Origin of the sequence: Pseudomonas putida (genome assembly GCF_002025705.1) — a bacterium.
Lineage (GTDB): Bacteria > Pseudomonadota > Gammaproteobacteria > Pseudomonadales > Pseudomonadaceae > Aquipseudomonas > Aquipseudomonas putida_J.
On the sequence record NZ_CP018846.1, the window covers coordinates 172,571 to 228,575 of the forward strand.

Genomic DNA, 56,005 nt, shown 5'->3' on the forward strand with positions numbered 1-56,005 from the left:
TCCTGGTGCCGATCGCGGCGCTACTGTACAAGAGCGTCGGCAACCCGGAAGTGGTTGGCGGCCTGCCGCGCACGGTTGAAGTGATCAGCCAGTGGGACGGCAAGAGCCTGCCCGGCGAAGACGTTTACAAGGCGCTGAGCCAGGACCTGGCCGAATCGCGCAAGAACCAGACCCTGGGCGACCTCTCCAAACGCCTGAACATGGAACTGGCCGGCTATCGCAGCCTGCTGGCCAAGACTGCACGGGCGCTGCCGTTCAAGGCCGAGCCTGCCTCTTACAAAGATGCCTTGCAGGCGCTCGACGAGCGTTGGGGCGACCCGGCCTACTGGCAGGCGATCCGCCGTAATACCAGTTCGGTGACCTCGTTCTACCTGTTGGCTTCGCTCGACCACCGTATCGATGACCTCGGCGAGCTGGCCAAAGCCACCCCCGACCAGGCCATCTACCTGGATATCTTTGCCCGCACCCTGTGGATGGGTGTGGTGATTACCGCCATCTGCCTGGTGCTGGCCTATCCGCTTGCCTACCTGCTGGCCAACCTGCCGACCCGCCAGAGCAACCTGCTGATGATCCTGGTGCTGCTGCCGTTCTGGACTTCGATCCTGGTGCGGGTGGCGGCGTGGATCGTGCTGTTGCAGTCCGGCGGCCTGATCAACAGTGCACTGATGGCCATGGGCATCATCGACCAGCCGCTGGAACTGGTGTTCAACCGCACCGGTGTGTACATCTCAATGGTGCATATTCTGCTGCCGTTCATGATCCTGCCGCTTTACAGCGTGATGAAGGGCATTTCGCCGAGCTACATGCGCGCGGCAATTTCGTTGGGCTGCCACCCGTTTGCCAGCTTCTGGCGGGTGTACTTCCCGCAGACCTACGCTGGCGTGGGAGCCGGTTGCCTGCTGGTGTTCATCCTGGCCATCGGCTACTACATCACCCCGGCGCTGCTCGGCAGCCCGAACGACCAGATGGTCAGCTACTTCGTCGCCTTCTACACCAACACCAGCATCAACTGGGGCATGGCCACCGCCCTGGGCGGGCTGTTGCTGCTGGCGACCGTGCTGCTGTACCTGATCTATAGCTGGCTGGTCGGCGCCAGCCGCCTGCGCCTGAGCTGAGGAGCCTTGAGATGCTGAGCCCCTACATGTCGCCCGTCGAACGGGTATGGTTCTACACCCTGCGCATCCTTTGCGGCCTGATCCTGCTGTTCCTGGTGCTGCCGGTGCTGGTGATCGTGCCCCTGTCGTTCAACAGTGGCAGCTTCCTGGTGTACCCGCTGCAGGGCTTCTCGCTGCAGTGGTACCACGACTTCTTCGCCTCGGCCGAGTGGATGCGGGCGCTGAAGAACAGCATCATCGTCGCGCCGGCGGCCACGGTGCTGGCGATGGTCTTTGGCACCTTGGCATCGATCGGCCTGACCCGTGGCGATTTCCCCGGCAAATCGCTGGTGATGGCGCTGGTGATTTCGCCGATGGTGGTGCCGGTGGTGATCATCGGCGTGGCCAGCTATCTGTTCTTCGCCCCACTGGGCCTGGGCAACAGTTTCATCTCGCTGATTCTGGTGCATGCGGTACTGGGTGTGCCGTTCGTCATCATCACCGTGTCGGCGACCTTGCAGGGCTTCAATTACAACCTGGTACGTGCGGCAGCTAGCTTGGGCGCCTCGCCATTGCTAACCTTCCGTCGGGTGACCTTGCCGCTGATTGCCCCCGGGGTGATCTCGGGAGCGCTGTTTGCCTTTGCCACCTCGTTCGATGAAGTGGTGGTGACACTGTTCCTCGCCGGGCCCGAGCAGGCGACCCTGCCGCGGCAGATGTTCAGCGGCATTCGCGAGAACCTCAGCCCGACCATTGCTGCCGCAGCGACTTTGCTGATCGCGTTCTCGGTGGTGCTGTTGCTGACCCTGGAGTGGCTGCGCGGGCGTAGCGAGAAGCTCAGGACTCAGCAACCTGCCTGATGATGTGTTGCCTGTTCCGGCTTTTTCGCGGCTAAAGCCGCTCCCACAGCTTCTGTGCTGTGGGAGCGGCTTTAGCCGCGAAGAGGCCGGAACAGGTTAAAACGGTTACAATGCGCGCCACCGTGATTCTGCCAACAGGTGCGCCATGCAGCCCTACGCTATTGCCCCCTCCATTCTCTCCGCCGATTTCGCCCGCCTGGGCGAGGACGTCGACAAGGTCCTGGCCGCGGGTGCCGACATTGTCCACTTCGATGTCATGGACAACCACTACGTACCCAACCTGACCATCGGCCCGATGGTCTGCACGGCGCTGCGCAAGTACGGCGTGACCGCGCCGATCGACGTGCACCTGATGGTCAGCCCGGTAGACCGCATCATCGGCGACTTCATCGAGGCCGGGGCCACCTACATCACCTTCCACCCGGAAGCCTCGCAGCACATCGACCGTTCGCTGCAGTTGATCAAGGACGGCGGTTGCAAGGCCGGCCTGGTGTTCAACCCGGCCACCAGCCTGGATGCACTGAAGTACGTGATGGACAAAGTCGACATGGTCCTGCTGATGAGCGTCAACCCAGGCTTCGGCGGGCAGAAGTTCATCCCTGGCACCCTCGACAAGCTGCGCGAAGCCCGCGCGCTGATCGACGCCAGCGGCCGTGACATCCGCCTGGAAATCGACGGTGGCGTCAACGTCAACAACATCCGCGAAATCGCTGCCGCTGGCGCCGACACCTTTGTGGCCGGCTCGGCAATCTTCAATGCCCCGGACTACCAGGAAGTCATCGCCAAGATGCGCGCCGAACTGGCCCAGGCCCGCCCATGAGTGGCTTCGAGCAGCTGTTCCCGGGGACGCTGCCCAGGCTGGTGATGTTCGATCTGGACGGTACCCTGATCGACTCGGTACCCGACCTGGCCGCTGCCGTGGACCGCATGCTGCTCGAACTGGGGCGCCCACCTGCAGGCCTGGCGGCAGTACGCCACTGGGTCGGCAACGGTGCCCAGGTGCTGGTGCGCCGCGCCCTGGCAGGTGACATCGAGCATGATGCCGTGGACGATGCGCTGGCCGAAAAAGGCCTGGCGCTGTTCATGGAGGCTTATGCCGAAAGCCATGAGCTTACCGTGCTCTACCCCGGTGTGAAGGACACCCTGCGCTGGCTGCAGAAGCAGGGAGTGGAAATGGCGCTGATCACCAACAAGCCGGAGCGTTTCGTCGCGCCGTTGCTGGACCAGATGAAGATTGGCCGCTATTTCCGCTGGATCATCGGTGGCGATACCTTGCCGCAGAAAAAGCCCGACCCCGCGGCTCTGCTGTTTGTCATGCAGATGGCCGGAGTCAGCCCGCAGCAGTCGCTGTTCGTTGGCGACTCGCGCAGCGATGTGCTGGCGGCCAAGGCGGCTGGCGTGCAATCGGTGGGCCTGACCTACGGCTACAACCATGGCCGGCCGATTACCGAGGAATCCCCCAGCCTGGTGGTCGACGACCTGCGCGCACTGCTGCCCGGTTGCGCAGACCCGGCCACTGGGATAACGTTGGCGGATCTTCAAGCCTCCCAAGACAGAGAGTCCACCGTGGCGGTCACTGGCAAATTCTGGATGAAAGTCATCAAGGCCCTGGCCCGTTGGCGCTGGCGCGCCTGACTCCTGCTCGCCGGCGCCTGCCGGCCCGTCCGCTTGCCCGACCCCATTGCTGCTTGCCACGAGGCTACCCATGACCCGCGAAGAATTCCTGCGCCTGGCCGCTACCGGCTACAACCGCATCCCTTTGGCCTGTGAAACCCTGGCCGACTTCGACACGCCGCTGTCGATCTACCTGAAACTGGCTGACCAACCCAACTCCTACCTGCTCGAGTCCGTGCAGGGCGGCGAGAAGTGGGGCCGTTACTCGATGATCGGCCTGCCGTCGCGCACCGTGATGCGCGTGCATGGCTACCGCGTGAGCATCCTGCAGGATGGTGTCGAGGTGGAAAGCCACGACGTCGAGGACCCACTGGCCTTTGTCGAAAGCTTCAAGGACCGTTACAAGGTCGCCGACATCCCTGGGCTGCCACGTTTCAACGGTGGTCTGGTCGGCTACTTCGGCTACGACTGCGTGCGGTATGTGGAAAAGCGTCTGGGCGCCAGCCCGAACCCGGACCCGCTGGGCGTGCCGGATATCCTGCTGATGGTCTCCGACGCGGTGGTGGTATTCGACAACCTGGCAGGCAAGATGCACGCCATCGTATTGGTCGACCCGGCTGAGGAGCAGGCTTTCGAGCAAGGCCAGGCGCGCCTGCAAGGCCTGCTGGAGAAACTGCGCCAGCCCATCACCCCACGCCGTGGCCTGGACCTGAGCAGGCCGATGGCGGCCGAGCCGGAATTCCGTTCCAGCTACACCCGTGACGATTACGAGAACGCGGTGGGTCGTATCAAGGAATACATCCTGGCCGGCGACTGCATGCAGGTAGTGCCGTCGCAGCGCATGTCGATCGACTTCAAGGCTGCACCCATCGACCTGTACCGCGCACTGCGCTGCTTCAACCCGACGCCGTACATGTACTTCTTCAACTTCGGCGACTTCCATGTGGTCGGTAGCTCGCCGGAAGTGCTGGTGCGGGTGGAAGACAACCTGGTCACCGTGCGGCCGATTGCCGGTACTCGCCCACGTGGGGCTACCGAGGAAGCCGACCGGGCGCTGGAAGATGATCTGCTGTCGGACGATAAAGAGATCGCCGAGCACCTGATGCTGATCGACCTCGGCCGCAACGACGTCGGCCGGGTATCGTCGACCGGTAGCGTGCGCCTGACCGAGAAGATGGTGATCGAGCGCTACTCGAACGTGATGCATATCGTCTCCAACGTCACCGGCCAGCTGCGCGAAGGCCTGACGGCGATGGATGCGCTGCGGGCGATCCTGCCGGCGGGCACCTTGTCGGGGGCGCCGAAGATCCGCGCGATGGAGATCATCGACGAACTGGAACCGGTCAAGCGTGGCGTCTACGGTGGTGCGGTCGGCTACTTCGCCTGGAACGGCAACATGGATACCGCGATTGCCATCCGTACTGCGGTGATCAAGGACGGCGAACTGCACGTGCAGGCCGGTGGCGGTATCGTCGCCGACTCGGTGCCGGCGCTGGAGTGGGAAGAGACCATCAACAAGCGCCGGGCGATGTTCCGTGCCGTGGCGCTGGCCGAGCAGACCACCGCCAAGTAAATCAGTTGGGGCTGCTGCGCAGCCCTTTCGCGACAAAAGGCCGCTCCTACAAGAGATTGCGTTCCCTGTAGCAGCGGCCTTGTGTCGCGAAAGGGCCGCAAAGCGGCCCAATGATCTAAAAATCTACACTGACGCCCAGGCTCACCCCCTGTTGGGTCAACTCATCACTCTTGCGCCAGTTGTAGTTCCCGCGCAGGTGCACCCCCGCCACCAGTTCATGCGTCACCCCCAGGCTCGCCCGAGTCAGATCGCTATGGGGCGTGTACCCGGTCAACGTGAAGTCGTTGCTCGGCAACGTCGTCAGGTGCATGGTCACATCCTGTTGGTCATCCTCGAACTCATGCTCCTGCGCCACCTCGGCGAACAACCTGGTGCTCGGCAGTACCTGCACGCTGCCTAGCAGCCCTACGCCCAAGCGCCGCGAAGTCCGTTCCTGGTCATCGAAGCCCAGCGCCGTCGAACGCCCGCTCTTCTCGTCATAACCATCGACTTTTACCCGCGCATAGTCGGCACTGATGAACGGTGCCAGTTGCCAGCGGCTGCTATCGGCCGCCAGGTTGTAGCCCAGCCGGGCAGTCACGGCCCAGGCTTCACCATCGGTGTCGCCCTTCTCGCTGCGGTCGTTGACGCCAAGCGCAAAGGTGCGCTTGAGGTCGTGGTAGTCCAGATGGCCGGCGCTCAGCGCGGCATCGGCCCACCAGCGATCCTGGCGGAACTGGGCGAAGGCGCTGGCCAGGTAGCTGTCGAGCTTGTAGTCCGAGTCCTGTTCACCGGCTTCCAGTTTCTGCCGATATACGCCGCCGGCCAAGCCGAGGCGCCAAGCGTCGTTGAGCCGGTAGCTGCCACCCAGGGTCAGGTTGTAGCCATGGCCGTCAGCGCTGGCAGCACTGTGCTGGTCATCGAAGTCCAGGTTTTGGGCGCCAGTGCTGACGAAGGCTTGCCATTGGCCGATTGCCTGCCACGGTGTCTGCCACTGATTGCGCAGTTCGTCCTGGTGCGCGCGCAGGCTGGCGTGGGCCATTTCCGGCAGCAGGGTCAATTCCCATGGCGCGGAGATGATCGAGTAGGCGTAGTCGGCAATCAGTTGCTGGCCGGCGATGGTCGGGTGCACCGAGTCGTTGAACAGCAGTTTGGTCGGGTCGGGGCTGGTGCCGTTGATCCCGTAAACCGGGTTTTCCACACAGCTGTCGCCGCTGTAGCAGGTGCCAACCAGGTTCTGGCCGGTGGCCAGGCCGAACTGGGTCGGGCTGGCCAGGGCTTCGCTGAGCAATACCGGAATGTTCAGAGGGATGATCTCGGCGTCGATCCGGCTCAGTTGACTGATCAGCGACTGGTTGAACACGCTGGAGAGTTGCGTGAGTGCATTTTGCTGTGGCGTACCAGTGAAGTTTGGTGTCTGCCCAAGGTCCGGCAACAGCCAGACCATGATGTAGCGCGCGCCGCCTTGCTGCAGGGCCTGGGCGCTGGCGGCGAGGCGGGAGCCGGCCGCCGCAGCGTCGGCGGGGCTGTTGACCAGGCCCTGGAGGAAGTCGTTGCCGCCGCCGGTGAGGTAGTAGAGGGCATTCGGGTCTGCCTGCAGGCCGGTGGCCAGATAACCCGGCTTCTCGCGCAGCACGAACCCGCCCAGTGCGCTGCCTGGCGGAATCACGGTTGCGGAGGTCTCGGTGATCGAGTCAAGGATCTGCTGCGTCGTATACCCGCCGACCGCCCAGTTGTTACCGTCCGGCAGGCCCAGGGCCTGGTAGGTAGGTGAGGTCGAAGGCCCGAGTTCGGCCGGGCTGACACCCAGCCTGCCTCCCAGGATCATCGGGGACACCGGTGCATAGTTGCCACTGGCGTCGCGGTTGGTAAAGCGCATGCCCAGCGTGCCGCCGGTCAGGTCGGGAAACTGCCCGGCGTCGCTGAGGCTGTCACCAAACACGATCAGGCTGGAGTAGGGCGAGGGTGCGGCGAAGGCCTGGCTGCAGGCCAAGGCCAGTGAAGCGAGGGTAAAGCGCATCAGTGGAGCTTTTCGCATCGTTGAACATCCTTTTCATTGTTTTTATGAGGACTACCCGCTCGACCTTAGCAAATCGCTGTGCATCCCTCCCAAGTCCATTCGTTTCCCCGTGTTTACGGGCATATTGCGCCATCCGCCCCGGTAAGCTACTGTGCGTGCAAGTATGAGCGAGACTTATCCTGTGTTGATCGTCAGCAAACTCTTGATGCGCGTTATCAAGGCCCACGCCCGTTGGCGTTGGCGCGCCTGACTTTATCTCCTGCCGGCCCGTCCGGCCCGCCCCCGTTTGCCTTCCTGTCCGTTTAGCGACCGCCCTTCATGGCAAAGCCGTGTCTTTGGCCGGTGTAGGAAGGTTCGATTTTTGAAGTCAGTAGATTCAAGAGGTTTAGCCCGATGTTACTGATGATCGACAACTACGACTCATTCACTTACAACGTTGTTCAGTACCTTGGCGAGCTGGGTGCCGAGGTCAAGGTCATTCGCAATGACGAAATGACCATCGCCGAGATCGAAGCCCTCAACCCTGAGCGCATCGTCGTGTCGCCAGGCCCGTGCACGCCAAGTGAAGCGGGCGTTTCCATCGAAGCCATCCTGCATTTTGCTGGCAAGCTGCCGATCCTGGGCGTATGCCTGGGCCACCAGTCCATCGGCCAGGCTTTCGGCGGTGATGTGGTGCGGGCCCGTCAGGTCATGCATGGCAAGACCAGCCCGGTGCACCATCGCGACCTCGGCGTTTTCGCCGAGCTCAACAACCCGCTTACCGTGACCCGCTACCATTCCCTGGTGGTCAAGCGCGAAACCCTGCCTGATTGCCTGGAAGTCACCGCCTGGACCGCCCATGACGACGGTTCGGTCGACGAGATCATGGGCCTGCGCCACAAGACCTTGAATATCGAAGGGGTGCAGTTCCACCCCGAGTCCATCCTCACCGAGCAGGGCCACGAGCTGTTCGCCAACTTCCTCAAGCAGACCGGCGGCCGCCGTTAAGGATCGATCATGGATATCAAGAGCGCGTTGAGCCGCATCGTCGGCCACCTGGACCTGAGCACTGATGAAATGCGCGATGTCATGCGCCAGATCATGACTGGCCAGTGCAGCGAAGCGCAGATCGGTGCTTTCCTGATGGGCATGCGCATGAAGAGCGAGAGCATCGACGAGATCGTCGGTGCGGTCTCGGTGATGCGCGAGCTGGCCGACAAGGTCGAACTGAACAGCCTCGATGGTGTGGTCGATATCGTCGGTACCGGCGGTGATGGCGCCAACATCTTCAACGTTTCCACCGCATCGTCGTTCGTTCTCGCCGCTGCCGGCTGCACCGTGGCCAAGCACGGCAACCGCGCGGTTTCAGGCAAGAGCGGCAGCGCCGACCTGCTGGAAGCTGCCGGCATCTATCTGAACCTGACCCCGAAACAGGTCGCACGCTGCATCGACAGCTTGGGGATAGGCTTCATGTTCGCGCAGAGCCACCACACCGCCATGAAGTATGCTGCTGGCCCGCGTCGCGATCTGGGGCTGCGTACCCTGTTCAACATGCTCGGCCCGCTTACGAATCCGGCCGGAGTGAAGCATCAGGTGGTCGGCGTGTTCACCCAGGCACTGTGCCGTCCGTTGGCCGAGGTGCTGCAGCGCCTGGGCAGCAAGCATGTGCTGGTGGTGCATTCGAAAGATGGCCTGGACGAGTTCAGCCTGGCTGCGCCAACCTTCGTCGCCGAGTTGAAGAACGGCGAGATCACTGAGTATTGGGTGGAGCCCGAAGACCTCGGTATGAAGAGCCAGAGCCTGCATGGCCTGGCCGTCGAGACGCCGCAGGCCTCGCTTGAGCTGATCCGTGATGCCCTGGGCCGGCGCAAGACCGAAAACGGCCAGAAGGCCGCCGAAATGATCGTGCTCAATGCTGGCGCGGCGCTGTATGCCGCTGACCATGCCATGAGCCTGAAGACTGGCGTGGAACTGGCCCACGACGTACTGCACACCGGGCTGGCCTGGGAGAAGCTGCAGGAGCTGGGCGCCTTTACTGCAGTATTCAAGGTGGAGAACGAAGCATGAGTGTGCCGACGGTGCTGGAAAGGATCATCGCCCGCAAGTTCCAGGAAGTGGCCGAGCGCAGCGCGCGCGTAAGCCTTGCCGAACTGGAGCGCCTGGCCAAGGCTGCCGATGCCCCGCGCGGCTTTGCCAATGCGCTGATCGAGCAGGCCAAACGCAAGCAGCCGGCGGTGATTGCCGAAATCAAGAAGGCTTCGCCAAGCAAAGGCGTGATCCGCGAGAACTTCGTGCCGGCCGACATTGCCGTCAGCTACGAGAAAGGTGGGGCGACCTGCCTGTCGGTGCTGACCGATGTGGATTACTTCCAGGGTGCCGACGAGTACCTGCAACAGGCCCGCGCCGCCGTTTCGCTGCCGGTGATCCGCAAGGATTTCATGGTCGACCCCTACCAGATCGTCGAGGCGCGCGCGCTGGGTGCTGACTGCGTGCTGTTGATCGTGTCGGCGCTGGATGATGTGAAAATGGCCGAACTGGCTTCGGTGGCGAAGGATGTCGGCCTCGACGTGCTGGTCGAAGTGCATGATGGCGATGAGCTGGAGCGTGCTTTGAAAACCCTCGATACACCGTTGGTGGGGGTGAACAACCGTAACCTGCACACCTTCGAGGTGAGCCTGGAAACCACCCTTGACCTGCTGCCGCGCATTCCACGTGACCGCTTGGCAATTACCGAGAGCGGTATTCTCAATCGCGCCGATGTCGAGCTGATGGAAATCAACGAGGTCTACTCGTTCCTGGTCGGTGAGGCATTCATGCGCGCAGCGCAGCCAGGGCTGGAACTGCAGCGGTTGTTCTTCCCGGATCAGGTGAAGAAGACGGTTCAGACTCTGGACTGATCGACAGGAAGCCGGCTTTATGCCGGCTTTTTTGTATGCCTATTCTGGCCTCTTCGCGGGCAAGCCTGCTCCCACAAGTCCTATGTAGGCTTGCCCGCGAACAGGCCGTTAAACCCAACATCGAAGGTGGATCAATGACCGATCAACCCCTGGCGCTCACTGTCGAGCAAGGTTTGCATGCCGAGCAGGAGCTGCTGGCTGCCGTCTGCCGCGGCGAACGCGATTCGGGTGTGCTGTTCTGGCGCCCCACTGACCACGCGCTGGTCATGCCCCGGCGCATGAGCCGGCTGGACAACTTCGAATCTGCCTGCGCGGAGCTGGCGATTGCCGGCTGGCCGGTGCTGTTGCGTGAAACCGGCGGCGAGCCGGTGCCGCAGTCGCACTCGACGGTAAACGTAGCGCTGGTCTACGTGGCCCCACGCAGCGAAGGCGATCATGGCCGTATCGAAAGCGCCTATGAGCGCTTGTGCCTGCCATTGTGTGATGTGTTGCGTGAGTGGGGCGGTGTCGCCTCGGTGGGCGAGATCGACGGTGCCTTCTGCGATGGCCGCTACAACGTCAACCTCAATGGTCGCAAGCTGGTCGGTACGGCCCAGCGCTGGCGCCAGGGCCTGGGTGGCAAACGCCCGGTGGTGCTGGTGCATGGTGCGCTGCTGCTGGACAACGAGCGCGAGTCGATGGTCGCGGCAGTCAACCGCTTCAATGAATGCTGTGATCTGGAACAGCGCTGCCGTGCCGACAGCCATATCGCCCTGCACGAAGTGGCGCCCGAGGCGCCTTGGTTCGAGCGCCTGTCCCTTGCCTACCACGACGTGCTGGCAGCCCTGCCCAAGGATTAACGGGTGCCGTAGACCACCATGGTCTTGCCCTTGACCTGTACCAGGCTGCGCTCTTCAAGGTCTTTGAGGACGCGGCCGACCATTTCCCGCGAGCAACCGACGATACGGCCGATTTCCTGGCGGGTGATCTTGATCTGCATGCCGTCCGGGTGGGTCATGGCATCCGGTTGCTTGCACAGGTCAAGCAGGCAACGGGCCACGCGGCCGGTGACATCGAAGAAGGCCAGGTCGCCGACTTTGCGTGTGGTATTGCGCAGGCGCTGGGCCATCTGGCTGCCCAGGGCGTAGAGAATTTCCGGGTCCTGGCGGGCCAGTTCGCGAAACTTGTCGTAGCTGATCTCTGCCACTTCGCACTCGGTCTTGGCTCGGACCCAGGCGCTGCGCTGCTGCTCGCCGCCAGCTGGCTCGAACAACCCCAGCTCACCGAAGAAGTCGCCACTGTTGAGGTAGGCGATGATCATCTCGTGACCTTCGTCGTCTTCGATCAGGATGGTGACCGAGCCCTTGATGATGAACGACAGCGTGTCGGCACGGTCACCGGCGCAGATGATGTTGCTTTTGGCGGTGTAGCGGCGGCGCTGGCAGTGAACCAGCAGCTTGTCGATGTTCTTGATCTTGGCGGGTAGGGCTGAGGCAACCATCACGAAATCCTGTTCGATGCGAGGCATAGGCTCTTGTTAGACATTGTCTGACGCGACGCGCCAGTCAATTGGCGCCAGCTTATCAGACAGCGCTAGAAGTTTTGACACTAAAGCGACTCGCATTGAGCTTTTCCGACAGGCATACAAGGCTTAAGCTGACACCCTTTTGCGAAATCCAGGAGTACGGACAGATGAAGGCACGCATCCAGTGGGCCGGTGAAGCGATGTTCCTCGGTGAATCGGGGAGCGGCCACGTCGTAGTGATGGACGGCCCACCCGAGGCCGGTGGCCGCAACCTGGGCGTGCGCCCGATGGAAATGCTCCTGCTCGGCCTCGGTGGCTGCAGCAGTTTCGACGTAGTGAGCATCCTTAAGAAGTCGCGCCAGGCTGTGGAAAGCTGTGAGGCGTTCCTGGAAGCGGAACGTGCCAGCGAAGACCCGAAAGTGTTCACCAAGATTCACATGAATTTCGTGGTCAAAGGGCGTGGGTTGAAAGAGGCTCAGGTCAAGCGTGCGGTAGAGCTGTCGGCGGAGAAGTACTGCTCGGCGTCGATCATGCTTGAACGTGCCGGTGTTGAAATCACCCATGGTTACGAAATCGTAGAGCTGGGCTGAGTCCGAGATTCCGGGGCCGCAAAGCGGCCCCGGCGATCTTCCGTCAGTCGCGCAGGGCAGGTAGAGCAGTCAGCAACCATTCCGGCAAGCTGCTTCTGACGGCCTGGCTCAACTGCTCCCGCCGTTTCTGGTACGCCAACCCCAAGCCAATCACCCCCAGCCCGATCAAGGTCAGCACCACCGGGAACAGCAACGATTCGGCAAACACCTCGTAAGACAGATACCCCAGATAAGCCGCTACCCCCAGCGCCCCAAAGACCATGAACACTGGCCGGCGCAACAGCACCGCCATGCCCATCAACCCCAGGTTGATCAGGCAGTACAGCGCCTTGCCCAGTTCACTGTCGCTGTCCATCATCGTCAACCCGCCCCAGAATGCCGCCAGGCCAGCCAGGTAACCCCAATGGGCATAGTCCTCGCGGGTACGCCCGTCGACGACCAAGAATGCCAGCAGCAAGCCGAGCCCGAACCACAGTGACACCGTGCGCCGCTGTTCCCAGGAGAAGGGGGAGCCAAACACCCATTCGCTCAGGTCCATCGACATGAACCACAAGGCAACGGCAATCGGCATCACCACAAAGGGGTAGGGGACCAGGCGCAGCATCAGCAGCCCGGCAACCACGGTGGCCGCCTCCATCAGCAGCCAGCCGCCCTGCACATAGGTGTAGTACTGGTGATAGTCCGCTTGCGCATCATCCAGTGGCCACCAACCTGTCAGACGCTCGATGGCGAACACGACCAGCGGCACGATGCTGACCGCGACGGCGGCCAGCACACCGGCGGCAACGGCTTGCTTGCGGCCCTGCAGGTTGAGGGCGAACGAGGTGAGCGCAACGATATAAAGCGTGGCGATGGCCAGCAATGCCCCGTCGCCAATCGACATCCAGGCTTCGGTAAGCAGCCAGCCCATAGCGCCCATGATCAGCAGGGCGCCGAAGTAGAAGGCGACATGGGCAAGCTGGAAACTGCCACGGGCTGGCGGTTGCTGGCGCAGAAACGCTAGCAGGGCCTGGTCTTGGCCAGGCTGGAGAATGCCGGCTTGCACGGCGCGCGCCAGGTCCTTGGCGTCGATACGGTCCGTCATGTGTGCGCCCTTAGATGCGGTAGGTGCTCTTGGTCATGACCTTGGCCAGCAGGCTCATGCCGAAACGCACCGGCATCGGGAAGCGATAGCCGCCAGCTTCGAGCGCGGACTCGGCGTGCTGCTCTTCATCCACGCGCATTTGTTCAAGGATGGCGCGAGACTTTTCGTCCTGCTGGGGGAGCTGCTCCAGGTGTTCGTCCAGGTGCTTGCACACCTGATGCTCGGTGGCGGCGACGAAACCGAGGCTGACCTTGTCGCTGACCAGGCCGGCGAGGGCGCCGATGCCGAACGACATGCCGTAGAACAGCGGGTTGAGCACGCTCGGGTGGCTGCCCAGTTGGCGGATGCGTTGTTCGCACCAGGCCAGGTGGTCGATTTCTTCCTCGGCTGCATGTTCCATGGCCTTGCGCACTTGCGGCAGCTTGGCAGTCAGGGCCTGCCCCTGATACAGCGCCTGTGCGCAGACTTCGCCGGTGTGGTTGATGCGCATGAGCCCGGCAATGTGGCGGGCCTGGTTGTCATCCAGTTCTGCATCCGGCTGGATGATCGCTGGCGACGGGCGGGATGGTTGGCCGCTGAAGGGCAGCAAGGTGCGCATGGCGGTATCGGCCTGCAGCAACAAGCGGTCGAGCGGCGAGTAGTGACGTTCGGTGGCCATCGGGCACCTCCGCTGAAGTGATGCCCGACAGTTTACCTCAATCGCCCGGATGGGGCTTGCCTTGGGTCAGCCCGGCGGCCAGTTCATCTGGCGCTGGCCGAGCACGTGCATATGGATGTGGTAGACGGTCTGGCCGCCTTTCGGGTTGCAGTTCATGACCACCCGGAAGCCTTCCTCGCAGCCCTGTTCGACCGCCAGGCGCTGGGCAGTGAACAGGATATGACCGGCCAGGGCCTTGTCCTCTTCGGTCAGGTCGTTCAGGGTGCGAATGTGTTTCTTCGGGATGACCAGAAAATGCACGGGCGCCGCTGGGGCGATGTCCTTGAAGGCGAGGATCTGGTCATCTTCGTAGATGATATCCGCCGGGATTTCCCGGTTGATGATTTTGAGGAATAGATCGTCCACAGCACTTGCTCCATGGTGAGTGTCGGGCCGAGTGTACTCAGCCGGGCGCCACTCGCCCAGTGGCTATTCCATGCCGACCGGGCAGTAGCGGCGGTGGATGAAACCGGCCAGCTTGCGCGTCAGCCAGCGCGGCAGCAGGCGCGGCGCGAAGGCCAGCCAGCGGTTGCGGCGTACCGGCATGATCACTGCGCGATTTTTGGCCAGTGCACGCACGGTACACAGCGCCACTTCTTCAGGGCTCAGGCAGCGGCTGTTGCCTTCAAGCCTGGGTATGCGTCGGCGCGACGAGCGTACAGGGCCAGGGCAAAGTACCGATACCTTGATGCCGGCGGGCTTGAGCTCTTCGCGCAGCGCTTCGCTGAAATTCATCACATAGGCCTTGCTGGCGGCGTAGGTGGCCATGCCCGGGCCGGGCGCGACGGCGGCCAGACCTGCGACGTTGAGAATCTGCCCGCCACCTTGCACGGCCATCAGGTTACCAATGGCATGGCACAGGCGGCTCAGGGCGAGGATGTTGACCTCCAGCAGGTCCTGCTCGTCGGCCCATTCATGGGCCAGGAACGGACCGTAGGTACGTTGGCCGGCGCAGTTGACCAGCAGGTCGATGCGCCGCTCGCCTTCTTCCAGTTCCAGCACGAAACCGGACAAGCGCAGCGGCTGGCTGAGGTCGCAAGCGCGCAGCAGCACTTCGACGCCGAAGCGCTGGGCCAGTTCAAGCGCTACCGGTTCCAGCGTTTCTCGGTGGCGTGCCACCAGGATCAGGTTGCGCCCGCGCCGCGCCAGGGCTTCCGCCAGGGCCAGGCCCAGGCCGCTGGAAGCTCCGGTGATCATGGCGTAACGGGTCATGCAAGGCTCCTGGGGGCTGAAGAGGGCGCCTAGTGTACAGCCTGGCCAGGCGAGTTGTTGCCTTTTGCTACAAGGCTTTGCCGCGCAACGCCTGGGTACGCTCAAGGGCGTCGCGGTACTCGCCGTGCAAGCGCTCGATCAGTGTGGCGGCCGCGGGCAAATCATGTATGTCGCCCACACCTTGGCCAGCGGACCAGACGGTTTTCCAGGCCTTGGCTTCATCGTCGATAGGCTTGAGCTTGCCTTGCTCGTGCCCGGACTTCAGGGCCGCCATGTCATAGCCGGCCTGTTCCAGGCTGGGTCGCAGGAAGCTGGCCGGGATGCCGGATACGGCAGGGGTGTGAATGATGTCGGCAGCGTGGGCATCGAGCAACATCTGCTTGTAACCGGCCTGGGCATGGCTTTCCTGGGTGGCGATGAAGCGCGTACCCATGTAGGCCAGGTCGGCACCGAGCAGCTGCGCGGCGAGAATCTCGTGGCCGTGGTTGATGCAGCCGGCCAGCAGCAAGGTCTTGTCGAAGAACTGGCGAATCTCGGCCGCGAGGGCGAACGGGCTCCAGGTTCCGGCATGCCCACCGGCGCCTGCCGCCACGGCGATCAGGCCATCGACGCCGGCCTCGGCGGCTTTCTCCGCGTGCCGTCGGGTGGTCACGTCGTGAAACACCAGGCCACCGTAGCCGTGCACTGCATCAACCACTTCCTTCACAGCGCCGAGGCTGGTGATGACGATGGGCACGCGGTGCTCGACGCAGAGGGCGAGGTCGGCCTGTAACCGCGGGTTGGTCGGGTGGACGATCAGGTTTACCGCATAGGGGGCTGGCGCCTGCAGCTGCGCCAGGCCTGCTTCGATTTCTTCCAGCCAGGCCTTGAAGCCGGCGCTATCACGCTGGTTCAGTGCCGGGAAGCTGCCGACCACGCCGCTGCCGCAGCAGGCCAGCACCAACTGAGGATTGGAAATCAGGAACATCGGCGCTGCAACCACAGGCAAGCGCAGGCGTTGTTCGAGCGAAGCAGGCAGGGACATGGGTGAGGCTCCATCGTTTTATGTCAGAACGGTTTGACCACCACGAGAATCACGATGCCCAGCAGGAACAGCACCGGTACTTCGTTGAACCAGCGGTAGTACACGTGACTGCGGGTATTGTTGCCAGCGGCGAAGCGTTTGCGCTGGGCACCACAGATGTGATGGTAGCCGGTCAGCAGAATCACCAGGGTGAGCTTGGCGTGCAGCCAGCCTTGGCTCAGCCAGCCGGGGGTGAGGTAGAGCATCCAGGCGCCGAAAATATAGGTAGCGATCATTGCCGGGTTCATGATGCCGCGATACAGCTTGCGCTCCATGGTGACGAAGCGTTCCTGGCTGATGCTGTCCTGGCTCTGGGCGTGGTAGACGAACAGCCTGGGCAGGTAGAACAGGCCGGCAAACCAGCAGACCACGCTGACGATATGCAGCGCTTTGATCCATAGGTAAAGCATGGAGGGAGTTCCTTCAGGTAATCACGGTCGTCAGATAGTAGAGCCCAAGCGCCTGAAGGGGCACCCCAAGAGTTGTTACAGGCGCTTTGCGCCCCTATTATCGTGCGCTTTCCAGACGGCTCGTTGAAAAGGGGCAAGCGTTATGATCAAGGTCGGTATCGTCGGCGGCACGGGTTACACCGGCGTCGAACTGTTGCGTCTGCTGGCACAGCATCCACAGGCCGAAGTGGCGGTCATCACTTCGCGCTCCGAGGCGGGCGTGGCGGTCGCCGATATGTATCCGAACCTGCGCGGTCACTACGACGGCCTGGCTTTCAGCGTGCCGGACAGCAAGACCCTGGCCGCCTGCGACGTGGTGTTCTTCGCCACTCCGCATGGTGTCGCCCACGCCCTGGCTGGCGAACTGCTGGCTGCCGGGACCAAGGTCATCGACCTGTCTGCAGACTTCCGCCTGCAGGACGCCACCGAATGGGGCAAATGGTATGGTCAGCCTCATGGTGCTCCAGAGCTGCTCAAGGACGCCGTCTACGGCCTGCCTGAAGTCAACCGCGAAAAGATTCGCCAGGCGCGCCTGATTGCCGTGCCGGGTTGCTACCCGACCGCCACTCAGCTGGGCTTCCTGCCGCTGCTCGAAGCCGGCCTGGCCGACCCGTCGCGCCTGATCGCCGACTGCAAGTCGGGCGTCAGCGGCGCTGGCCGTGGGGCAGCGGTCGGCTCGCTGTTCTGCGAGGCTGGCGAAAGCATGAAAGCATACGCGGTCAAAGGCCACCGCCACCTGCCCGAGATCAGCCAGGGCCTGCGTCTGGCCGCTGGCAAGGACATCGGCCTGACCTTCGTGCCACACCTGACACCGATGATCCGTGGTATCCACGCCACCCTGTACGCGACCGTCGCCGACAAGTCGGTCGACCTGCAGGCGTTGTTCGAGAAGCGTTACGCCGATGAGCCGTTCGTCGACGTCATGCCGGCCGGCAGCCACCCGGAAACCCGTAGCGTGCGCGGTGCCAACGTCTGCCGCATCGCCGTTCATCGCCCGCAGGGTGGTGACCTGGTGGTGGTGCTGTCGGTGATCGACAACCTGGTCAAGGGCGCGTCGGGCCAGGCGGTGCAGAACCTCAACATCCTGTTCGGCCTGGATGAGCGCATGGGCCTGTCCCACGCTGGCTTGCTGCCGTAAGCGTTTGTTGCTTGAAAGGGCCCGCCATTGTGCGGGCCTTTTTGTTTGTCGTGTCCCGTCCTGAATAAGGTTTACACCTCCCATCCCGAATTTCCGGAGAGTCAGATGGAGCAAGGTGTAAAGCGCACACAGAGAGATTACTCACTGTCTTTTAAATTGGCGGTGGTTGATCAGATTGAAAAAGGCGAACTGACCTACAAACAGGCCCAGGTGCGGTATGGCATCCAGGGTCGGTCGACGGTTCTGGTATGGTTGCGTAAGCACGGTCGGCAGGATTGGAGCCAGGGGGCCTCGATCCGCGACGAGAGGAGCTGCGCGATGTCTGACCCCAAAACGCTCACTCCAGAGCAGCGGATCAAAGAGCTTGAGCAACAGTTGGAACTGATGAGCCAGAAGGCCCAGTTTTTTGAGACGGTCGTTGATGTTCTGAAAAATGACTATGGTGTTTCGGTCGTAAAAAAGCGATCCGGCAAGTCCTCTCGCAAGGTCAAGTCGCAGGACTGAGCATTGCCAGGGCTTGTCAGTTTCTAGGCATCAGTCGACAGGCTTACTACAAGCGCAACCGAACTGCTGATGGCAAAGAGCGCCAGGCAGATCAGGTGGTTGAGTTTGTTCAGCAAGTCCGGATGCGCCAGCCTCGTCTGGGTACACGCAAGCTGCACTATCTGCTGCATTGCCAACCTGACAAACGGTTCCAAGTTGGCCGAGATAGGCTGTTCCAGGTCTTGGGAGAGCGCCGTTTGCTGGTGCTGCCTAAGCGGGCCTACCACAAGACAACACAAAGCTTTCATCGCTTCTACCGCCATCCCAACTTACTCAAGCCGGGCCCAAGCCAAGTCGTTCCGACAAGGCCGGAGCACGTCTGGGTTGCCGATATTACTTACCTGCCCGCACGTAACGGCCCGCTGTACCTGAGCCTGGTAACGGATGCGTACTCCAGGAAAATTGTTGGCCACCACGTCCATGAAAGCCTGCATGCCGAGTCAGTGGCGCAAGCCTTCAAGCAGGCATTACGAAAGCGACGTCGTCGCCAGCCATTAGTCCACCATTCGGATCGAGGCATCCAATATTGCTCGGCGCTGTACCAGTCACTGCACCAACGGCACGATGTTCAGTGCTCCATGACTGATGGGTATGACTGCTACCAGAACGCGCTGGCCGAGCGAATCAACGGAATCCTCAAGATGGAGCTGCTGTTGAGCAGCCCTGAAGATCTTGAGCAGGCGAGACAGATGGTTGACGAGGCAGTGCAGATCTACAACACAGAACGGCCCCATATGGCCCTGAAAAACAAAACGCCCGATGCAGTGCATCGGGCGTTTTGAGGCCTGTCGGCCTACCTGAACAGGTGTAAACCTATTTCAGGACTAGACATCGCGACTAAAGCCGCACAATTCTTGACCAATTTTCTCGGAGAAGCGGATAATGCGCGTCATCGAGTTTTATGGCGGCTACTGCGCCGGGAGAATCAACATGAGCGTCGAAACCTTCACCCCCACGGCTTTGGAATTCACCCACGGTGCCGCGCAAAAGGTGAAGAACCTGGTTTCCGAAGAAGGCAATGACCGCCTGAAGCTGCGCGTGTTCGTCACCGGTGGCGGCTGCTCGGGCTTCCAATACGGTTTCACCTTCGATGAAGACGTGGCCGAAGATGACACCATTGTCGAGCGCGAAGGTGTTTCGCTGGTAGTTGACCCGATGAGCTACCAGTATCTGGCCGGTGCCGAAGTGGACTACCAGGAAGGCCTGGAAGGTTCGCGCTTCGTGATCAAGAACCCGAATGCCGCGACTACCTGTGGCTGTGGTTCTTCGTTCTCGATCTGAAGCCAGGTTGTACGAAAACGCCGCGCAATTGCGCGGCGTTTTGCATTCTGGCGTGAGCTCAGGCCGGGTAGATCGCGCCGAGTACGCGTAGCCCCTTTGCCGCCGTCACGCTTGGGCGATTGGCGGCGATACCCTCGAGGCAGCAGTGGGCGAGCCAGGCAAAGGCCATGGCCTCGACCCAGTCCGGGTCCACGCCATGTGCACCGGTGCTGGTGACCTGGGCCTGTGGCAGCAATTCAGCAAGGCGAGCCATCAGGGCGCCATTGCGAGCGCCGCCGCCACATACCAGCAGCGCCTCGGTGCCTTGCTGGGCACTCTGCAGCGACTCGATGATGGTGCGCGCGGTCAACTCCAGCAGGGTGGCCTGGACATCTTCATCACGGTAGGCAGGCAGGCGCGCCAGGTGGCTATCCAGCCAGGGCAGGTTGAACACTTCGCGGCCGGTGCTTTTCGGGCCGGTGCCGGCGAAGAACGGGTCACTCAGCAGGCTGCTGAGCAAATCACCTTGCACCGCGCCACTGGCAGCCCAGGCGCCATCGGCATCATAGGCCTGGCCACGCTTGCGCTCGATCCAGGCGTCCAGCAGCACGTTGCCTGGCCCGCAATCGAAGCCATGCACGGGCTCGTCGCACTCGATCAGGCTCAGGTTGCTGAACCCCCCCACATTGAGAACTGCCAGTCGCTGGCCGAGGTGGCTGAACAGGGTTTCATGGAAGGCAGGCACCAGTGGTGCGCCCTGGCCGCCTGCCGCCACATCGCGACGGCGGAAGTCGGCGACTACGCTGATACCGGTAAGCTCGGCGAGTAGCGCCGGGTTGCCGATCTGCACGGTGAAACCGCGCGCCGGCTCATGGCGGATGGTCTGGCCGTGGCTGCCGATGGCACGGATGGCGTCGGCCTGCAGCCCTTGCTTACCGAGCAATTGCCGTACACCTTCACCTGCCAGGCTGGCCCAGCGGTTTTCTGCCAGGGCGGCGCGGGCAATCTCGTCAGGGCCACTGCTGCAAAGGCTGAGCAGGTCCTGGCGCAGGTCGCCCGGCATCGGCAGGTAATGGGTGGCGAGCAACTGCAGCTGCTCGCCTTGTTCGATCAAGGCGATGTCCAGGCCGTCGAGGCTGGTACCGGACATCACCCCCAGGTAAAGCGCCATGGGTCAGCGCTTGTTCGCCGCGAGCATGGTGGCCTTTTCCTGGTCCATGCGGGCGATCAGTGGTTGGCTTTGCTGCAGGAAGCGCTGGCGTTCGTTCTTGGCGATCGGGTCAGCCATTGGCACCTTCTGGCTCAGCGGGTCGACGTGGACGCCGTTGACCTGGAACTCGTAGTGCAGGTGCGGGCCAGTCGACAGGCCAGTAGTGCCGATGTAACCGATGATCTGGCCCTGCTTCACGTTGCTGCCGGTCTTGATGCCCTTGGCAAAGCCCTGCATGTGACCGTAAAGGGTCTTGTAGCTGTTGCCATGGGCGATGATCACGGTGTTGCCGTAACCGCCGCGGCGGCCAGCTAGCTCGATGCGACCGTCACCTGCTGCCTTGATTGGTGTGCCGCGTGGGGCGGCATAGTCCACACCCTTGTGCGCGCGGATCTTGTTCAGGATCGGATGCTTGCGACCGGCGGAGAAGCGCGAGCTGATGCGGGCGAAGTCGACCGGGGTGCGGATGAACGCCTTGCGCAGGCTGTTGCCGTCGGCGGTGTAGTAGCTGGTGTTGCCCTGCTTGCTGGTGTAGCGCACGGCGGTGTAGGTCTTGCCGCGGTTGGTGAAGCGCGCGGACAGAATGTTGCCGGTGCCTACTACCTTGCCGTCCATCACCTTCTGTTCGTAGACCACGTCGAACTCGTCGCCAGGGCGGATATCCTGGGCGAAGTCGATGTCGTAGCCCAGGACCTTGGCCATATCCATGGTCATGCTGTGGGACAGGCCGGCGCGCTGGGCCGAGGCCGAGAGCGAACTCTTGATCACGCCGTGGGCGTAGGCGGTACGGACTACCGGCTTGCTGATCTCGCGATCGAAGGTGTAGCCCTTGGCGGTCTTGGTCAGGCGGATGGTTTCGAGGTTGCTGACCTTGCTGTGCAGGCTGGCCAACTGACCATCCTTGTCGAGTTCGAATTGCAGCACCTGGCCGTGCTTGAGCTGGCTGAACTGCTTGGCTTGTTTGTTGCTGGCCAGCAGGTCGTGTACCGCGTTGGCGGGAAGGCCGACTTTGGCGAACAGGGTAGACAGGGTGTCGCCGCGGGCTACAGTCACTTCGCGGTGACCTGGCTCCTTGGCTTCAGGCTTTTTCTCTGTGGCAGGTGCTTCTTGTGCGGCCTGCTCGGTGTTGGTTTCGGTGCCGTCGATCTGCGCGAAGGGAGAGCCCTGGTCGCCTTGAGTCTGTACCAGCGGGGCGGCGTTGGACTCGTCCTTCAGCTGCTCGGCCGGGCTTTCCAGCTCCAGGCTGAGGGTGGTCTTCTTGGCTTCGACTTCGCTGGAGGGAAATACCAGCAGTGCCAGGCTGAGCAGGGCGGCGATGCCGCTGGCGGCCAACAGATGGCTTTTCGGATAAAGCGGGGGCGCTTTAGGCGTTTCGTTGGTCATAGGTAAGGTGACTTTGAAGAAAAATGAATATGGAAAAGATGAATGACATGATGAAGATGAAATAACTGTATAAAATATAACCAAATCTACTTTCGCGCAAGGGCGCGTAGACGCCGTGACGCGTCGGTCGGGTCACATTTCATTTCCAAACTTGTAATTGATCGCCGATCTTGTATGGTTGGCTCCCTTTGAATCTGAGCCTTGCGGGTCTGTCTATGAAGTCGGTTGAAGAGCAGCTGGCGCTTATCAAGCGCGGTGCGGAAGAGGTGTTGGTCGAGTCGGAACTGGTCGAGAAGCTCAAGCGCGGCCAGCCTCTGCGTATCAAGGCAGGCTTCGACCCGACTGCACCTGACCTCCACCTGGGGCACACGGTGCTGATCAACAAGCTGCGCCAGTTCCAGGAGTTGGGGCACCAGGTGATCTTCCTGATCGGGGACTTCACCGGCATGATCGGCGATCCGAGTGGCAAGAGCGCCACGCGTCCGCCGCTGACCCGCGAGCAGGTGCTGGAAAATGCCGAGACCTACAAGCAACAGGTATTCAAGATTCTCGATCCGGCAAAGACCGAGGTTGCGTTCAACTCCACCTGGATGGACCAGCTGACGCCGGCCGACTTCATTCGCCTGGCGTCGCAGTACACCGTTGCGCGCATGCTCGAGCGTGACGACTTCGACAAGCGCTATACCACCAACCAGCCAATCGCCATTCACGAGTTCCTCTACCCGCTGGTGCAGGGCTACGACTCCGTGGCGCTGAAGGCTGATGTGGAGTTGGGCGGAACCGACCAGAAGTTCAACCTGCTGATGGGGCGCGAACTGCAGCGCTCCTATGGGCAGGAGGCGCAGAACATCGTGACCATGCCGTTGCTCGAAGGGCTTGATGGCGTGAAGAAGATGTCCAAGTCGTTGGGTAACTATGTCGGTATCCAGGAAGCGCCGGGTGTGATGTACAGCAAGCTGGTGTCGATTCCGGACACCCTGATGTGGCGTTACTTCGAGCTGCTGAGCTTCCGTTCGATGGACGAGATCGAGCAGTTCCGGGCCGACGTTGCCAATGGGGCGAACCCACGCGACATCAAGATCAAGCTGGCCGAGGAGATCGTCGCGCGTTTCCATGGCGAAGAGGCTGCGGCCAATGCTCACCGTGCTGCTGGTAACCGCATGAAGGAGGGCGAGCTGCCGGAAGATCTGCCGGAGATCGAAGTGGCTGCGGCTGAAGATCTGCCGATTGCCGCTGTGCTGAACCGCGCAGGCCTGGTGAAGAACTCGGCGCAGGCGCGTGACCTGCTCAGTGGCGGTGCGGTGAAAGTCGATGGTGCGGTGGTCGACAAGGACTTCATGTTTGTCCTGGGTGCGACCCACGTGTGCCAGGCAGGCAAGAAGTCGTTTGGCCGGGTTACCCTCAAGGCTGAGTGATGTCTTGTTGGTGTAGCTATATATAAGCGGGGAGGCCGACAGGCCTCCCCGCTTTGTTTTTCAGCGATATTGAAGTTTCTTGAAATTAAGGGTTGACGCGCTTTCGAATCCCCTTATAATGCGCCCCACTTCCAGCGACATCGGAACGACAAACTCCTTGGGATTCAATGAGTTAGGTAGTTAAGGTGAGGTTGGAGGCGCTTCGATCGAATGATCGATAGCGGGTGAGATGAAGGTTGACAGCGGTTTTAAACGCTGTATTATTCGCCTCCCGCTACGAGAGATCGCAGCGAGCCAAGTGTTTGAAGCTAAACGAGTTTCTCGCAAAAAACTTCGAAATAAACGCTTGACAGGCTCTGAGGAAAGCGTAGAATGCGCGCCTCGGTTGAGACGAAAAGCTCTTAACCAAACGCTCTTTAACAAATCGAATCAAGCAATTCGTGTGGGTGCTTGTGAGTACGGACTGATAGTCACAAAGATTATCAGCATCACAAGTGGCCATGCGAGAAATCACATAGTCATTTGAGATTGCTGAGCCAAGTTTAGGGTTTCTTAAAAACCCAAGCAGTATTGAACTGAAGAGTTTGATCATGGCTCAGATTGAACGCTGGCGGCAGGCCTAACACATGCAAGTCGAGCGGATGACGGGAGCTTGCTCCTTGATTCAGCGGCGGACGGGTGAGTAATGCCTAGGAATCTGCCTGGTAGTGGGGGACAACGTTTCGAAAGGAACGCTAATACCGCATACGTCCTACGGGAGAAAGCAGGGGACCTTCGGGCCTTGCGCTATCAGATGAGCCTAGGTCGGATTAGCTAGTTGGTGAGGTAATGGCTCACCAAGGCGACGATCCGTAACTGGTCTGAGAGGATGATCAGTCACACTGGAACTGAGACACGGTCCAGACTCCTACGGGAGGCAGCAGTGGGGAATATTGGACAATGGGCGAAAGCCTGATCCAGCCATGCCGCGTGTGTGAAGAAGGTCTTCGGATTGTAAAGCACTTTAAGTTGGGAGGAAGGGCAGTAAGTTAATACCTTGCTGTTTTGACGTTACCGACAGAATAAGCACCGGCTAACTCTGTGCCAGCAGCCGCGGTAATACAGAGGGTGCAAGCGTTAATCGGAATTACTGGGCGTAAAGCGCGCGTAGGTGGTTTGTTAAGTTGGATGTGAAAGCCCCGGGCTCAACCTGGGAACTGCATCCAAAACTGGCAAGCTAGAGTACGGTAGAGGGTGGTGGAATTTCCTGTGTAGCGGTGAAATGCGTAGATATAGGAAGGAACACCAGTGGCGAAGGCGACCACCTGGACTGATACTGACACTGAGGTGCGAAAGCGTGGGGAGCAAACAGGATTAGATACCCTGGTAGTCCACGCCGTAAACGATGTCAACTAGCCGTTGGAATCCTTGAGATTTTAGTGGCGCAGCTAACGCATTAAGTTGACCGCCTGGGGAGTACGGCCGCAAGGTTAAAACTCAAATGAATTGACGGGGGCCCGCACAAGCGGTGGAGCATGTGGTTTAATTCGAAGCAACGCGAAGAACCTTACCAGGCCTTGACATGCAGAGAACTTTCCAGAGATGGATTGGTGCCTTCGGGAACTCTGACACAGGTGCTGCATGGCTGTCGTCAGCTCGTGTCGTGAGATGTTGGGTTAAGTCCCGTAACGAGCGCAACCCTTGTCCTTAGTTACCAGCACGTAATGGTGGGCACTCTAAGGAGACTGCCGGTGACAAACCGGAGGAAGGTGGGGATGACGTCAAGTCATCATGGCCCTTACGGCCTGGGCTACACACGTGCTACAATGGTCGGTACAGAGGGTTGCCAAGCCGCGAGGTGGAGCTAATCTCACAAAACCGATCGTAGTCCGGATCGCAGTCTGCAACTCGACTGCGTGAAGTCGGAATCGCTAGTAATCGCGAATCAGAATGTCGCGGTGAATACGTTCCCGGGCCTTGTACACACCGCCCGTCACACCATGGGAGTGGGTTGCACCAGAAGTAGCTAGTCTAACCTTCGGGAGGACGGTTACCACGGTGTGATTCATGACTGGGGTGAAGTCGTAACAAGGTAGCCGTAGGGGAACCTGCGGCTGGATCACCTCCTTAATCGACGACATCAGCCTGCTGATGAGCTCCCACACGAATTGCTTGATTCATGGTTGAAGAGGCACTTGATCAGAACTCAGAAATGAGCATTCAGGTCGAATGTTGATTTCTGACTTTTGTCAGACCGTTCTTTAAAAATTCGGATATGTGATAGATATAGACTGAACACCAGTTTCACTGCTGGTGGATCAGGCTAAGGTAAAATTTGTGAGTTCTGCTCGAAAGAGCGACGTGCGAATTTTCGGCGAATGTCGTCTTCACAGTATAACCAGATTGCTTGGGGTTATATGGTCAAGTGAAGAAGCGCATACGGTGGATGCCTTGGCAGTCAGAGGCGATGAAAGACGTGGTAGCCTGCGATAAGCTTTGGGGAGTCGGCAAACAGACTGTGATCCAGAGATCTCTGAATGGGGGAACCCACTCAGCATAAGCTGAGTATCTTGTACTGAATACATAGGTGCAAGAGGCGAACCAGGGGAACTGAAACATCTAAGTACCCTGAGGAAAAGAAATCAACCGAGATTCCCTTAGTAGTGGCGAGCGAACGGGGACCAGCCCTTAAGTTGGTTTGAGATTAGTGGAACGCTCTGGAAAGTGCGGCCATAGTGGGTGATAGCCCCGTACACGAAAATCTCTTATCAATGAAATCGAGTAGGACGGAGCACGAGAAACTTTGTCTGAACATGGGGGGACCATCCTCCAAGGCTAAATACTACTGACTGACCGATAGTGAACCAGTACCGTGAGGGAAAGGCGAAAAGAACCCCGGAGAGGGGAGTGAAATAGAACCTGAAACCGTATGCGTACAAGCAGTGGGAGCCTACTTTGTTAGGTGACTGCGTACCTTTTGTATAATGGGTCAGCGACTTATATTCAGTGGCGAGCTTAACCGAATAGGGGAGGCGTAGCGAAAGCGAGTCTTAATAGGGCGTTTAGTCGCTGGGTATAGACCCGAAACCGGGCGATCTATCCATGGGCAGGTTGAAGGTTAGGTAACACTGACTGGAGGACCGAACCGACTACCGTTGAAAAGTTAGCGGATGACCTGTGGATCGGAGTGAAAGGCTAATCAAGCTCGGAGATAGCTGGTTCTCCTCGAAAGCTATTTAGGTAGCGCCTCATGTATCACTGTAGGGGGTAGAGCACTGTTTCGGCTAGGGGGTCATCCCGACTTACCAAACCGATGCAAACTCCGAATACCTACAAGTGCCGAGCATGGGAGACACACGGCGGGTGCTAACGTCCGTCGTGAAAAGGGAAACAACCCAGACCGTCAGCTAAGGTCCCAAAGTCATGGTTAAGTGGGAAACGATGTGGGAAGGCTTAGACAGCTAGGAGGTTGGCTTAGAAGCAGCCACCCTTTAAAGAAAGCGTAATAGCTCACTAGTCGAGTCGGCCTGCGCGGAAGATGTAACGGGGCTCAAACCATGCACCGAAGCTACGGGTATCACCTTTAGGTGATGCGGTAGAGGAGCGTTCTGTAAGCCTGTGAAGGTGAGTTGAGAAGCTTGCTGGAGGTATCAGAAGTGCGAATGCTGACATGAGTAACGACAATGCGAGTGAAAAACTCGCACGCCGAAAGACCAAGGTTTCCTGCGCAACGTTAATCGACGCAGGGTTAGTCGGTCCCTAAGGCGAGGCTGAAAAGCGTAGTCGATGGAAAACAGGTTAATATTCCTGTACTTCCAGTTATTGCGATGGAGGGACGGAGAAGGCTAGGCCAGCTTGGCGTTGGTTGTCCAAGTTTAAGGTGGTAGGCTGAGATCTTAGGCAAATCCGGGATCTTAAGGCCGAGAGCTGATGACGAGTGCTCATTAGAGCGCGAAGTGGTTGATGCCATGCTTCCAAGAAAAGCTCCTAAGCTTCAGATAACTGGGAACCGTACCCCAAACCGACACAGGTGGTTAGGTAGAGAATACCAAGGCGCTTGAGAGAACTCGGGTGAAGGAACTAGGCAAAATGGCACCGTAACTTCGGGAGAAGGTGCGCCGGCGAGGGTTAAGGACTTGCTCCGTAAGCCCATGCCGGTCGAAGATACCAGGCCGCTGCGACTGTTTATTAAAAACACAGCACTCTGCAAACACGAAAGTGGACGTATAGGGTGTGACGCCTGCCCGGTGCCGGAAGGTTAATTGATGGGGTTAGCGCAAGCGAAGCTCTTGATCGAAGCCCCGGTAAACGGCGGCCGTAACTATAACGGTCCTAAGGTAGCGAAATTCCTTGTCGGGTAAGTTCCGACCTGCACGAATGGCGTAACGATGGCGGCGCTGTCTCCACCCGAGACTCAGTGAAATTGAAATCGCTGTGAAGATGCAGTGTATCCGCGGCTAGACGGAAAGACCCCGTGAACCTTTACTATAGCTTTGCACTGGACTTTGAATTTGCTTGTGTAGGATAGGTGGGAGGCTTTGAAGTGGGGACGCCAGTTCTCATGGAGCCATCCTTGAAATACCACCCTGGCAACTTTGAGGTTCTAACTCAGGTCCGTTATCCGGATCGAGGACAGTGTATGGTGGGTAGTTTGACTGGGGCGGTCTCCTCCCAAAGAGTAACGGAGGAGTACGAAGGTGCGCTCAGACCGGTCGGAAATCGGTCGTAGAGTATAAAGGCAAAAGCGCGCTTGACTGCGAGACAAACACGTCGAGCAGGTACGAAAGTAGGTCTTAGTGATCCGGTGGTTCTGTATGGAAGGGCCATCGCTCAACGGATAAAAGGTACTCCGGGGATAACAGGCTGATACCGCCCAAGAGTTCATATCGACGGCGGTGTTTGGCACCTCGATGTCGGCTCATCACATCCTGGGGCTGAAGCCGGTCCCAAGGGTATGGCTGTTCGCCATTTAAAGTGGTACGCGAGCTGGGTTTAGAACGTCGTGAGACAGTTCGGTCCCTATCTGCCGTGGACGTTTGAGATTTGAGAGGGGCTGCTCCTAGTACGAGAGGACCGGAGTGGACGAACCTCTGGTGTTCCGGTTGTCACGCCAGTGGCATTGCCGGGTAGCTATGTTCGGAAGAGATAACCGCTGAAAGCATCTAAGCGGGAAACTTGCCTCAAGATGAGATCTCACTGGAACCTTGAGTTCCCTAAAGGGCCGTCGAAGACTACGACGTTGATAGGTTGGGTGTGTAAGCGCTGTGAGGCGTTGAGCTAACCAATACTAATTGCCCGTGAGGCTTGACCATATAACACCCAAGCAATTTGAGCGTAAGCGCCAAATTGTGGTGGTGAAGATGATACGAACCGAAAGTTCGCAACGAACCACAACATCACATATCCGGATTCGCTGGGCTGTCCATCTGGACATTCTGGCTACAGAATTTCTTGACGACCATAGAGCATTGGAACCACCTGATCCCATCCCGAACTCAGTAGTGAAACGATGCATCGCCGATGGTAGTGTGGGGTTTCCCCATGTGAGAGTAGGTCATCGTCAAGATTCATTTCGCAAAACCTCTATCTGCGCACGCAGGTAGGGGTTTTGTCTTTCCTGGTCGCAACAATCCTGAAGCGCTCATGGCTCCTGTAGGCGCGAGTTCATCCACGAACTTCGACCAAGCCGGTATCATCCGCCGCGTTAGCTGCTTCGCGGGTAAACCCATTCCTACAGGCAGTTACCCGCAGCCCTTTTCCTATGCAAGCCAACGACCCATGGCTATCATGCCAGCCTTATTCCAAGTCGAGACTGGCATGCTGAAGTTGTTGAATCTCCTCAAGGATGGCCGGTTCCATTCCGGAGAGGCCTTGGGGGCAGCCCTCGGGGTAAGTCGCAGCGCCGTTTGGAAGCAGCTGCAACACCTGGAAAGTGAGCTGAACCTCACCATTCATAAAGTCCGTGGGCGTGGCTACCAATTGGCCGCGCCACTGAGCTTACTCGATGAGCAGGCGATCGCTGAGCTTGCAGAGGGCGAGCCATGGCCTGTTTTCATCCACGAAACCATCGATTCAACCAATGCCGAAGGCCTGCGTCTTGCCAGCGAGGGGCAATCGGCTCCATTCCTGGTTCTGGCTGAACGCCAGAGTGCCGGGCGTGGTCGTCGTGGTCGCATGTGGATAAGTCCATTCGCAGAAAACCTCTACTACAGCCTGGTCCTGCGCGTCGATGGCGGCATGCGCCAGCTAGAGGGTCTCAGCCTGGTGGTTGGGTTGGCCGTGATGCGCACGTTGCAGGGCTTTGGTGTCAAGGACGTGGGCTTGAAGTGGCCCAACGATGTCCTGGTCCGAGGGCAGAAGATCACCGGTATTCTGCTGGAGCTTGTGGGCGACCCTGCAGATGTCTGTCATGTTGTCCTTGGCATTGGTATTAATGTGAACATGCAGGTCAATGATCAGGTCGACCAGCAATGGACCTCGATGCGGCGTGAGATCGGTACGACGATAGATCGTAACCGCTTGGTAGCCATGCTCAGCCAGCAGCTGCAGCATGAATTGGCCCGTCATCGGCGCTACGGTTTTGCAGCGTTCCAGGAAGAGTGGGAGCAGGCGCATCTCTGGCAGGGGCGAAATGTGTCTCTCATTGCGGGCACCACCCGTATTGATGGTGTCGTGTTGGGCGTGGATGGCCAGGGCGGATTGCGCCTTGAGGTCGACGGTGTGGAAAAGAGCTTCAGTGGTGGTGAGCTCAGTTTGAGGTTGCGTGATGATTCTTGAGCTCGATTGCGGTAACAGCTTCATTAAATGGCGTGTCATTCACGCTGGCGACGCCACCATTGTTGGTGGTGGGATTGTCGATTCCGATCAGGCGTTGGTTGGCGACGTCGCAGCGCTGGCGTCCTTGCGGCTTACAGGTTGCCGAATTGTCAGTGTACGCAGCGAAGATGAAACCGCTGCCCTCTGTGCGCTCATTGCCGAGGCTTTTGCAGTCGTTGCCCGTGTTGCCGAGCCTGCCGAGGAGATGGCAGGTGTGCGCAATGGTTATGAGGATTACCAGCGCCTGGGTATGGACCGATGGCTGGCAGCCTTGGGTGCCTTTCATCTCGCCAAAGGGGCGTGTCTGGTCATTGACCTGGGTACAGCGGCCAAGGCCGACTTCGTCTCCGCGGACGGCGAGCACTTGGGTGGCTATATCTGCCCTGGTATGCCGTTGATGCGCAGCCAGCTACGTACGCATACCCGTCGTATTCGCTATGACGACGCATCAGCCGAACGTGCTTTGAGCAGTCTTGAGCCAGGGCGTTCCACTGTGGAAGCAGTAGAGCGCGGTTGTGTACTGATGCTGCAGGGCTTTGCCCGTACCCAGCTCGAGCAGGCGCGGGCCTTGTGGGGTGATGACTTCACTGTATTCCTGACGGGTGGGGATGCGCCGCTGGTGCGAGAGGCAGCGCCACAGGCCAGAGTAGTCCCCGACCTGGTATTTGTCGGCCTGGCGATGGCCTGTCCACTGGACTGAGGTGCTTATGCGTTGGTTGTTTCTGCTGCTGCTGGTGCTCAATGTCTTCTATTACGTCTGGCACCAACAGGAAGCCCCGCTGAAGGCGAAGGATGTCGCCCCGTTGTCGTTGTACAAAGGTAACCAGCAAGAGATTCGCCTGCTCAAGGAAACAGGGGCATCCGCACCGGCTCGGCGGCGTGACGAATGCCTGGTGCTGGGTGGCCTGGCTGGTCGCGAGCAGCTCGATGCGTTGCGACAACGCTTGCTGAGCCTGGATATCAATGCTGCGCCGGTGTCAGGCCAACTGCCAGGAGCAGAAGGGCTCTGGCTCAAGATTTCCCCGGAAAGTGAGCGTTTGCTGGACCAAACCGTCCTCGAGACTCTTTCCAACGATTTCAAAGACTTAAAACATAAAATTATTTTCTGCCAGGGTATTGCAACTGGCGAATAGCTTGATAGAATGGCGCCCGCTTCACAGGGAACACCACTTAGGTGGCAGAACTGGAAGCGAGTGTCAAAGCAGCTAAGTTTCAGATTTGATTGAAAAAATTTGAAAAAAAGCTTGACACTAGGACGGCAGACACATAGAATGCCGGCCACATCTGGAGGGATTCCCGAGCGGTCAAAGGGGACGGACTGTAAATCCGTTGCGAGAGCTTCGAAGGTTCGAATCCTTCTCCCTCCACCAGTTTTAGCGAGAGCCGCAAGCTCCGCGGGTATAGTTTAGTGGTAGAACCTCAGCCTTCCAAGCTGATGATGCGGGTTCGATTCCCGCTACCCGCTCCAAGTTTGCAGGATTTTGCGCAAAGTGTTTCGCTCTTGTAGCTCAGTTGGTAGAGCACACCCTTGGTAAGGGTGAGGTCAGCGGTTCAAATCCGCTCAAGAGCTCCATATAAACAAGGCAGATATGAAAATATCTGCCTTTGTTTTATCAGCGTAAGACTATTTTCTTCTGCGGAGGATTGTATCGATGGCTAAGGAAAAGTTTGATCGTTCCCTTCCCCACGTTAACGTCGGCACTATCGGCCACGTTGACCACGGTAAGACCACTCTGACCGCAGCTCTGACTCGCGTCTGCTCCGAAGTTTTCGGTTCGGCAGTCGTTGAGTTCGACAAGATCGACTCGGCTCCGGAAGAAAAAGCGCGCGGTATCACCATCAACACCGCTCACGTCGAGTACAACTCGAACATTCGTCACTACGCTCACGTTGACTGCCCAGGTCACGCTGACTACGTGAAGAACATGATCACCGGTGCTGCCCAGATGGACGGCGCGATTCTGGTTTGCTCGGCCGCCGATGGTCCGATGCCGCAAACCCGTGAGCACATCCTGCTGTCCCGTCAGGTTGGCGTTCCGTACATCGTGGTCTTCCTGAACAAGGCTGACCTGGTAGACGACGCTGAGCTGTTGGAACTGGTCGAGATGGAAGTTCGCGACCTGCTGTCCACCTACGACTTCCCAGGCGACGACACTCCGATCATCATCGGTTCGGCTCGTATGGCTCTGGAAGGCAAAGACGACAACGAAATGGGCACTACCGCTGTCAAGAAGCTGGTAGAAACTCTGGATGCCTACATCCCTGAGCCAGTTCGTGCCATCGACCAGCCATTCCTGATGCCAATCGAAGACGTATTCTCGATCTCGGGTCGTGGTACCGTTGTTACCGGTCGTATCGAGCGTGGTATCGTCCGCGTTCAGGATCCGCTGGAAATCGTTGGTCTGCGTGACACCACCACCACCACCTGCACCGGTGTTGAGATGTTCCGCAAGCTGCTGGACGAAGGCCGTGCTGGCGAGAACTGCGGCGTTCTGCTGCGTGGTACCAAGCGTGACGACGTTGAGCGTGGCCAGGTTCTGGTCAAGCCAGGTTCGGTCAAGCCGCACACCAAGTTCACCGCAGAAGTCTACGTTCTGTCGAAAGAAGAAGGCGGCCGTCACACTCCGTTCTTCAAAGGCTACCGTCCTCAGTTCTACTTCCGTACCACTGACGTGACCGGTAACTGCGAACTGCCGGAAGGCGTTGAAATGGTAATGCCAGGTGACAACATTCAGATGACTGTTACCCTGATCAAGACCATCGCAATGGAAGACGGTCTGCGCTTCGCTATCCGTGAAGGCGGTCGTACCGTCGGCGCCGGCGTCGTAGCAAAAATTATTGAATAAGTAGTTGATTTACTTGATCAGGCCGGTATAATGGCCGGCCTGATACAGCGTTACAGGTCAGTAGCTCAATTGGCAGAGCGACGGTCTCCAAAACCGTAGGTTGGGGGTTCGATTCCCTCCTGACCTGCCATTTCACCTCGGTGTGATGGCTTTCTTCTTACAGGATCCTCCTCGATGACCCCCAAAACTGAAGCCCAAGAATCGCGTTTTGATCTGTTCAAGTGGCTGGCTGTAGTGGCTTTGGTGGTTGTTGCTGTTGTGGGTAATCAATATTACTCCGCCTCCCCGATCCTGTATCGCGTACTTGCACTTCTCGCCCTGGCTGCTGTCGCAGGCTTTGTAGCTCTGCAGACTGCGAAGGGTAAGTCGTTCTTTGCGTTGGCGAAGGAAGCGCGTACCGAGATCCGTAAAGTCGTGTGGCCGACCCGCCAGGAAACCACCCAGACCACGCTGATTGTCGTGGCTGTCGTGCTGGTTATGGCACTGCTGCTGTGGGGTCTTGATTCCCTGCTCGGCTGGGCGGTCTCCCTGATCGTTGGCTAAAGGTGTCCCGTGGCTAAGCGTTGGTATGTTGTGCATGCTTACTCGGGTTACGAGAAGCATGTAATGCGCTCCTTGATCGAGCGCGTGAAGCTGGCTGGCATGGAAGACGGTTTCGGCGAGATCCTGGTCCCGACCGAAGAAGTCGTCGAAATGCGCAACGGCCAGAAGCGCAAAAGTGAGCGTAAATTCTTCCCTGGCTATGTATTGGTCCAGATGGAGATGAATGAAGGGACTTGGCACTTGGTCAAGGATACCCCTCGTGTGATGGGCTTTATCGGCGGCACTGCAGACAAGCCTGCACCGATTACCGATAAAGAAGCTGAAGCTATCCTGCGTCGCGTTGCTGACGGCAGTGATAAGCCGAAGCCGAAGACGCTGTTCGAGCCGGGCGAAGTGGTTCGAGTCATTGATGGTCCGTTCGCTGACTTCAATGGTAGTGTCGAAGAGGTTAACTACGAAAAGAGCCGCTTGCAGGTTGCAGTGCTCATTTTCGGTCGCTCTACTCCGGTGGAGCTCGAGTTCAGCCAGGTCGAAAAGGTCTAGGCGGACGAAGCATCCCATACCCCGCAGCCCTGTGTGCTGCGGGGTTTTGTCGTCACTGGGATAAAACGCAAGTCATCCGGGGAGCCATCTGGCGTTCGTACCCGATTTTGGAGTAGCTCATGGCTAAGAAGATTCAGGCTTACATCAAGCTGCAAGTTAAGGCCGGCCAGGCCAACCCAAGCCCACCCGTTGGTCCAGCACTGGGTCAACACGGTGTGAACATCATGGAGTTCTGCAAGGCCTTCAACGCCCGTACTCAGGGTCAAGAAGCCGGTCTGCCGACTCCAGTCATCATCACTGTCTACAGCGACCGTAGCTTCACCTTCGAGACCAAGAGCACCCCTGCCTCGGTTCTGCTGAAGAAAGCTGCTGGCCTGACCAGTGGTTCGGCTCGCCCGAACACCGTTAAAGTCGGTACCGTTACCCGTGCTCAGCTGGAAGACATCGCCAAAGCTAAACAGGCTGATCTGACTGCCGCTGACCTGGACGCAGCTGTACGCACCATCGCTGGCTCTGCCCGCAGCATGGGCCTGAACGTGGAGGGTGTGTAATGGCTAAGCTGACCAAGCGCCAAAAGGCAATCGCCGAGAAAATCGAAGCAGGCAAGGCCTACAACTTCGAAGAAGCCGCAACTCTGCTCGCTTCGCTGCCGGCTGCCAAATTCGTAGAGTCCTACGACATCGCCGTTAACCTCGGTGTTGACCCGCGTAAATCCGACCAGGTCGTTCGTAGCGCTACCGTGCTGCCACACGGCACTGGCAAGACCGTACGCGTTGCCGTCTTCACCCAGGGTCCAGCTGCTGAGGCCGCTCTGGCTGCCGGCGCTGACCGTGTAGGTATGGACGATCTGGCTGCCGAAATGAAAGGCGGCGACCTGAACTATGACGTCGTCATCGCATCGCCTGATGCCATGCGCGTTGTAGGTCAGTTGGGTCAGGTTCTGGGTCCTCGCGGCCTGATGCCTAACCCGAAAGTTGGTACCGTGACTCCAGACGTAGCCGGCGCTGTCAAAAACGCCAAGGCTGGTCAGGTTCGCTACCGTACCGACAAAAACGGTATCATCCACACCTCCGTTGGCAAAATCGGCTTCGAAGCTGACAAGCTGAAGGAAAACGTTGAAGCCCTGATCGCTGATCTGAAGCGTATCAAGCCGGCTTCTTCGAAAGGTATCTACGTCAAGCGCGTTACCCTGAGCACCACCATGGGCCCAGGTCTGATCATCGATCAGAGCTCGCTGAACGTGTAAGAACATGGTGGCGCGACTTGTCGCGCCACCAGCAAAAATTGGGGTCCCTGCCTGGCGGGGGCTATCCAAGACCGTAGGCGGCGCAAGCCTTAAAACCCCAGCCCACGCAGATGGTGCTCCCGATTCGTTTACCGAATCAGACACCAAAACGACATCCGGCTTCGGCCAGATGAAACGGTAAAAACCAGGAGTAAACCCGTGGCAATTAAACTCGAAGACAAGAAGGCCATCGTCGCTGAAGTCAACGAGGCTGCCAAAGTCGCTCTGTCCGCTGTCGTGGCCGATGCCCGTGGTGTGACTGTAAGCGCAATGACCGGACTCCGTAAAGAGGCCCGCGAAGCTGGCGTATACGTACGTGTCGTACGTAACACCCTGCTCAAGCGCGCTGTTGAAGGCACCGAATTTTCGATCCTCAACGACGCGTTCAAAGGCCCGACCCTGATTGCTTTCTCCAACGAACACCCGGGCGCTGCTGCTCGTCTGTTCAAAGAGTTCGCCAAGGGTCAGGACAAGTTCGAGATCAAGGCAGCTGCGTTTGACGGCAATTTCATTGCAGCGAACCAGATCGACGTGTTGGCTACCCTGCCGACCCGCGACGAAGCTATTGCGAAACTGATGAGCGTGATCCAAGGCGCTACCAGCAAGCTGGCTCGTACTCTGGCAGCCATTCGCGACCAGAAAGAAGCTACCGCTGCCTAAGGCACGCGAAACTCTTTCAAAATCATACGTTTAATTTGATGGCTGCGTAGGCCTTCACCCCAATACAGGATTTAAGTCATGTCTCTGACTAACGAACAAATCATCGAAGCAATCGGCCAGAAAACCGTTCTGGAAGTTGTTGAGCTGATCAAAGCTATGGAAGAAACCTTCGGCGTTACCGCTGCTGTTGCCGCTGCTGGCCCAGCTGCTGCTGCTGCCGTTGTTGAAGAGCAGACCGAGTTCAACGTTGTTCTGGTTGAAGCCGGCGACAAGAAAGTGAACGTGATCAAAGCCGTTCGCGAACTGACCGGTCTGGGCCTGAAAGAAGCCAAAGAGAAAGTCGATGGCGCTCCTCAGGTTGTAGCTGAAGGCGTTTCGAAAGAAGCCGCTGAAGACGCTAAGAAGAAGCTGGAAGAAGCAGGCGCTAAAGTCGAGCTGAAGTAATTTCGACTTTGCGATGCCAGCCTGAGCGTTGAGCGAAAGGCTGATGGCTGGTGGCTTATGCCACCGGCCTTTTTCCGTTATTGGCGGCTGGTCAATCCGGCCCCGATAACACGCTGCAAGACACCCATGTGGGTGCGCAAACCAAGGGGTTTGCACGATTTTCTGGCTGCTCCCGCCGGGAGAAGCCAAACAAGCAGGTGACCAAGCTGGGGAACGCTGATGGCTTACTCATACACTGAGAAAAAACGTATCCGCAAGGACTTTAGCAAGTTGCCGGACGTCATGGATGTGCCATATCTTCTGGCCATCCAGCTGGATTCGTATCGCGAATTCCTGCAAGCGGGAGCATCCAAGGATCAGTTCCGTGACGTCGGCCTGCACGCGGCCTTCAAGTCGGTATTCCCGATCATCAGCTACTCCGGCAATGCTGCCCTGGAGTACGTAGGCTACCGCCTGGGCGATCCCGCCTTCGATGTGAAGGAATGTGTCCTGCGTGGCGTGACCTTCGCGGTCCCACTGCGGGTCAAGGTGCGCCTGATCATCTTCGACAAGGAATCGTCGAACAAAGCGATCAAGGACATCAAAGAGCAAGAAGTCTACATGGGTGAAATCCCCCTGATGACTGAGAACGGTACCTTCGTTATCAACGGTACCGAACGAGTAATCGTTTCCCAGCTGCACCGTTCGCCTGGTGTGTTCTTCGACCACGACCGTGGCAAGACGCACAGCTCCGGCAAGCTGCTGTACTCCGCTCGCATCATCCCTTACCGCGGTTCGTGGCTGGACTTCGAGTTCGACCCGAAAGACTGCGTGTTCGTGCGTATCGACCGTCGCCGCAAACTGCCGGCGTCGGTGCTGCTGCGTGCGCTGGGTTACAGCACGGAAGAAGTGCTCAACACCTTCTACACCACCAACGTGTTCCACATTTCCGGCGAAAAACTCAGCCTGGAACTGGTGCCTCAGCGTCTGCGTGGTGAAGTCGCGGTCATGGACATCCATGACGACAGCGGCAAGGTCATCGTCGAGCAGGGCCGCCGTATTACCGCGCGCCACGTCAATCAGCTCGAGAAGGCCGGTGTCAACCAGTTGGACGTGCCGATGGAATATGTCCTCGGTCGCACCACCGCCAAGGCCATCGTTCACCCGGCCACCGGCGAGATCCTGGCTGAGTGCAACACCGAGCTGACCACCGAGCTGCTGATCAAGATCGCCAAGGCTCAGGTCGTCCGCATCGAGACCCTGTACACCAACGACATCGACTGCGGTCCGTTCATCTCGGATACTCTGAAGATCGACACTACCAGCAACCAGCTGGAAGCCCTGGTCGAGATCTACCGCATGATGCGTCCAGGCGAGCCGCCGACCAAGGATGCTGCCGAGACCCTGTTCAACAACCTGTTCTTCAGCGCCGAGCGTTACGACCTGTCCGCCGTTGGCCGCATGAAGTTCAACCGTCGTATCGGTCGTACCGAGATCGAAGGTTCGGGCGTGCTGAGCAAGGAAGACATCGTCGAGGTTCTGAAGACCCTGGTCGATATCCGTAACGGCAAAGGCATCGTCGACGACATCGACCACCTGGGTAACCGTCGCGTTCGTTGCGTCGGCGAGATGGCCGAGAACCAGTTCCGCGTTGGCCTGGTACGTGTTGAGCGTGCGGTCAAGGAACGTCTGTCGATGGCCGAAAGCGAAGGCCTGATGCCGCAAGACCTGATCAACGCCAAGCCGGTAGCGGCGGCGGTGAAAGAGTTCTTCGGCTCCAGCCAGCTCTCGCAGTTCATGGACCAGAACAACCCGCTCTCCGAGATCACCCACAAGCGCCGCGTCTCTGCACTCGGCCCTGGTGGTCTGACCCGTGAGCGCGCCGGCTTCGAAGTCCGTGACGTACACCCGACCCACTACGGCCGCGTGTGCCCGATCGAGACTCCTGAAGGTCCGAACATCGGTCTGATCAACTCCCTGGCAGCCTATGCCCGCACCAACCAGTACGGCTTCCTCGAAAGCCCGTACCGCGTGGTGAAGGAAGGCGTGGTCAGCGATGACATCGTGTTCCTGTCGGCCATCGAAGAAGCGGATCACGTGATCGCTCAGGCTTCGGCCGCGATGAACGACAAGAAGCAGCTGATCGATGAGCTGGTAGCGGTTCGTCACCTGAACGAATTCACCGTCAAGGCGCCGGAAGACGTCACCCTGATGGACGTTTCGCCGAAGCAGGTTGTTTCCGTTGCGGCGTCGCTGATTCCGTTCCTCGAGCACGACGACGCCAACCGTGCGTTGATGGGTTCGAACATGCAGCGTCAGGCTGTACCAACCCTGCGTGCCGACAAGCCGCTGGTAGGTACCGGCATGGAGCGCAACGTTGCCCGTGACTCCGGCGTCTGCGTTGTTGCTCGCCGCGGTGGTGTGATCGACTCGGTCGACGCCAGCCGTATCGTCGTTCGCGTCAATGACGACGAAGTCGAGACCGGTGAAGCAGGTGTGGATATCTACAACCTGACCAAGTACACCCGTTCGAACCAGAACACCTGCATCAACCAGCGTCCGCTGGTAAGCAAAGGTGACAAGGTTCAGCGCAGCGACATCATGGCCGACGGCCCGTCCACCGACATGGGTGAACTGGCACTGGGTCAGAACATGCGCATCGCGTTCATGGCGTGGAACGGCTTCAACTTCGAAGACTCCATCTGCCTGTCCGAGCGTGTGGTTCAGGAAGACCGCTTCACCACCATCCACATTCAGGAACTGACCTGTGTGGCGCGTGACACCAAGCTTGGCCCAGAGGAAATCACTGCGGACATCCCGAACGTGGGTGAAGCCGCTCTGAACAAGCTGGACGAAGCCGGTATCGTCTACGTAGGTGCAGAAGTCGGTGCAGGTGACATCCTGGTCGGCAAGGTCACGCCAAAAGGCGAAACCCAGCTGACTCCGGAAGAAAAACTGCTCCGCGCAATCTTCGGTGAGAAGGCCAGCGACGTTAAAGACACCTCCCTGCGCGTGCCGACCGGTACCAAAGGTACTGTCATCGACGTACAGGTCTTCACCCGTGATGGCGTAGAGCGCGACAGCCGTGCCCTGTCCATCGAGAAGATGCAGCTGGACGAGATCCGCAAGGACCTCAACGAAGAGTTCCGCATCGTCGAAGGTGCAACCTTCGAGCGTCTGCGTGCTGCCCTGAACGGCCAGGTGGTCGACGGTGGCGCGGGCCTGAAAAAAGGCACCGTGATCACTGACGAAGTGCTGGACGGTCTGGAGCACGGCCAGTGGTTCAAACTGCGCATGGCCGAAGATGCACTGAACGAGCAGCTGGAAAAGGCTCAGCAGTACATCGTCGATCGCCGTCGCCTGCTGGACGACAAGTTCGAAGACAAGAAGCGCAAGCTGCAGCAGGGCGATGACCTGGCTCCAGGCGTACTGAAGATCGTCAAGGTCTACCTGGCAATCCGCCGTCGCATCCAGCCGGGTGACAAGATGGCCGGTCGTCACGGTAACAAGGGTGTCGTCTCGGTAATCATGCCGGTAGAAGACATGCCGCACGACGCCAACGGTACTCCGGTCGACGTCGTACTGAACCCGCTGGGCGTACCTTCGCGTATGAACGTCGGTCAGATCCTTGAAACCCACCTGGGCCTCGCGGCCAAGGGGCTGGGCGAGAAGATCGACCGCATGATCGAAGAGCAGCGTAAAGCCGCTGAACTGCGTACCTTCCTTACCGAGATCTACAACGAGATCGGTGGTCGTCAGGAGAACCTGGAAGAGTTCACCGACGAAGAGATCCTCGCCCTGGCGAACAACCTGAAGAAAGGCGTGCCAATGGCCACCCCAGTCTTCGACGGTGCCAAGGAGCGTGAGATCAAGGCCATGCTGAAACTGGCAGACCTGCCAGAAAGCGGCCAGATGGTGCTGTTCGACGGCCGTACCGGCAACAAGTTCGAGCGTCCTGTGACCGTTGGTTACATGTACATGCTCAAGCTGAACCACTTGGTGGACGACAAGATGCACGCGCGTTCCACTGGTTCCTACAGCCTGGTTACCCAGCAGCCGCTGGGTGGTAAGGCGCAGTTCGGTGGTCAGCGTTTCGGGGAGATGGAAGTGTGGGCGCTGGAAGCATACGGCGCGGCATACACCCTGCAAGAAATGCTCACAGTGAAGTCGGACGACGTGAACGGCCGTACCAAGATGTACAAGAACATCGTGGATGGCGATCACCGTATGGAGCCGGGCATGCCCGAGTCCTTCAACGTGTTGATCAAAGAGATCCGTTCGCTCGGTATCGATATCGATCTGGAAACCGAATAACACGTGACGCGAAGGGGAGTGGGGCAGGTAATGCCCGCTCCCTGCTCCGCCAGGAGGAAAGGCCTTGAAAGACCTACTGAATTTGCTGAAAAACCAGGGTCAAGTCGAAGAGTTCGACGCCATCCGCATCGGTCTGGCGTCGCCTGAAATGATCCGTTCGTGGTCGTTCGGTGAAGTTAAGAAGCCGGAAACCATCAACTACCGTACGTTCAAGCCTGAGCGTGACGGCCTTTTCTGCGCCAAGATCTTTGGCCCAGTCAAGGACTACGAGTGCCTGTGCGGCAAGTACAAGCGCCTCAAGCACCGCGGTGTGATCTGCGAGAAGTGCGGCGTTGAAGTTGCCCTGGCCAAGGTTCGTCGTGAGCGCATGGCGCACATCGAACTGGCCTCGCCGGTTGCCCACATCTGGTTCCTGAAGTCGCTGCCGTCCCGTATCGGCCTGCTGATGGACATGACCCTGCGTGACATCGAGCGCGTGCTCTACTTCGAGAGCTACGTGGTGATCGACCCGGGCATGACCACCCTCGAGAAGGGTCAACTGCTCAACGATGAGCAGTACTTCGAAGCGCTGGAAGAGTTCGGTGACGACTTCGACGCCCGCATGGGTGCCGAGGCTGTCCGCGAGCTGCTGCACGCTATCGACCTGGAGCACGAGATCGGCCGCCTGCGCGAAGAGATTCCGCAGACCAACTCGGAAACCAAGATCAAGAAGCTGTCCAAGCGCCTGAAGCTGATGGAAGCTTTCCAGGGCTCGGGCAACCTGCCTGAGTGGATGGTCCTGACCGTTCTGCCAGTGCTGCCGCCGGACCTGCGTCCGCTGGTTCCGCTGGATGGTGGCCGCTTCGCGACCTCCGACCTGAACGACCTGTATCGTCGGGTGATCAACCGTAACAACCGTCTGAAGCGCCTGCTCGATCTGTCGGCGCCGGACATCATCGTGCGCAACGAAAAGCGCATGCTGCAGGAGGCGGTTGACGCCCTTCTGGACAACGGCCGCCGCGGTCGCGCCATCACTGGCTCGAACAAGCGTCCGCTGAAGTCCCTTGCCGACATGATCAAAGGTAAGCAAGGTCGCTTCCGTCAGAACTTGCTCGGTAAGCGTGTGGACTACTCCGGCCGTTCGGTAATTACCGTAGGCCCGACCCTGCGTCTGCACCAGTGCGGTCTGCCGAAGAAGATGGCTCTCGAGCTGTTCAAGCCGTTCATTTTCGGCAAGCTGGAAATGCGTGGTCTGGCGACCACCATCAAAGCTGCCAAGAAGATGGTCGAGCGCGAGCTGCCAGAGGTGTGGGACGTGCTCGCCGAGGTGATCCGCGAACACCCCGTACTGCTCAACCGTGCGCCGACGCTGCACCGTCTGGGTATCCAGGCCTTTGAACCGGTTCTGATCGAAGGTAAGGCTATCCAGCTGCACCCGCTGGTCTGTGCCGCGTACAACGCCGACTTCGACGGTGACCAGATGGCCGTTCACGTGCCGCTGACCCTGGAAGCCCAGCTCGAAGCGCGCGCGCTGATGATGTCGACCAACAACATCCTGTCGCCAGCCAACGGTGAGCCAATCATCGTTCCGTCGCAGGACGTTGTACTGGGTCTGTACTACATGACCCGTGAAGCCATCAATGCCAAGGGCGAAGGTCGCGTGTTTGCCGACCTGCAGGAAGTCGACCGCGTATTCCGCGCCGGCGAAGCTGCCCTGCACGCGAAAATCAAGGTCCGTATCAACGAGACCGTGAACGATCGCGATGGCAGCGTCACCAAAAACACCCGTATCGTCGACACCACTGTCGGCCGTGCGTTGCTGTTCCAGGTTGTACCGGCAGGCCTGCCGTACGACGTGGTCAACCAGCCAATGAAGAAAAAGGCGATCTCCAAGCTGATCAACCAGTGCTACCGCGTGGTTGGTCTGAAAGAGACCGTCATCTTTGCTGACCAGTTGATGTACACCGGTTTCGCTTACTCCACCATCTCTGGCGTGTCCATTGGTGTGAACGACTTTGTCATCCCTGATGAGAAAGCGCGCATCATCAACAGCGCTACCGATGAAGTGAAGGAAATCGAAAGCCAGTACGCTTCCGGCCTGGTAACCCAGGGCGAGAAGTACAACAAGGTCATCGACTTGTGGTCGAAGGCGAACGACGAAGTGTCCAAGGCGATGATGGCCAACCTCTCGAAAGAGAAGGTCATCGACCGCGAAGGCAACGAAGTCGATCAAGAGTCCTTCAACTCGATGTACATGATGGCTGACTCCGGTGCGCGGGGCTCCGCGGCCCAGATCCGTCAGCTGGCCGGTATGCGTGGCCTGATGGCCAAGCCGGACGGCTCGATCATCGAGACGCCGATCACTGCGAACTTCCGTGAAGGTCTGAGCGTACTCCAGTACTTCATCTCGACTCACGGTGCTCGTAAGGGTCTGGCGGATACCGCACTGAAGACTGCGAACTCCGGTTACCTGACTCGTCGTCTGGTAGACGTTGCCCAGGACTTGGTTGTAACCGAGATCGACTGCGGCACCGACCACGGCCTGCTGATGACGCCGCACATTGAAGGCGGTGACGTTGTAGAGCCGCTGGGTGAGCGTGTACTGGGCCGTGTCATCGCCCGTGACGTGTTCAAGCCAGGCACCGAGGACGTCATCGTTCCGGCCGGTACCCTGGTCGACGAGCAGTGGGTCGAGTTCATCGAGCTGAACAGCATCGACGAAGTGATCGTGCGTTCGCCGATCAACTGCGAAACCCGCTTCGGTATCTGCGCCAAGTGCTACGGTCGCGACCTGGCTCGCGGTCACCAGGTGAACATCGGTGAAGCTGTCGGCGTTATCGCTGCCCAGTCGATCGGTGAGCCGGGCACCCAGCTGACCATGCGTACGTTCCACATCGGTGGTGCTGCAAGCCGTACTTCGGCTGCCGACAGCGTCCAGGTGAAGAACGGCGGTATGGTGCGTCTGCATAACCTCAAGCAGGTCGAGCGTGCCGACGGTAACCTGGTTGCCGTATCGCGTTCGGGCGAGTTGGCCATTGCCGACGAATTCGGTCGTGAGCGTGAGCGTTACAAGCTGCCTTACGGTGCGGTGATTTCGGTCAAGGAAGGTGAGAAGGTCGAAGCTGGCGCCATCGTCGCCAAGTGGGACCCGCACACCCACCCGATCGTTACCGAGCTGAAAGGTACCGTGACCTTCGTGGGCATGGAAGAAAACATCACCATCAAGCGTCAGACGGATGAACTGACCGGCTTGACCAACATTGAAGTACTGGACGTCAAGGATCGCCCTGCCGCAGGCAAGGAAATCCGTCCGGCAATCAAGATGGTCGACGCTGCAGGCAAGGACCTGTACCTGCCAGGTACCGACGTACCGGCACAGTACTTCCTGCCGGCCAACGCCCTCGTCGGTGTGGCTGACGGTGCTCAGATCGGTGTTGGTGACGTTATCGCGCGTATCCCGCAAGAAACGTCCAAGACCCGTGACATCACCGGTGGTCTGCCGCGTGTTGCCGACCTGTTCGAAGCGCGTCGTCCGAAAGAAGCCTCGATTCTGGCTGAAGTCAGCGGCACCATCGCGTTCGGTAAAGAGACCAAGGGCAAGCGTCGTCTGGTCATCACTCCGACCGACGGCAGCGATCCGTACGAAGAGCTGATTCCGAAGTGGCGCCACCTGAACGTCTTCGAAGGCGAACAGGTAAACCGCGGCGAAGTTATCTCCGACGGCCCGAGCGATCCGCACGACATCCTGCGTCTGCTGGGTGTGAGCGCGCTGGCGAAGTACATCGTCAACGAGATCCAGGACGTTTACCGTCTGCAAGGCGTTAAGATCAACGACAAGCACATCGAGACCATCCTGCGTCAGATGCTGCGCAAGGTCGAGATCGCCGAGTCGGGTGATTCCAGCTTCATCAAGGGCGACCAGATGGAACTGACTCAGGTGCTGATGGAAAACGAGCGCCTGGCTGGGGAGGACAAGTTCATCTCCAAGTTCACCCGCGTGCTGTTGGGTATCACCAAGGCCTCGCTGTCGACCGAGTCGTTCATCTCCGCGGCTTCCTTCCAGGAAACCACTCGCGTACTGACCGAAGCGGCTGTAACCGGCAAGCGCGACTACCTGCGCGGCCTGAAAGAGAACGTGGTCGTGGGTCGTCTGATCCCGGCTGGTACTGGTCTGGCCTACCACAGCGAGCGCAAGCGTCGCCGTGATGCCGACAAACCGCTGCGTGTGAGCGCCAGTGAGGTGGAAGCCGCACTGACCGAAGCGCTGAATTCCAGCGGTAACTAAGTACAGGGCAGGGCCCCGGCAAGCCTCGAACGACCCTCGGCGACATAAAATGTTGCCGATGATCGGGCGAGGAGGGCCGGGGCCTCGTCTTGACTGGGTGCAAGATCCTCCGTAGACTTTTGTACCCTTAAATTTGGTGAGGCTCCGTCTCGCCAATTTTTGGCTTTCTTGCAAGACAATAGAGTCGCAAGACAATCAGTGGAGCTAGTAGATGGCAACTATCAACCAGCTGGTACGTCAGCCGCGTAAGCGTTCGGTCGAGAAGTCCGACGTTCCTGCGCTGCAGAACTGCCCGCAGCGTCGTGGCGTGTGCACCCGTGTGTACACCACCACGCCGAAAAAACCTAACTCGGCACTGCGTAAAGTATGCCGTGTGCGTCTGACCAACGGTTTCGAGGTTTCCTCGTACATCGGTGGTGAAGGCCACAACCTGCAAGAGCACAGCGTCGTCCTGATTCGTGGCGGCCGTGTAAAAGACTTGCCAGGTGTTCGTTACCACACCGTTCGCGGCTCTCTGGATACTTCGGGCGTTAAAGGCCGTAACCAGGGTCGTTCGAAATACGGTACCAAGCGTCCGAAGTAATCGGCCGTTTGCAGACATCCATTTTTTTGAGTCGATAAGAGTAAGGTCGGGCAGGGGTCGAAGACCCACGTCCCGGGCTAACCTGAAGACCGTTTGAGGGCTTATCATGCCAAGACGTCGTGTAGCAGCAAAACGTGAGATCCTTGACGATCCGAAGTACGGATCCCAGATCCTCGCCAAGTTCATGAACCACGTGATGGAAAGCGGCAAGAAGGCCGTAGCCGAGCGCATCGTTTACGGTGCTCTGGATACCGTCAAAGCACGCAAGAACAGCGACCCCCTGGAAATCTTCGAGAAAGCTCTCGACGCCATCGCTCCGCTGGTCGAAGTAAAGTCCCGCCGTGTCGGCGGTGCCACTTACCAGGTTCCGGTTGAAGTTCGTCCATCCCGTCGTAACGCTCTGGCAATGCGCTGGCTCGTAGACTACGCCCGCAAGCGCGGCGAGAAGTCGATGGCTCTGCGCCTGGCCGGCGAACTGCTGGATGCTGCCGAAGGCAAAGGTGCTGCAGTCAAGAAGCGTGAAGACGTGCACCGTATGGCTGAAGCCAACAAAGCGTTCTCGCACTACCGCTTCTAATTCAAGCATCAATCATTTTGCGAGGGCTTTATGGCTCGTACTACAGCAATTAACCGCTACCGTAACATCGGTATCTGTGCCCACGTTGACGCGGGCAAGACTACCACTACCGAGCGGATCCTGTTTTACACAGGTCTGAGCCACAAGATGGGCGAGGTGCATGACGGCGCCGCGACCACCGACTGGATGGTGCAGGAGCAGGAGCGCGGTATCACCATTACCTCCGCTGCCGTTACCACCTTCTGGAAAGGTTCCCGTGGTCAGTACGACAACTACCGCGTAAACGTCATCGATACCCCCGGCCACGTTGACTTCACCATTGAAGTAGAGCGTTCGCTGCGTGTACTCGACGGCGCGGTCGTTGTATTCTGCGGTACCTCCGGTGTTGAGCCTCAGTCCGAAACCGTATGGCGTCAGGCCAACAAGTACGGCGTTCCACGTGTTGTCTACGTGAACAAGATGGACCGTGCTGGTGCCAACTTCCTGCGCGTTGTTGGTCAGATCAAGAACCGTCTGGGTCACACCCCGGTTCCGGTCCAGCTGGCTATCGGTGCAGAAGATGACTTCCAGGGTCAGGTTGACCTGATCAAGATGAAAGCCATCTACTGGAACGATGACGACAAAGGCACTACCTATCGCGAGGAAGAAATTCCTGCCGATATGTTGGACCTGGCTGAAGAGTGGCGCAGCAACATGGTCGAGGCTGCTGCCGAGGCCAACGAAGAGCTGATGAACAAGTACCTTGAAGAAGGTGACCTGTCCGTCGAAGACATCAAGGCTGGTCTGCGCGCCCGTACCCTGGCGAGCGAGATCGTTCCTGCTGTCTGTGGTTCCTCGTTCAAGAACAAGGGCGTTCCCCTGGTTCTCGACGCCGTTATCGACTTCCTGCCTGCTCCGACCGAAATCCCGGCGATCAAGGGTATCCACCCTGACCTGATCGACGTGCCGAAGGATGAAGTCACTCCAGAGCAGTACGACGAGCGTCCTGCTGACGACAACGAGCCGTTCTCGGCCTTGGCGTTCAAGATTGCCACCGACCCGTTCGTGGGTACTCTGACCTTCGTCCGCGTCTACTCGGGCTTCCTGACCTCCGGTGACTCCGTCATCAACTCGGTCAAGGGCAAGAAAGAGCGCGTTGGTCGTATGGTGCAGATGCACGCCAACCAGCGTGAAGAGATCAAAGAAGTACGCGCTGGCGACATCGCTGCTCTGATCGGCATGAAGGACGTCACCACTGGTGACACCCTGTGCAACGCCGACAAGCCGATCATCCTCGAGCGTATGGACTTCCCTGAGCCGGTTATTTCGCTCTCCGTAGAGCCGAAAACCAAGGCTGACCAGGAGAAGATGGGTATCGCTCTGGGCAAGCTGGCCCAGGAAGACCCGTCGTTCCGCGTCAAGACCGACGAAGAAACCGGCCAGACCATCATCTCCGGTATGGGTGAGCTGCACCTGGACATCCTCGTTGACCGCATGAAGCGCGAGTTCAACGTCGAGTGCAACGTCGGCAAGCCGCAGGTTTCGTACCGCGAGAAGATCACCAAGTCCAACGTCGAGATCGAAGGCAAGTTCGTTCGTCAGTCGGGTGGTCGTGGTCAGTTCGGTCACTGCTGGATCCGTTTCTCGGAGCCGGACGTGGACGAGAAGGGCAACATCACCGAAGGTCTGGTGTTCACCAACGAAGTCGTTGGTGGTGTGATTCCTAAGGAATTCATCGCCCCGATCCAGAAGGGTATCGAAGAGCAGATGAAGAACGGCGTTGTTGCCGGCTATCCGCTGCTGGGCCTGAAGGCTACGGTATTCGACGGTTCGTACCACGACGTCGACTCCAACGAAATGGCGTTCAAGATCGCCGCTTCGATGGCGACCAAGCAACTGGCCCAGAAGGGCGGTGGCGTGGTGCTTGAGCCGATCATGAAGGTCGAAGTTGTAACCCCGGAAGACTACCTGGGTGACGTGATGGGTGACCTGAGCCGTCGTCGCGGGATGATCCAGGGTAATGAAGACTCGGTGTCCGGCAAGGTAATCACTGCTGAGGTACCGCTCGGAGAGATGTTCGGTTACGCAACCGACGTTCGTTCCATGTCTCAGGGTCGCGCAAGCTACTCCATGGAATTCTCCAAATACGCCGAAGCTCCGTCGAACATCGTCGAAGCACTCGTTAAAAAACAAGGCTAATCCCCTTTAGGCAAGAGGTTCACTGTCGTGGCTAAAGAAAAATTTGATCGTTCCCTTCCCCACGTTAACGTCGGCACCATCGGCCACGTTGACCACGGTAAGACCACTCTGACCGCAGCTCTGACTCGCGTCTGCTCCGAAGTTTTCGGTTCGGCAGTCGTTGAGTTCGACAAGATCGACTCGGCTCCGGAAGAAAAAGCGCGCGGTATCACCATCAACACCGCTCACGTCGAGTACAACTCGAACATTCGTCACTACGCTCACGTTGACTGCCCAGGTCACGCTGACTACGTGAAGAACATGATCACCGGTGCTGCCCAGATGGACGGCGCGATCCTGGTTTGCTCGGCCGCCGATGGTCCGATGCCACAAACCCGTGAGCACATCCTGCTGTCCCGTCAGGTTGGCGTTCCGTACATCGTGGTCTTCCTGAACAAGGCTGACCTGGTAGACGACGCTGAGCTGCTGGAACTGGTCGAGATGGAAGTTCGCGACCTGCTGTCCACCTACGACTTCCCAGGCGACGATACTCCGATCATCATCGGTTCGGCTCGTATGGCTCTGGAAGGCAAAGACGACAACGAAATGGGCACTACCGCTGTCAAGAAGCTGGTAGAAACTCTGGATGCCTACATCCCTGAGCCAGTTCGTGCCATCGACCAGCCATTCCTGATGCCAATCGAAGACGTATTCTCGATCTCGGGTCGTGGTACCGTTGTTACCGGTCGTATCGAGCGTGGTATCGTCCGCGTTCAGGATCCGCTGGAAATCGTTGGTCTGCGTGACACCACCACCACCACCTGCACCGGTGTTGAGATGTTCCGCAAGCTGCTGGACGAAGGCCGTGCTGGCGAGAACTGCGGCGTTTTGCTGCGTGGTACCAAGCGTGACGACGTTGAGCGTGGCCAGGTTCTGGTCAAGCCAGGTTCGGTCAAGCCGCACACCAAGTTCACCGCAGAAGTCTACGTTCTGTCGAAAGAAGAAGGCGGCCGTCACACTCCGTTCTTCAAAGGCTACCGTCCTCAGTTCTACTTCCGTACCACTGACGTGACCGGTAACTGCGAACTGCCGGAAGGCGTTGAAATGGTAATGCCAGGTGACAACATTCAGATGACTGTTACCCTGATCAAGACCATCGCAATGGAAGACGGTCTGCGCTTCGCTATCCGTGAAGGCGGTCGTACCGTCGGCGCCGGCGTCGTAGCCAAAATCATCGAGTAATCACTCGACCGATTGAAAAAAACCCCCGCTCAGCGGGGGTTTTTTTTATTGGGTTGACACTAAATGGGGGCGTCTATAGAATCACGCCTCCTTTTAGCGGGCGTAGTGCGTCCGTTGGGAACAGCCTGGAGTCTGAAATCCAATGCAAAATCAGCAAATCCGTATCAGGTTGAAGGCTTTCGACCATCGCCTGATCGACCAATCCACCCAGGAAATCGTGGAAACCGCGAAACGTACTGGTGCACAAGTGCGTGGTCCAATTCCACTGCCTACCCGCAAAGAGCGTTTCACCGTTCTGGTCTCCCCGCACGTCAACAAAGACGCGCGTGACCAGTACGAGATTCGCACTCATAAGCGTGTTCTGGACATCGTCCAGCCAACGGATAAAACCGTTGACGCGCTGATGAAGCTTGATCTGGCGGCAGGTGTGGAAGTACAGATCAGCCTCGGCTAAGACTTCGGTCTAGTCGTGTAACGCTCTGAAATGGGCGGCCATAGCGGGTGAAAGCCCCGTACACTCATGAGGTTTACAACATGACTATTGGTGTAATCGGTCGCAAGTGCGGTATGACCCGCATTTTCACCGAAGAAGGTGTCTCCATTCCGGTCACGGTCATTGAGATCGAGCCGAATCGTGTCACCCAGTTCAAAACTGAAGAAACCGATGGCTACCGTGCAGTGCAAGTCACTGTCGGCGAGCGTCGTGCTTCGCGTGTGACTGCCGCTCAGGCAGGCCACTTCGCCAAGGCCAACGTTGCCGCTGGTCGCGGTGTCTGGGAGTTCCGTCTTGAAGAAGGCGAGTTCCAGGCTGGCGACTCGATCAAAGCTGAACTCTTCACTGCAGGCCAGCTGGTTGACGTTACTGGTCAGTCCAAAGGTAAAGGCTTCGCCGGTACCATCAAGCGCTGGAACTTCCGTGGCCAGGACAACACCCACGGTAACTCCGTGTCGCACCGTGTCCCAGGTTCCATCGGCCAGTGCCAGACTCCTGGTCGTGTGTTCAAGGGCAAGAAAATGTCCGGTCACATGGGCGCCGAGCGCGTGACTGTTCAGTCCCTGGAAGTAGTTCGCGTAGACGCTGAGCGCAACCTGCTGCTCGTCAAGGGTGCCGTTCCTGGCGCTACTGGCGGCGACGTGGTTGTACGTCCAGCTGTCAAGGCTCGCGGTTAAGGGGATACTGACATGCAACTTAATGTAAATGACGCTCAGGCGATCGAAGTTTCCGAACTGGCTTTCGGTGGCGAATTCAACGAGACGCTGGTACACCAAGCAGTCGTGGCCTACATGGCCGGCGGCCGTCAGGGCACCAAGCAGCAGAAGACCCGTTCCGACGTGGCTGGTGGCGGTAAGCGCCCATGGCGTCAGAAGGGTACTGGCCGTGCTCGTGCTGGTACCACCCGTGGTCCGATCTGGCGTGGCGGTGGTGTAACCTTCGCAGCTCGTCCTCAAGATCACTCGCAGAAGCTCAACAAGAAGATGTACCGCGCAGCTCTGCGCTCCATCCTCGCTGAGCTGGTGCGTAGCGACCGTCTGGTCGTGGTTCAGGACTTCGCTGTTGAAGCGCCGAAAACCAAAGATCTGCTGAACAAGCTGAACGGCATGGGTCTGAACGACGTACTGATCGTTTCCGACGCTGTTGATCAGAACCTGTACCTGGCTGCTCGCAACCTGCCGCACGTCGATGTACGTGACGTTCAAGGTTCCGACCCGGTCAGTCTGATCGCATACGAGAAGGTGTTGATCACCGTCTCGGCCGTGAAGAAATTCGAGGAGCTGCTGGGATGAACCAGGAACGCGTATTCAAAGTCCTCCTTGGCCCGCACGTTTCCGAGAAGGCTACCGTTCTGGCTGAGAAAAAAGGCCAGTTCGTATTCAAGGTTGCTACCGATGCAACCAAGCTGGAAATCAAGAAAGCTGTCGAAGGCCTGTTCAACGTAAAAGTTGAAAACGTGTCGACTGTTAACGTTCTGGGTAAAACCAAGCGTACCGCACGTGGTCTGGGCAAGCGTAATGACTGGAAGAAGGCGATCGTCTCCCTTCAGCCAGGCCAAGATCTCGATTTCAGCAGCAGTGCTGAGTAAGGAAGGGGTGCATCATGGCAATCGTTAAATGCAAACCGACTTCCCCTGGCCGCCGTTTCGTGGTCAAGGTGGTCAACAAGGAGCTGCACAAAGGCGCTCCTCACGCACCGCTGATCGAGAAAAAATCGAAGTCTGGTGGTCGTAACAACAATGGCCGCATTACCACTCGTCACGTTGGTGGTGGTCACAAGCAGCATTACCGTCTGGTCGACTTCCGTCGCAACGACAAAGATGGCATTCCAGCCACTGTCGAGCGTATCGAATACGACCCGAACCGTACTGCTCACATCGCCCTGCTGTGCTACGCAGACGGTGAGCGTCGCTACATCATCGCCCCTAAAGGCGTGAGCGCTGGCGACCAGCTGATCGCAGGTGCACTGGCCCCAATCAAGGCCGGTAACTCCCTGCAGCTGCGCAACATTCCAGTAGGTAGCACCATTCACGGCATCGAACTGAAGCCGGGTAAAGGTGCTCAGATCGCACGTTCCGCTGGTGCTTCGGCTCAGCTGATCGCTCGCGAAGGTGTCTACGTGACCCTGCGTCTGCGCTCTGGTGAAATGCGTAAAGTCCTGGCTGAGTGCCGTGCGACCCTGGGCGAAGTCTCGAACTCCGAGCACAGCCTGCGTTCGCTGGGTAAAGCTGGTGCCAAACGCTGGCGCGGCGTTCGCCCAACCGTTCGTGGTGTTGCCATGAACCCGGTTGACCACCCACATGGTGGTGGTGAAGGTCGTACCTCCGGTGGTCGTCATCCGGTATCGCCATGGGGCTTCCCAACCAAGGGTGCGAAGACCCGCGGTAATAAGCGTACCGACAACATGATCGTCCGTCGTCGCAAGTAACTAGAGGGATACGACAGTGCCACGTTCTCTGAAAAAAGGTCCTTTTATCGATCTTCACCTGTTGAAGAAGGTCGAAGTGGCGGTGGAGAAGAACGATCGCAAGCCAGTTAAAACCTGGTCGCGCCGTTCGATGATCCTGCCACAAATGGTCGGTCTGACCATCGCGGTACACAACGGTCGCCAACACGTCCCAGTTCTCGTGAACGAAGACATGGTCGGCCACAAACTGGGCGAGTTCGCCGGTACCCGCACCTATCGCGGGCACGTGGCTGACAAGAAAGCCAAGCGTTAAGGGGTAAGGAAATGGAAGTAGCCGCTAAGTTGTCGGGCGCTCGCATCTCCGCCCAGAAAGCCCGCTTGGTCGCCGACCAGATCCGCGGGAAGAAGGTGGGCGAAGCGCTCAACCTGTTGGCCTTCAGCAGCAAAAAAGCCGCTGAAATCATGAAGAAAGTCCTCGAGTCGGCCGTTGCCAACGCCGAACACAACGAAGGCGCTGACGTTGATGACCTGAAGGTCTCCACCGTCTTCGTCAACGAAGGGCGTTCGCTGAAGCGCATCATGCCACGTGCCAAAGGCCGTGCTGATCGCATCGTCAAGCGGTCTTGCCATATCACTGTCAAGGTTGCGGACAAGTAACGGAGTCGATCAGATGGGTCAGAAAGTACATCCCACTGGCATTCGCCTGGGAATCGTCAAGGAGCACACCTCCGTCTGGTACGCAGACGGTGCTACTTACGCAGATTACCTGTTGAAGGATCTGAAAACGCGTGAGTACCTCCAAGACAAACTAAAAAGCGCGTCCGTAAGCCGTATCGATATTCATCGTCCGGCTCAAACTGCACGCATCACCATCCACACCGCTCGTCCAGGTATCGTTATCGGGAAGAAAGGTGAAGATGTCGAGAAGCTGCGTCAGGACCTGACCAAGCAGATGGGTGTGCCTGTGCACATCAACATCGAAGAGATCCGCAAGCCGGAACTCGACGCTATGCTGGTTGCGCAGAGCGTAGCTCAGCAGCTGGAACGCCGCGTAATGTTCCGTCGCGCCATGAAGCGCGCCGTACAGAACGCCATGCGTATTGGTGCCAAGGGCATCAAGATCCAGGTGAGCGGTCGTCTCGGCGGTGCTGAGATTGCTCGTACCGAGTGGTATCGCGAAGGTCGTGTGCCTCTGCACACCCTGCGTGCCGATATCGACTACAACACCTACGAAGCTCACACCACTTACGGTGTGATCGGTGTGAAGGTTTGGATCTTCAAAGGCGAAGTTATTGGTGGTCGCCAAGAAGAACTGAAACCACAAGCACCAGCGCCTCGTAAAAAAGCTGCTAAGTAAGGGGTACGCCAAATGTTGCAACCAAAGCGTACAAAATTCCGCAAGCAGATGACTGGCCACAACCGTGGTCTGGCACTGCGCGGTAGCAAAGTCAGCTTCGGCGAATTCGCCCTGAAAGCTGTTGCTCGCGGTCGCCTCACCGCTCGCCAGATCGAGTCCGCACGTCGTGCGCTGACCCGTCACGTTAAGCGTGGCGGTAAGATCTGGATCCGTGTGTTCCCGGACAAGCCGATCTCCAAGAAGCCTCTCGAGGTTCGTATGGGTAAAGGTAAGGGCTCCGTGGAATACTGGGTTGCCCAGATCCAGCCAGGTAAAGTCCTGTACGAGATCGAGGGTGTTTCTGAAGAGCTGGCGCGCGAAGCTTTCGCCCTGGCTGCTGCAAAGCTGCCTCTCGCCACCTCCTTTGTTAAGCGGACGGTGATGTGATGAAAGCGAATGAACTTCGTGAAAAATCTGCACAGCAACTGAATGAGCAACTGCTCGGCTTGCTGCGCGACCAGTTCAATCTGCGTATGCAGAAAGCAACTGGCCAGTTGGGGCAGTCGCACCTGCTCTCGCAAGTTAAGCGTGACATCGCTCGCGTGAAAACTGTGCTTAACCAGCAGGCAGGTAAGTGATCATGGCTGAAGCTGAAAAAACCGTCCGTACGCTGACTGGCCGTGTCGTCAGCGACAAAATGGACAAGACCATCACCGTTCTGATCGAGCGTCGCGTAAAGCACCCGATCTACGGTAAATACGTTAAGCGTTCGACTAAGCTGCACGCGCACGACGAATCCAACCAGTGCAAAATCGGCGACAAGGTTTCCATCCGTGAAACCCGTCCGCTGGCCAAGACTAAGTCCTGGGCACTGGTTGAAGTCCTCGAACGCGCTGTTGAAGTCTAAGGGCTAGGGGTCGGAGAAATTTTATGATTCAGACTCAATCCATGCTCGATGTGGCCGATAACAGCGGCGCTCGTCGCGTCATGTGCATCAAGGTGCTCGGCGGCTCGCACCGCCGTTACGCCGGCATCGGTGACATCATCAAAGTAACCGTCAAGGAAGCAATTCCGCGCGGTAAGGTCAAAAAAGGCCAGGTGATGACTGCTGTTGTCGTCCGTACCCGTCACGGTGTACGTCGCGCTGACGGTTCCATCATTCGTTTCGACGGCAACGCTGCTGTTCTGCTGAACACCAAGCAAGAGCCGATCGGCACTCGCATCTTCGGGCCAGTGACCCGTGAACTTCGTACTGAGAAGTTCATGAAGATCGTCTCGCTCGCCCCTGAAGTGCTGTAAGGAGATCCGACATGCAAAAGATTCGTCGTGACGACGAGATCATCGTGATCGCCGGCAAAGACAAAGGTAAGCGCGGTAAGGTGCTGAAGGTTCTGGCTGATGACCGTCTGGTCATCGGTGGTGTGAACCTGGTCAAGCGTCATACCAAGCCTAACCCGATGGCGGGCGTTCAGGGCGGTATCGTCGAAAAAGAAGCGCCTCTGCACGCTTCCAACGTTGCCATCTTCAACGGCGAAACCAACAAGGCTGACCGCGTTGGTTTCAAAGTAGAAGACGGTAAGAAAATTCGTGTCTTCAAGTCGACCCAAAAAGCGGTTGATGCTTGAACACTGCTAGGTAGAAGACCATGGCACGACTGAAAGAGATTTACCGGAACGAAATCGCTCCTAAGCTTAAGGAAGAACTTAAGCTGTCGAACGTGATGGAAGTTCCGCGCGTTACCAAGATCACCCTGAACATGGGTCTGGGCGAAGCGATCGGCGACAAGAAAGTCATCGAGCACGCTGTTGCCGACCTGGAAAAGATCACCGGTCAAAAGCCGGTCGTGACTTTCGCTCGTAAATCCATCGCGGGCTTCAAAGTCCGTGAAGGATGGCCGATCGGCGTCAAGGTGACCCTGCGTAGCGACAAGATGTACGAATTCCTGGACCGCCTGCTGGCGATCTCCCTGCCTCG

General features: G+C 58.6%; 54 protein-coding genes, 4 tRNA genes and 3 rRNA genes (2 of these 61 cut by a window edge). 51 read left to right on the plus strand and 10 right to left on the minus strand.

Going from position 1 to position 56,005, the window contains the following annotated elements:
- The 5 genes from BUQ73_RS00760 to trpE all read left to right on the plus strand — a co-directional run.
- A protein-coding gene (locus BUQ73_RS00760) for an ABC transporter permease (protein WP_027917450.1) crosses the window boundary here: on the plus strand, nt 1-1,115 show its 3' portion. The gene continues 133 nt to the left of window position 1, outside the view; 1,115 of the gene's 1,248 nt are visible here — the last part of the coding sequence; its start codon lies beyond the left edge, outside the window; it ends in the stop codon at nt 1,113-1,115.
- Between the two features lie 11 nt (nt 1,116-1,126).
- The gene (locus BUQ73_RS00765) at nt 1,127-1,954 is read left to right on the plus strand and encodes an ABC transporter permease (protein ID WP_079226329.1); all 828 of its coding nucleotides are present in this window, start codon (nt 1,127-1,129) and stop codon (nt 1,952-1,954) included.
- 145 nt (nt 1,955-2,099) lie between these two features.
- Complete coding sequence (gene rpe / locus BUQ73_RS00770; protein ID WP_027917448.1) at nt 2,100-2,774, plus strand: ribulose-phosphate 3-epimerase; 675 nt, start codon at nt 2,100-2,102, stop codon at nt 2,772-2,774.
- Complete coding sequence (locus BUQ73_RS00775; protein ID WP_079226330.1) at nt 2,771-3,589, plus strand: phosphoglycolate phosphatase; 819 nt, start codon at nt 2,771-2,773, stop codon at nt 3,587-3,589. The genes rpe and BUQ73_RS00775 overlap by 4 nt, the downstream gene beginning before the upstream one ends.
- Before the next feature lie 70 nt (nt 3,590-3,659).
- Nucleotides 3,660-5,141, plus strand: coding sequence for an anthranilate synthase component I (trpE, locus tag BUQ73_RS00780; RefSeq protein ID WP_079226331.1), 1,482 nt, complete (start codon nt 3,660-3,662; stop codon nt 5,139-5,141).
- A 115-nt stretch (nt 5,142-5,256) separates the two neighbouring features.
- Here trpE and estP read toward each other — a convergent pair whose 3' ends face one another.
- Nucleotides 5,257-7,158 (minus strand): esterase EstP, encoded by a 1,902-nt coding sequence (gene estP / locus BUQ73_RS00785; RefSeq protein WP_079226332.1) that lies wholly within the window; start codon nt 7,156-7,158, stop codon nt 5,257-5,259.
- 375 nt (nt 7,159-7,533) lie between these two features.
- On the opposite strand from estP, the gene BUQ73_RS00790 reads away from it, so the two are divergent.
- From BUQ73_RS00790 to BUQ73_RS00805, 4 genes are all read left to right on the plus strand, one after another.
- Complete coding sequence (locus tag BUQ73_RS00790) at nt 7,534-8,127, plus strand: aminodeoxychorismate/anthranilate synthase component II (RefSeq protein ID WP_079226333.1); 594 nt, start codon at nt 7,534-7,536, stop codon at nt 8,125-8,127.
- Nucleotides 8,128-8,136: 9 nt separating this feature from the next.
- Nucleotides 8,137-9,186, plus strand: coding sequence for an anthranilate phosphoribosyltransferase (gene trpD, locus BUQ73_RS00795; protein ID WP_027917443.1), 1,050 nt, complete (start codon nt 8,137-8,139; stop codon nt 9,184-9,186).
- Complete coding sequence (trpC, locus tag BUQ73_RS00800) at nt 9,183-10,016, plus strand: indole-3-glycerol phosphate synthase TrpC (protein ID WP_079226334.1); 834 nt, start codon at nt 9,183-9,185, stop codon at nt 10,014-10,016. The genes trpD and trpC overlap by 4 nt, the downstream gene beginning before the upstream one ends.
- Before the next feature lie 134 nt (nt 10,017-10,150).
- Complete coding sequence (locus BUQ73_RS00805) at nt 10,151-10,855, plus strand: lipoate--protein ligase family protein (protein WP_079226335.1); 705 nt, start codon at nt 10,151-10,153, stop codon at nt 10,853-10,855.
- On the opposite strand, the gene crp is transcribed toward BUQ73_RS00805, so the two are convergent.
- Nucleotides 10,852-11,496 (minus strand): cAMP-activated global transcriptional regulator CRP, encoded by a 645-nt coding sequence (crp, locus tag BUQ73_RS00810; RefSeq protein ID WP_027917440.1) that lies wholly within the window; start codon nt 11,494-11,496, stop codon nt 10,852-10,854. The genes BUQ73_RS00805 and crp overlap by 4 nt on opposite strands.
- A gap of 191 nt (nt 11,497-11,687) precedes the next feature.
- On the opposite strand from crp, the gene BUQ73_RS00815 reads away from it, so the two are divergent.
- The gene (locus BUQ73_RS00815; protein WP_004376171.1) at nt 11,688-12,110 is read left to right on the plus strand and encodes an OsmC family protein; all 423 of its coding nucleotides are present in this window, start codon (nt 11,688-11,690) and stop codon (nt 12,108-12,110) included.
- Nucleotides 12,111-12,153: 43 nt separating this feature from the next.
- Here the strand turns inward: BUQ73_RS00815 and BUQ73_RS00820 are convergent, their stop codons facing one another.
- The 6 genes from BUQ73_RS00820 to hemJ all read right to left on the minus strand — a co-directional run bounded on the left by BUQ73_RS00820 (nt 12,154) and on the right by hemJ (nt 16,576).
- Complete coding sequence (locus BUQ73_RS00820) at nt 12,154-13,194, minus strand: DUF2157 domain-containing protein (RefSeq protein ID WP_079226336.1); 1,041 nt, start codon at nt 13,192-13,194, stop codon at nt 12,154-12,156.
- Nucleotides 13,195-13,204: 10 nt separating this feature from the next.
- Entirely contained in the window at nt 13,205-13,852 is a 648-nt protein-coding gene (gene coq7 / locus BUQ73_RS00825; protein ID WP_027917438.1) for a 2-polyprenyl-3-methyl-6-methoxy-1,4-benzoquinone monooxygenase, read from the minus strand.
- Nucleotides 13,853-13,918: 66 nt separating this feature from the next.
- On the minus strand, nt 13,919-14,257 hold the full coding sequence (locus BUQ73_RS00830; RefSeq protein WP_003255518.1) for a histidine triad nucleotide-binding protein: 339 nt from the start codon (nt 14,255-14,257) through the stop codon (nt 13,919-13,921).
- Nucleotides 14,258-14,320: 63 nt separating this feature from the next.
- On the minus strand, nt 14,321-15,103 hold the full coding sequence (locus tag BUQ73_RS00835) for an SDR family NAD(P)-dependent oxidoreductase (protein WP_027917437.1): 783 nt from the start codon (nt 15,101-15,103) through the stop codon (nt 14,321-14,323).
- Nucleotides 15,104-15,170: 67 nt separating this feature from the next.
- Nucleotides 15,171-16,127, minus strand: a complete 957-nt coding sequence (locus BUQ73_RS00840) for an NAD(P)H-dependent flavin oxidoreductase (protein ID WP_079226337.1) — start codon at nt 16,125-16,127, stop codon at nt 15,171-15,173.
- A gap of 23 nt (nt 16,128-16,150) precedes the next feature.
- Complete coding sequence (gene hemJ, locus BUQ73_RS00845; protein WP_079226338.1) at nt 16,151-16,576, minus strand: protoporphyrinogen oxidase HemJ; 426 nt, start codon at nt 16,574-16,576, stop codon at nt 16,151-16,153.
- Nucleotides 16,577-16,718: 142 nt separating this feature from the next.
- Between hemJ and argC the strand changes: the two genes are divergently transcribed.
- From argC to erpA, 3 genes are all read left to right on the plus strand, one after another.
- Nucleotides 16,719-17,753, plus strand: a complete 1,035-nt coding sequence (gene argC, locus BUQ73_RS00850; protein ID WP_060484764.1) for an N-acetyl-gamma-glutamyl-phosphate reductase — start codon at nt 16,719-16,721, stop codon at nt 17,751-17,753.
- Between the two features lie 105 nt (nt 17,754-17,858).
- A protein-coding gene (locus BUQ73_RS00855; RefSeq protein WP_152031491.1) for an IS3 family transposase occupies nt 17,859-19,078 on the plus strand; the annotation gives its coding sequence in 2 pieces (ribosomal slippage) (nt 17,859-18,207 and nt 18,207-19,078; 1,221 coding nt in all).
- A gap of 148 nt (nt 19,079-19,226) precedes the next feature.
- Nucleotides 19,227-19,577 carry an iron-sulfur cluster insertion protein ErpA gene (gene erpA / locus BUQ73_RS00860; protein ID WP_027917433.1) on the plus strand — a complete coding sequence of 117 codons (351 nt, stop codon included), beginning with the start codon at nt 19,227-19,229 and terminating at the stop codon, nt 19,575-19,577.
- A 58-nt stretch (nt 19,578-19,635) separates the two neighbouring features.
- On the opposite strand, the gene BUQ73_RS00865 is transcribed toward erpA, so the two are convergent.
- Entirely contained in the window at nt 19,636-20,727 is a 1,092-nt protein-coding gene (locus BUQ73_RS00865) for an anhydro-N-acetylmuramic acid kinase (RefSeq protein ID WP_079226339.1), read from the minus strand.
- Between the two features lie 3 nt (nt 20,728-20,730).
- Complete coding sequence (locus BUQ73_RS00870; RefSeq protein WP_079226340.1) at nt 20,731-22,149, minus strand: peptidoglycan DD-metalloendopeptidase family protein; 1,419 nt, start codon at nt 22,147-22,149, stop codon at nt 20,731-20,733.
- A gap of 215 nt (nt 22,150-22,364) precedes the next feature.
- Here BUQ73_RS00870 and tyrS point away from each other — a divergent pair, with 215 nt between their 5' ends.
- From tyrS to rplE, 38 genes are all read left to right on the plus strand, one after another.
- Entirely contained in the window at nt 22,365-23,564 is a 1,200-nt protein-coding gene (gene tyrS / locus BUQ73_RS00875; protein ID WP_079226341.1) for a tyrosine--tRNA ligase, read from the plus strand.
- Between the two features lie 572 nt (nt 23,565-24,136).
- Nucleotides 24,137-25,673, plus strand: a 16S ribosomal RNA gene (locus BUQ73_RS00880).
- A 289-nt stretch (nt 25,674-25,962) separates the two neighbouring features.
- Nucleotides 25,963-28,855 (plus strand): 23S ribosomal RNA (locus BUQ73_RS00885).
- Between the two features lie 138 nt (nt 28,856-28,993).
- Nucleotides 28,994-29,109 (plus strand): 5S ribosomal RNA (rrf, locus tag BUQ73_RS00890).
- Together the 16S, 23S and 5S rRNA genes form the textbook arrangement of a ribosomal RNA operon.
- A gap of 251 nt (nt 29,110-29,360) precedes the next feature.
- On the plus strand, nt 29,361-30,320 hold the full coding sequence (birA, locus tag BUQ73_RS00895; protein ID WP_079230460.1) for a bifunctional biotin--[acetyl-CoA-carboxylase] ligase/biotin operon repressor BirA: 960 nt from the start codon (nt 29,361-29,363) through the stop codon (nt 30,318-30,320).
- Complete coding sequence (locus BUQ73_RS00900) at nt 30,310-31,059, plus strand: pantothenate kinase (protein ID WP_079226342.1); 750 nt, start codon at nt 30,310-30,312, stop codon at nt 31,057-31,059. The genes birA and BUQ73_RS00900 overlap by 11 nt, the downstream gene beginning before the upstream one ends.
- Nucleotides 31,060-31,066: 7 nt before the next feature.
- On the plus strand, nt 31,067-31,492 hold the full coding sequence (locus tag BUQ73_RS00905; RefSeq protein WP_060486217.1) for a hypothetical protein: 426 nt from the start codon (nt 31,067-31,069) through the stop codon (nt 31,490-31,492).
- Between the two features lie 153 nt (nt 31,493-31,645).
- A tRNA-Tyr gene (locus tag BUQ73_RS00910) sits at nt 31,646-31,729 on the plus strand.
- A gap of 24 nt (nt 31,730-31,753) precedes the next feature.
- Nucleotides 31,754-31,827: transfer RNA gene (locus tag BUQ73_RS00915), tRNA-Gly, on the plus strand.
- Between the two features lie 29 nt (nt 31,828-31,856).
- Nucleotides 31,857-31,932 (plus strand) — tRNA-Thr (locus tag BUQ73_RS00920).
- Between the two features lie 79 nt (nt 31,933-32,011).
- Nucleotides 32,012-33,205, plus strand: coding sequence for an elongation factor Tu (tuf, locus tag BUQ73_RS00925; protein WP_010951775.1), 1,194 nt, complete (start codon nt 32,012-32,014; stop codon nt 33,203-33,205).
- Between the two features lie 54 nt (nt 33,206-33,259).
- Nucleotides 33,260-33,335, plus strand: a tRNA-Trp gene (locus BUQ73_RS00930).
- Nucleotides 33,336-33,379: 44 nt separating this feature from the next.
- On the plus strand, nt 33,380-33,748 hold the full coding sequence (secE, locus tag BUQ73_RS00935) for a preprotein translocase subunit SecE (RefSeq protein WP_079226343.1): 369 nt from the start codon (nt 33,380-33,382) through the stop codon (nt 33,746-33,748).
- Between the two features lie 9 nt (nt 33,749-33,757).
- A complete protein-coding gene (gene nusG / locus BUQ73_RS00940) occupies nt 33,758-34,291 on the plus strand; it encodes a transcription termination/antitermination protein NusG (protein WP_003255501.1) in 534 nt (177 codons plus the stop codon).
- Nucleotides 34,292-34,410: 119 nt separating this feature from the next.
- Nucleotides 34,411-34,842 carry a 50S ribosomal protein L11 gene (gene rplK, locus BUQ73_RS00945; protein ID WP_003255500.1) on the plus strand — a complete coding sequence of 144 codons (432 nt, stop codon included), beginning with the start codon at nt 34,411-34,413 and terminating at the stop codon, nt 34,840-34,842.
- On the plus strand, nt 34,842-35,537 hold the full coding sequence (rplA, locus tag BUQ73_RS00950) for a 50S ribosomal protein L1 (protein ID WP_027919361.1): 696 nt from the start codon (nt 34,842-34,844) through the stop codon (nt 35,535-35,537). The genes rplK and rplA overlap by 1 nt, the downstream gene beginning before the upstream one ends.
- 198 nt (nt 35,538-35,735) lie before the next feature.
- The gene (gene rplJ, locus BUQ73_RS00955) at nt 35,736-36,236 is read left to right on the plus strand and encodes a 50S ribosomal protein L10 (protein WP_016715872.1); all 501 of its coding nucleotides are present in this window, start codon (nt 35,736-35,738) and stop codon (nt 36,234-36,236) included.
- 78 nt (nt 36,237-36,314) lie between these two features.
- Nucleotides 36,315-36,680 (plus strand): 50S ribosomal protein L7/L12, encoded by a 366-nt coding sequence (gene rplL, locus BUQ73_RS00960; RefSeq protein WP_003255496.1) that lies wholly within the window; start codon nt 36,315-36,317, stop codon nt 36,678-36,680.
- 219 nt (nt 36,681-36,899) lie between these two features.
- A complete protein-coding gene (gene rpoB / locus BUQ73_RS00965) occupies nt 36,900-40,973 on the plus strand; it encodes a DNA-directed RNA polymerase subunit beta (protein ID WP_060513245.1) in 4,074 nt (1,357 codons plus the stop codon).
- Nucleotides 40,974-41,037: 64 nt separating this feature from the next.
- Nucleotides 41,038-45,237: a DNA-directed RNA polymerase subunit beta' gene (gene rpoC / locus BUQ73_RS00970; RefSeq protein ID WP_079226344.1), complete on the plus strand. Its 4,200-nt coding sequence runs from the start codon at nt 41,038-41,040 to the stop codon at nt 45,235-45,237.
- Nucleotides 45,238-45,448: 211 nt separating this feature from the next.
- Nucleotides 45,449-45,820 (plus strand): 30S ribosomal protein S12, encoded by a 372-nt coding sequence (gene rpsL, locus BUQ73_RS00975; RefSeq protein ID WP_003255492.1) that lies wholly within the window; start codon nt 45,449-45,451, stop codon nt 45,818-45,820.
- Between the two features lie 106 nt (nt 45,821-45,926).
- Complete coding sequence (gene rpsG / locus BUQ73_RS00980; RefSeq protein WP_003246741.1) at nt 45,927-46,397, plus strand: 30S ribosomal protein S7; 471 nt, start codon at nt 45,927-45,929, stop codon at nt 46,395-46,397.
- A gap of 30 nt (nt 46,398-46,427) precedes the next feature.
- Nucleotides 46,428-48,575 (plus strand): elongation factor G, encoded by a 2,148-nt coding sequence (gene fusA / locus BUQ73_RS00985; RefSeq protein WP_016392131.1) that lies wholly within the window; start codon nt 46,428-46,430, stop codon nt 48,573-48,575.
- A 27-nt stretch (nt 48,576-48,602) separates the two neighbouring features.
- Nucleotides 48,603-49,796: an elongation factor Tu gene (gene tuf / locus BUQ73_RS00990; protein WP_010951775.1), complete on the plus strand. Its 1,194-nt coding sequence runs from the start codon at nt 48,603-48,605 to the stop codon at nt 49,794-49,796.
- A 142-nt stretch (nt 49,797-49,938) separates the two neighbouring features.
- On the plus strand, nt 49,939-50,250 hold the full coding sequence (rpsJ, locus tag BUQ73_RS00995; protein ID WP_003186070.1) for a 30S ribosomal protein S10: 312 nt from the start codon (nt 49,939-49,941) through the stop codon (nt 50,248-50,250).
- Nucleotides 50,251-50,330: 80 nt separating this feature from the next.
- On the plus strand, nt 50,331-50,966 hold the full coding sequence (gene rplC / locus BUQ73_RS01000) for a 50S ribosomal protein L3 (protein WP_027917847.1): 636 nt from the start codon (nt 50,331-50,333) through the stop codon (nt 50,964-50,966).
- Nucleotides 50,967-50,978: 12 nt separating this feature from the next.
- Nucleotides 50,979-51,581, plus strand: a complete 603-nt coding sequence (rplD, locus tag BUQ73_RS01005) for a 50S ribosomal protein L4 (protein ID WP_027917846.1) — start codon at nt 50,979-50,981, stop codon at nt 51,579-51,581.
- A complete protein-coding gene (rplW, locus tag BUQ73_RS01010) occupies nt 51,578-51,877 on the plus strand; it encodes a 50S ribosomal protein L23 (protein WP_003255484.1) in 300 nt (99 codons plus the stop codon). The genes rplD and rplW overlap by 4 nt, the downstream gene beginning before the upstream one ends.
- Before the next feature lie 14 nt (nt 51,878-51,891).
- Complete coding sequence (rplB, locus tag BUQ73_RS01015) at nt 51,892-52,716, plus strand: 50S ribosomal protein L2 (protein WP_003255483.1); 825 nt, start codon at nt 51,892-51,894, stop codon at nt 52,714-52,716.
- A 16-nt stretch (nt 52,717-52,732) separates the two neighbouring features.
- A complete protein-coding gene (gene rpsS / locus BUQ73_RS01020; RefSeq protein WP_003255482.1) occupies nt 52,733-53,008 on the plus strand; it encodes a 30S ribosomal protein S19 in 276 nt (91 codons plus the stop codon).
- Between the two features lie 11 nt (nt 53,009-53,019).
- Nucleotides 53,020-53,352, plus strand: a complete 333-nt coding sequence (gene rplV / locus BUQ73_RS01025) for a 50S ribosomal protein L22 (protein WP_003103908.1) — start codon at nt 53,020-53,022, stop codon at nt 53,350-53,352.
- A gap of 13 nt (nt 53,353-53,365) precedes the next feature.
- Nucleotides 53,366-54,052, plus strand: a complete 687-nt coding sequence (gene rpsC, locus BUQ73_RS01030; RefSeq protein ID WP_003255481.1) for a 30S ribosomal protein S3 — start codon at nt 53,366-53,368, stop codon at nt 54,050-54,052.
- Nucleotides 54,053-54,064: 12 nt separating this feature from the next.
- Nucleotides 54,065-54,478 (plus strand): 50S ribosomal protein L16, encoded by a 414-nt coding sequence (gene rplP / locus BUQ73_RS01035; RefSeq protein WP_003255479.1) that lies wholly within the window; start codon nt 54,065-54,067, stop codon nt 54,476-54,478.
- Nucleotides 54,478-54,669, plus strand: coding sequence for a 50S ribosomal protein L29 (rpmC, locus tag BUQ73_RS01040; protein ID WP_002555481.1), 192 nt, complete (start codon nt 54,478-54,480; stop codon nt 54,667-54,669). Before rplP ends, rpmC begins: the two co-directional genes overlap by 1 nt.
- Nucleotides 54,670-54,671: 2 nt before the next feature.
- Entirely contained in the window at nt 54,672-54,938 is a 267-nt protein-coding gene (rpsQ, locus tag BUQ73_RS01045; RefSeq protein ID WP_008089812.1) for a 30S ribosomal protein S17, read from the plus strand.
- Between the two features lie 23 nt (nt 54,939-54,961).
- Nucleotides 54,962-55,330, plus strand: a complete 369-nt coding sequence (rplN, locus tag BUQ73_RS01050) for a 50S ribosomal protein L14 (protein WP_008089810.1) — start codon at nt 54,962-54,964, stop codon at nt 55,328-55,330.
- Nucleotides 55,331-55,341: 11 nt separating this feature from the next.
- Nucleotides 55,342-55,656: a 50S ribosomal protein L24 gene (gene rplX, locus BUQ73_RS01055; RefSeq protein WP_003255476.1), complete on the plus strand. Its 315-nt coding sequence runs from the start codon at nt 55,342-55,344 to the stop codon at nt 55,654-55,656.
- A 20-nt stretch (nt 55,657-55,676) separates the two neighbouring features.
- Nucleotides 55,677-56,005 carry the 5' portion of a 50S ribosomal protein L5 gene (rplE, locus tag BUQ73_RS01060; RefSeq protein WP_003255474.1) on the plus strand. Its footprint extends 211 nt past the window's final position, so 329 of the gene's 540 nt are visible here — the first part of the coding sequence; it begins with the start codon at nt 55,677-55,679; its stop codon lies off the right edge, out of view.

What these genes read in the sequence shown, in the direction of transcription:
- BUQ73_RS00765 (WP_079226329.1), top strand. Translation starts at nt 1,127, where the DNA reads ATGCTGAGCCCCTACATGTCGCCCGTCGAACGGGTATGGTTCTACACC.
- rpe (WP_027917448.1), top strand. Translation starts at nt 2,100, where the DNA reads ATGCAGCCCTACGCTATTGCCCCCTCCATTCTCTCCGCCGATTTCGCC.
- BUQ73_RS00775 (WP_079226330.1), top strand. Translation starts at nt 2,771, where the DNA reads ATGAGTGGCTTCGAGCAGCTGTTCCCGGGGACGCTGCCCAGGCTGGTG.
- trpE (WP_079226331.1), top strand. Translation starts at nt 3,660, where the DNA reads ATGACCCGCGAAGAATTCCTGCGCCTGGCCGCTACCGGCTACAACCGC.
- estP (WP_079226332.1), bottom strand. Translation starts at nt 7,158, where the DNA reads ATGCGAAAAGCTCCACTGATGCGCTTTACCCTCGCTTCACTGGCCTTG.
- BUQ73_RS00790 (WP_079226333.1), top strand. Translation starts at nt 7,534, where the DNA reads ATGTTACTGATGATCGACAACTACGACTCATTCACTTACAACGTTGTT.
- trpD (WP_027917443.1), top strand. Translation starts at nt 8,137, where the DNA reads ATGGATATCAAGAGCGCGTTGAGCCGCATCGTCGGCCACCTGGACCTG.
- trpC (WP_079226334.1), top strand. Translation starts at nt 9,183, where the DNA reads ATGAGTGTGCCGACGGTGCTGGAAAGGATCATCGCCCGCAAGTTCCAG.
- BUQ73_RS00805 (WP_079226335.1), top strand. Translation starts at nt 10,151, where the DNA reads ATGACCGATCAACCCCTGGCGCTCACTGTCGAGCAAGGTTTGCATGCC.
- crp (WP_027917440.1), bottom strand. Translation starts at nt 11,496, where the DNA reads ATGGTTGCCTCAGCCCTACCCGCCAAGATCAAGAACATCGACAAGCTG.
- BUQ73_RS00815 (WP_004376171.1), top strand. Translation starts at nt 11,688, where the DNA reads ATGAAGGCACGCATCCAGTGGGCCGGTGAAGCGATGTTCCTCGGTGAA.
- BUQ73_RS00820 (WP_079226336.1), bottom strand. Translation starts at nt 13,194, where the DNA reads ATGACGGACCGTATCGACGCCAAGGACCTGGCGCGCGCCGTGCAAGCC.
- coq7 (WP_027917438.1), bottom strand. Translation starts at nt 13,852, where the DNA reads ATGGCCACCGAACGTCACTACTCGCCGCTCGACCGCTTGTTGCTGCAG.
- BUQ73_RS00835 (WP_027917437.1), bottom strand. Translation starts at nt 15,103, where the DNA reads ATGACCCGTTACGCCATGATCACCGGAGCTTCCAGCGGCCTGGGCCTG.
- BUQ73_RS00840 (WP_079226337.1), bottom strand. Translation starts at nt 16,127, where the DNA reads ATGTCCCTGCCTGCTTCGCTCGAACAACGCCTGCGCTTGCCTGTGGTT.
- hemJ (WP_079226338.1), bottom strand. Translation starts at nt 16,576, where the DNA reads ATGCTTTACCTATGGATCAAAGCGCTGCATATCGTCAGCGTGGTCTGC.
- argC (WP_060484764.1), top strand. Translation starts at nt 16,719, where the DNA reads ATGATCAAGGTCGGTATCGTCGGCGGCACGGGTTACACCGGCGTCGAA.
- erpA (WP_027917433.1), top strand. Translation starts at nt 19,227, where the DNA reads ATGAGCGTCGAAACCTTCACCCCCACGGCTTTGGAATTCACCCACGGT.
- BUQ73_RS00865 (WP_079226339.1), bottom strand. Translation starts at nt 20,727, where the DNA reads ATGGCGCTTTACCTGGGGGTGATGTCCGGTACCAGCCTCGACGGCCTG.
- BUQ73_RS00870 (WP_079226340.1), bottom strand. Translation starts at nt 22,149, where the DNA reads ATGACCAACGAAACGCCTAAAGCGCCCCCGCTTTATCCGAAAAGCCAT.
- tyrS (WP_079226341.1), top strand. Translation starts at nt 22,365, where the DNA reads ATGAAGTCGGTTGAAGAGCAGCTGGCGCTTATCAAGCGCGGTGCGGAA.
- birA (WP_079230460.1), top strand. Translation starts at nt 29,361, where the DNA reads ATGCTGAAGTTGTTGAATCTCCTCAAGGATGGCCGGTTCCATTCCGGA.
- BUQ73_RS00900 (WP_079226342.1), top strand. Translation starts at nt 30,310, where the DNA reads ATGATTCTTGAGCTCGATTGCGGTAACAGCTTCATTAAATGGCGTGTC.
- BUQ73_RS00905 (WP_060486217.1), top strand. Translation starts at nt 31,067, where the DNA reads ATGCGTTGGTTGTTTCTGCTGCTGCTGGTGCTCAATGTCTTCTATTAC.
- tuf (WP_010951775.1), top strand. Translation starts at nt 32,012, where the DNA reads ATGGCTAAGGAAAAGTTTGATCGTTCCCTTCCCCACGTTAACGTCGGC.
- secE (WP_079226343.1), top strand. Translation starts at nt 33,380, where the DNA reads ATGACCCCCAAAACTGAAGCCCAAGAATCGCGTTTTGATCTGTTCAAG.
- rplK (WP_003255500.1), top strand. Translation starts at nt 34,411, where the DNA reads ATGGCTAAGAAGATTCAGGCTTACATCAAGCTGCAAGTTAAGGCCGGC.
- rplA (WP_027919361.1), top strand. Translation starts at nt 34,842, where the DNA reads ATGGCTAAGCTGACCAAGCGCCAAAAGGCAATCGCCGAGAAAATCGAA.
- rplL (WP_003255496.1), top strand. Translation starts at nt 36,315, where the DNA reads ATGTCTCTGACTAACGAACAAATCATCGAAGCAATCGGCCAGAAAACC.
- rpoB (WP_060513245.1), top strand. Translation starts at nt 36,900, where the DNA reads ATGGCTTACTCATACACTGAGAAAAAACGTATCCGCAAGGACTTTAGC.
- rpsL (WP_003255492.1), top strand. Translation starts at nt 45,449, where the DNA reads ATGGCAACTATCAACCAGCTGGTACGTCAGCCGCGTAAGCGTTCGGTC.
- rpsG (WP_003246741.1), top strand. Translation starts at nt 45,927, where the DNA reads ATGCCAAGACGTCGTGTAGCAGCAAAACGTGAGATCCTTGACGATCCG.
- fusA (WP_016392131.1), top strand. Translation starts at nt 46,428, where the DNA reads ATGGCTCGTACTACAGCAATTAACCGCTACCGTAACATCGGTATCTGT.
- rpsJ (WP_003186070.1), top strand. Translation starts at nt 49,939, where the DNA reads ATGCAAAATCAGCAAATCCGTATCAGGTTGAAGGCTTTCGACCATCGC.
- rplC (WP_027917847.1), top strand. Translation starts at nt 50,331, where the DNA reads ATGACTATTGGTGTAATCGGTCGCAAGTGCGGTATGACCCGCATTTTC.
- rplD (WP_027917846.1), top strand. Translation starts at nt 50,979, where the DNA reads ATGCAACTTAATGTAAATGACGCTCAGGCGATCGAAGTTTCCGAACTG.
- rplW (WP_003255484.1), top strand. Translation starts at nt 51,578, where the DNA reads ATGAACCAGGAACGCGTATTCAAAGTCCTCCTTGGCCCGCACGTTTCC.
- rplB (WP_003255483.1), top strand. Translation starts at nt 51,892, where the DNA reads ATGGCAATCGTTAAATGCAAACCGACTTCCCCTGGCCGCCGTTTCGTG.
- rplV (WP_003103908.1), top strand. Translation starts at nt 53,020, where the DNA reads ATGGAAGTAGCCGCTAAGTTGTCGGGCGCTCGCATCTCCGCCCAGAAA.
- rpsC (WP_003255481.1), top strand. Translation starts at nt 53,366, where the DNA reads ATGGGTCAGAAAGTACATCCCACTGGCATTCGCCTGGGAATCGTCAAG.
- rplP (WP_003255479.1), top strand. Translation starts at nt 54,065, where the DNA reads ATGTTGCAACCAAAGCGTACAAAATTCCGCAAGCAGATGACTGGCCAC.
- rpmC (WP_002555481.1), top strand. Translation starts at nt 54,478, where the DNA reads ATGAAAGCGAATGAACTTCGTGAAAAATCTGCACAGCAACTGAATGAG.
- rpsQ (WP_008089812.1), top strand. Translation starts at nt 54,672, where the DNA reads ATGGCTGAAGCTGAAAAAACCGTCCGTACGCTGACTGGCCGTGTCGTC.
- rplN (WP_008089810.1), top strand. Translation starts at nt 54,962, where the DNA reads ATGATTCAGACTCAATCCATGCTCGATGTGGCCGATAACAGCGGCGCT.
- rplX (WP_003255476.1), top strand. Translation starts at nt 55,342, where the DNA reads ATGCAAAAGATTCGTCGTGACGACGAGATCATCGTGATCGCCGGCAAA.